General features: G+C 61.3%; 32 protein-coding genes and 1 pseudogene. 17 read left to right on the plus strand and 16 right to left on the minus strand.

The annotated features are described in order from the left end of the window. The coding region (locus GE027_RS22865) for a hypothetical protein (RefSeq protein ID WP_162006789.1) at positions 1 to 332 on the plus strand (332 nt) is incomplete at its 5' end. A gap of 67 nt (positions 333 to 399) precedes the next feature. Beyond that, a complete protein-coding gene (locus GE027_RS17895; protein WP_153558590.1) occupies positions 400 to 1,407 on the plus strand; it encodes a hypothetical protein in 1,008 nt (335 codons plus the stop codon). 244 nt (positions 1,408 to 1,651) lie between these two features. Here GE027_RS17895 and GE027_RS17900 read toward each other — a convergent pair whose 3' ends face one another. Beyond that, complete coding sequence (locus GE027_RS17900; protein ID WP_202617457.1) at positions 1,652 to 2,065, minus strand: AAA domain-containing protein; 414 nt, start codon at positions 2,063 to 2,065, stop codon at positions 1,652 to 1,654. Positions 2,066 to 2,268: 203 nt separating this feature from the next. Here GE027_RS17900 and GE027_RS23785 point away from each other — a divergent pair, with 203 nt between their 5' ends. Then, entirely contained in the window at positions 2,269 to 2,616 is a 348-nt protein-coding gene (locus GE027_RS23785) for a hypothetical protein (RefSeq protein WP_390621609.1), read from the plus strand. Between the two features lie 47 nt (positions 2,617 to 2,663). On the opposite strand, the gene GE027_RS17905 is transcribed toward GE027_RS23785, so the two are convergent. Then, entirely contained in the window at positions 2,664 to 7,199 is a 4,536-nt protein-coding gene (locus GE027_RS17905; RefSeq protein ID WP_153558592.1) for a hypothetical protein, read from the minus strand. Between the two features lie 663 nt (positions 7,200 to 7,862). Here GE027_RS17905 and GE027_RS17915 point away from each other — a divergent pair. Beyond that, positions 7,863 to 8,219, plus strand: a pseudogene (locus tag GE027_RS17915) (hypothetical protein); the annotation flags it as partial. A 21-nt stretch (positions 8,220 to 8,240) separates the two neighbouring features. On the opposite strand, the gene GE027_RS17920 reads toward GE027_RS17915, so the two are convergent. Continuing rightward, complete coding sequence (locus GE027_RS17920) at positions 8,241 to 8,648, minus strand: VOC family protein (protein ID WP_153558595.1); 408 nt, start codon at positions 8,646 to 8,648, stop codon at positions 8,241 to 8,243. A 364-nt stretch (positions 8,649 to 9,012) separates the two neighbouring features. On the opposite strand from GE027_RS17920, the gene GE027_RS17925 reads away from it, so the two are divergent. Then, positions 9,013 to 9,747 carry a phytanoyl-CoA dioxygenase family protein gene (locus tag GE027_RS17925; protein WP_153558596.1) on the plus strand — a complete coding sequence of 245 codons (735 nt, stop codon included), beginning with the start codon at positions 9,013 to 9,015 and terminating at the stop codon, positions 9,745 to 9,747. Positions 9,748 to 9,992: 245 nt separating this feature from the next. Here GE027_RS17925 and GE027_RS17930 read toward each other — a convergent pair whose 3' ends face one another. The 4 genes from GE027_RS17930 to GE027_RS17945 all read right to left on the minus strand — a co-directional run bounded on the left by GE027_RS17930 (position 9,993) and on the right by GE027_RS17945 (position 15,316). Next, positions 9,993 to 10,640 carry a hypothetical protein gene (locus tag GE027_RS17930; protein WP_153558597.1) on the minus strand — a complete coding sequence of 216 codons (648 nt, stop codon included), beginning with the start codon at positions 10,638 to 10,640 and terminating at the stop codon, positions 9,993 to 9,995. Positions 10,641 to 10,885: 245 nt separating this feature from the next. After that, positions 10,886 to 12,316 carry a hypothetical protein gene (locus GE027_RS17935; protein WP_237607632.1) on the minus strand — a complete coding sequence of 477 codons (1,431 nt, stop codon included), beginning with the start codon at positions 12,314 to 12,316 and terminating at the stop codon, positions 10,886 to 10,888. 210 nt (positions 12,317 to 12,526) lie between these two features. Beyond that, positions 12,527 to 12,721 carry a hypothetical protein gene (locus GE027_RS17940; RefSeq protein WP_153558598.1) on the minus strand — a complete coding sequence of 65 codons (195 nt, stop codon included), beginning with the start codon at positions 12,719 to 12,721 and terminating at the stop codon, positions 12,527 to 12,529. A 24-nt stretch (positions 12,722 to 12,745) separates the two neighbouring features. Next, entirely contained in the window at positions 12,746 to 15,316 is a 2,571-nt protein-coding gene (locus GE027_RS17945) for a carboxypeptidase regulatory-like domain-containing protein (protein WP_162006790.1), read from the minus strand. Positions 15,317 to 15,713: 397 nt separating this feature from the next. Here GE027_RS17945 and GE027_RS17950 point away from each other — a divergent pair, with 397 nt between their 5' ends. From GE027_RS17950 to GE027_RS17965, 4 genes are all read left to right on the plus strand, one after another. Next, complete coding sequence (locus tag GE027_RS17950) at positions 15,714 to 16,253, plus strand: hypothetical protein (protein ID WP_162006791.1); 540 nt, start codon at positions 15,714 to 15,716, stop codon at positions 16,251 to 16,253. A 147-nt stretch (positions 16,254 to 16,400) separates the two neighbouring features. Then, on the plus strand, positions 16,401 to 18,383 hold the full coding sequence (locus GE027_RS17955) for a hypothetical protein (RefSeq protein ID WP_153558601.1): 1,983 nt from the start codon (positions 16,401 to 16,403) through the stop codon (positions 18,381 to 18,383). Positions 18,384 to 18,497: 114 nt separating this feature from the next. Beyond that, positions 18,498 to 18,740 (plus strand): hypothetical protein, encoded by a 243-nt coding sequence (locus tag GE027_RS17960; RefSeq protein ID WP_153558602.1) that lies wholly within the window; start codon positions 18,498 to 18,500, stop codon positions 18,738 to 18,740. A 214-nt stretch (positions 18,741 to 18,954) separates the two neighbouring features. Further along, positions 18,955 to 20,214 carry a sialidase family protein gene (locus GE027_RS17965; RefSeq protein ID WP_162006792.1) on the plus strand — a complete coding sequence of 420 codons (1,260 nt, stop codon included), beginning with the start codon at positions 18,955 to 18,957 and terminating at the stop codon, positions 20,212 to 20,214. Between the two features lie 169 nt (positions 20,215 to 20,383). On the opposite strand, the gene GE027_RS17970 is transcribed toward GE027_RS17965, so the two are convergent. After that, on the minus strand, positions 20,384 to 20,812 hold the full coding sequence (locus GE027_RS17970; protein ID WP_153558604.1) for a Fur family transcriptional regulator: 429 nt from the start codon (positions 20,810 to 20,812) through the stop codon (positions 20,384 to 20,386). 367 nt (positions 20,813 to 21,179) lie between these two features. Between GE027_RS17970 and GE027_RS17975 the strand changes: the two genes are divergently transcribed. Continuing rightward, complete coding sequence (locus GE027_RS17975) at positions 21,180 to 21,824, plus strand: MerC domain-containing protein (protein ID WP_153558605.1); 645 nt, start codon at positions 21,180 to 21,182, stop codon at positions 21,822 to 21,824. Between the two features lie 691 nt (positions 21,825 to 22,515). Here the strand turns inward: GE027_RS17975 and GE027_RS22870 are convergent. Beyond that, positions 22,516 to 22,728, minus strand: coding sequence for a SlyX family protein (locus GE027_RS22870; RefSeq protein ID WP_162006793.1), 213 nt, complete (start codon positions 22,726 to 22,728; stop codon positions 22,516 to 22,518). 152 nt (positions 22,729 to 22,880) lie between these two features. On the opposite strand from GE027_RS22870, the gene GE027_RS17985 reads away from it, so the two are divergent. Then, on the plus strand, positions 22,881 to 30,236 hold the full coding sequence (locus tag GE027_RS17985) for a tetratricopeptide repeat protein (protein ID WP_153558606.1): 7,356 nt from the start codon (positions 22,881 to 22,883) through the stop codon (positions 30,234 to 30,236). Positions 30,237 to 30,374: 138 nt separating this feature from the next. Here GE027_RS17985 and dinB read toward each other — a convergent pair whose 3' ends face one another. The 4 genes from dinB to GE027_RS18005 form a co-directional block, all read right to left on the minus strand. Next, the gene (gene dinB, locus GE027_RS17990; protein ID WP_153558607.1) at positions 30,375 to 31,559 is read right to left on the minus strand and encodes a DNA polymerase IV; all 1,185 of its coding nucleotides are present in this window, start codon (positions 31,557 to 31,559) and stop codon (positions 30,375 to 30,377) included. Between the two features lie 5 nt (positions 31,560 to 31,564). Next, the gene (locus GE027_RS17995) at positions 31,565 to 32,449 is read right to left on the minus strand and encodes a carbohydrate kinase family protein (RefSeq protein WP_153558608.1); all 885 of its coding nucleotides are present in this window, start codon (positions 32,447 to 32,449) and stop codon (positions 31,565 to 31,567) included. A 155-nt stretch (positions 32,450 to 32,604) separates the two neighbouring features. Then, positions 32,605 to 34,776, minus strand: a complete 2,172-nt coding sequence (locus GE027_RS23145) for a GumC domain-containing protein (RefSeq protein ID WP_202617459.1) — start codon at positions 34,774 to 34,776, stop codon at positions 32,605 to 32,607. Between the two features lie 101 nt (positions 34,777 to 34,877). Next, positions 34,878 to 35,756, minus strand: a complete 879-nt coding sequence (locus GE027_RS18005) for a hypothetical protein (protein WP_153558609.1) — start codon at positions 35,754 to 35,756, stop codon at positions 34,878 to 34,880. 243 nt (positions 35,757 to 35,999) lie between these two features. Here GE027_RS18005 and GE027_RS18010 point away from each other — a divergent pair, with 243 nt between their 5' ends. After that, entirely contained in the window at positions 36,000 to 36,776 is a 777-nt protein-coding gene (locus GE027_RS18010) for a polyprenol monophosphomannose synthase (protein ID WP_153558610.1), read from the plus strand. Between the two features lie 42 nt (positions 36,777 to 36,818). Then, positions 36,819 to 38,036, plus strand: a complete 1,218-nt coding sequence (locus GE027_RS18015; protein ID WP_153558611.1) for an SGNH/GDSL hydrolase family protein — start codon at positions 36,819 to 36,821, stop codon at positions 38,034 to 38,036. 90 nt (positions 38,037 to 38,126) lie between these two features. Here GE027_RS18015 and tyrS read toward each other — a convergent pair whose 3' ends face one another. Together tyrS and trmB are read right to left on the minus strand one after the other, a co-directional pair. Then, a complete protein-coding gene (tyrS, locus tag GE027_RS18020; RefSeq protein ID WP_153558612.1) occupies positions 38,127 to 39,416 on the minus strand; it encodes a tyrosine--tRNA ligase in 1,290 nt (429 codons plus the stop codon). A 91-nt stretch (positions 39,417 to 39,507) separates the two neighbouring features. After that, complete coding sequence (gene trmB, locus GE027_RS18025) at positions 39,508 to 40,152, minus strand: tRNA (guanosine(46)-N7)-methyltransferase TrmB (protein ID WP_153558613.1); 645 nt, start codon at positions 40,150 to 40,152, stop codon at positions 39,508 to 39,510. Positions 40,153 to 40,301: 149 nt separating this feature from the next. Here trmB and hemE point away from each other — a divergent pair, with 149 nt between their 5' ends. Together hemE and GE027_RS18035 are read left to right on the plus strand one after the other, a co-directional pair. Next, a complete protein-coding gene (gene hemE, locus GE027_RS18030; RefSeq protein WP_153558614.1) occupies positions 40,302 to 42,212 on the plus strand; it encodes a uroporphyrinogen decarboxylase in 1,911 nt (636 codons plus the stop codon). 48 nt (positions 42,213 to 42,260) lie between these two features. Next, positions 42,261 to 43,721, plus strand: coding sequence for a sulfatase (locus GE027_RS18035; protein WP_153558615.1), 1,461 nt, complete (start codon positions 42,261 to 42,263; stop codon positions 43,719 to 43,721). 235 nt (positions 43,722 to 43,956) lie between these two features. Here the strand turns inward: GE027_RS18035 and GE027_RS18040 are convergent, their stop codons facing one another. Beyond that, entirely contained in the window at positions 43,957 to 45,036 is a 1,080-nt protein-coding gene (locus GE027_RS18040; protein WP_153558616.1) for a hypothetical protein, read from the minus strand. Positions 45,037 to 45,396: 360 nt separating this feature from the next. Here GE027_RS18040 and GE027_RS18045 point away from each other — a divergent pair, with 360 nt between their 5' ends. Next, on the plus strand, positions 45,397 to 46,848 hold the full coding sequence (locus tag GE027_RS18045) for a hypothetical protein (RefSeq protein WP_153558617.1): 1,452 nt from the start codon (positions 45,397 to 45,399) through the stop codon (positions 46,846 to 46,848). 69 nt (positions 46,849 to 46,917) lie between these two features. After that, positions 46,918 to 48,564, plus strand: a complete 1,647-nt coding sequence (locus GE027_RS18050; RefSeq protein WP_153558618.1) for an alkaline phosphatase D family protein — start codon at positions 46,918 to 46,920, stop codon at positions 48,562 to 48,564. Positions 48,565 to 48,567: the final 3 nt, after the last annotated feature.

Below are 48,567 nucleotides of genomic sequence, written 5' to 3' on the forward strand. Positions count from 1 at the left end.
GCTTCAGCGAAGAAGAGGAAGTGCGATCGGCCAGAATGTACAGGCTTGAAGACACCGAATTAGAGAAAGCATTGGTCGCCGACAATGACCCCGGCGACATCGTCAGGATATTTCAGAATTTGCAACAAGACTTTTTACAAAGGAGGCTGATTCGCGGCGGTCGGTTTGGCCTTACTCCCTACATTGAGGTTCCCTTTAAACCGGAAGCAATTGGTGAAATCATCTGCGGTCCACGGACGACAAAAGAGCTCACAGAATCCTCCCTTGAAATATTGAAGAAGAGGCTTGGGTTCACCTTCTCAATTTCTCGATCAACAGCCACGTACCGGTAGATCGAGCTCCGTTCTTGTGCAGGCAACAGGAAGCAAGGCATCGTCGCGAACAATAGGTTCGACACCAGTGAAAACGATTGAGCAAATAACAAACGCCATCAACGCGCAGAGCAACGGGTATGAAATTGGAGGCTTGCAGGATCTTCGCAAGGAATTACACAACCTCTCTCGGCGGCCGGGATCGAGAATCTTCAGCGAGCAGACGATTACACCGCATTGGGCGTTTCATCACGGCGGGCGTTCCGAACTTCAGTTCAACATCGGATTCGACGGCACCGATGGCGAAGCGTTGCGACACGGGATCGCGTTTTCGTTTAGAACTAGTCAAACGCTTCCCGACATCGCCCCGCTTCGCGAAAAGGCCGCCCTGTTCAACGAGTACCTTCGTTTGAATCCGGAGGAGTTCGCCGATTTGAACATGTGGTACTGGGACGGTGAGGAACGCAGCGAGGACATGCTGCCTGCACCAGTGGCTTCGGATCTGATTCGTGAAGGGGTTTTCCTGTTCCTCGGGACGATGCAGCCCATTGCCGATGTGACCATCCCCGGAATCTTGGCGGATTTTGACGCTTTGCTTCCTCTGTACACCTTCGTTGAGGGCGGTGGCTATTCAGGGACGGCGAAGAAGAAGTCAGTAACGAAGGGGTTTCATTTTGAATCCGGCTGCACCTTCAAAAAATTGAAAGCGAAGTCGCGGCCAAAGGCTGATCCGGTCGACATTTCGCTGCGACACAATGCGATGCAGCACAAGTTATTCGACCGTTTGGCCGCAAAGCATGGCGCCGATTCAGTCGGCACCGAGATCGCGACCGGCAACGGCACGCGGATCGACGTCGCGGTGAGAACCGATGCCGGCTATCGCATCTACGAAATCAAGCCGTATCAGTCACCGCGTGCCTGTATCCGCGATGCACTCGGTCAATTGCTGGAATACGCTCACTGGCAAAGCGAGTTCAATGCGATCGAACTGGTCGTCGTTGGGCCGAAGAAGGTCGACGACGATGCTCGTAAATACCTGAAATTGCTTCGCGATCTCTATCAACTGCCAATCAGTTACCTGCAAGTTGCGGCTTAGGATTCGGACCATCGGAGGTCGGATTTGCGATGACTGTGGCCAAGGGCTGACAAGTTTATGAGTAGCTGACGACCGATCGAAAGTGCCGAGACGCGGGTTTCGAGACAGTTCACGGTCAACGAAGCTAATGTCATGTGATGATGTTGCCGAACAGCGCTGCGATCGGAAGCTTTCCGCGATCGCAGCGTTGTTCAGGTGCGGGCGTGCACAGGCCGGGAGCCTATCATGCGCGGATTAGCCGACTCTATACGAAGTCAATAGCAGCAGCCAGTTCGGCGTAGCGGCAGAAGGTGTTGGCGAGTTGCATCTGCCGAGGTGTCCGGCAGGCAGGCTCGAATAGTTTGGGGGCGGCAACCATGATCGTCATGCACATGGATCGCCTGGTTGCGACGTTCAGTCGGTTGGATTCGTACAGGAACTCCATGCCGCGGGGCGCGTCTTCGGCCGATGAACTGGCGGTGCTGTAGATGACGATGGGAGCTTCTTGGCCTTGGAACTTGTCGACGGTTCCGATGCGGGCGCGATCACCGATGGCGGCGGACAAGGCATCGACTTGTGCGTTGTACGGCGCGACGATCAGAATGTCGACGGAACCGATCGTTCTGACGCTGTCGTCTTTGTCGCGCCACTGAGTTCGTTTGTCGAGCAACTGATCCACTAACCGTTCACGGCCCGGTGAGCTGAATTTGAAAATTGCTCTGGACTCAAAAGCACGATTTCGGGCCAAATGCTCCTATGAGCAAGCCCAAGCCTCGCATCGAACTGCCGCCTGGCGCTGAGCCAGCACGCGATTTTATCGAGGCTCTGGTGGCCCGCTATGAATAGCGAATCGACGAACTTGAAAACCAAGTTAAATCGCTCATCGATAAGGTCCAGAAACTCACTCCATGCAACTCTTCCTTGCCTCCTAGCACCGAACATCCTCACGCGAAGCCCAAGCGGAAGCCGGTGCCTGGAAAGAAGCGAAAACAGGGTGGCCAGAAAGGCCACAAGCGGCACCTGCGCGAACTCATTCCCAGCGAACAGTGCACAACGGTTATCCCCTGCCAACCCGCTGGTTGTCGTCGATGCGGCGATGACGTACCGCTTGAACCACCACCGCCGCAGCGGAATCAGGTATGGGATCCGCCCGAGCTTGAACCGATCGTTGACGAATACCAACCCTTTCGTGGCCGCTGCCCCTGCTGCGACACCACCGCGGGTGCCTAAAAAAATCCCGCAGTCTGGATGAACCCACGAGAATGTTGGATGGACCTTTAGATCTCCGATGGCCGGTTGGTGGTCTCCGCCTTGTCCTTCGGCCGCAGCTGTTCTTCGCCCAACGTGCTGGTGTCGACAATAGCGATTCCAGGGGCCAGCAGCTGTCGTTCTACGGTCAATTCCAAAAGCTTCACCATTTCGCGCCACCGTGTGTGATGGGCCAGTAGCGCCATCATGTGGTCAATCAGCGCCGGATCATGACGCTGTGTGTAATAGGCCTGGACACCCCGCATCAGCCGATCGACATCCCATCGATGGTCAAAGGTTACGGGACCTTGCCGGCTGGCCATCCCTTTCATCAACTCAATGGCTTTCGCATAAACCGCATCCCCTTTGGCTCCGCCAATCGTATCTGCAACATTGATCAAGTACTGTTCGACCATTCCCGGCTTTCCATACCAGCGAGGCAGTAAGTAAACAGCGATCTGTTGGTGCAGCGATGCGTTTTCGCAATGCTCGCTCTTTTGCAAGTCGATCGCGAGCCTACGAAGTTGGTCAAGCGACATCCCGGCGCTAGTGGCAAAGCTCAACCGCAGATGATACACCTGGGAGATGGGTGCTTTCACATCGGCCAGCGGCTTGATGACTTCGCTGCCTTGACGAATATGTTCGCGAAAAATCTGCCAGCCTTTTTCCGTCACCGTACTGGCATAACCGCCACCGCGAGCATTCCACGCGATTGAATGGTGCAGATTGGCGAGCGCACAACGCGCGACTTGTGATTCGGGATACTTGGCCAGCAAATGCTGGGCAACGTTCAGAGAGCGATCGATGGAGTCGCCGCCAAGATGCGGCATGAAGGAAAAAATCGAGCGTCGGATCGCGCTATAGAACTCGTCCGCCAACGCTCCCTGATAACTGCCTTCGGATCGCATTTCGGAGGAGGCCAGAAAATCAGACACCGCTTCGATCTGGGCGATATCCAACTGCCCGACCAACTCCCCGGCAATCTGCCCGATCACGTGTTCGACCGGTTTCACTAACGGATCCGGCCGTCGCGACACCACATAGCCCTGACCGCGCCGATGCACGACAAACTTGCCTCCGGCACCAACGATCGAATCTTCATCGATGACGCCTTCGATGATTTGATACTTGAAACGCCCGTAACCAAGGCCGGGTTCATACCAATGCACGAACGTGTAGCCCGCTTTGTCAAAATGAGGATCCAGTGGGCGACCGATCAGTTGAACCACATCGTGTTCTTCCAGGCGCACCATGTCCATTCGCTGGGGAAGGAATGGCAAACCAACCGTGCGGGGCCGCGATCCGAACCGGTTCCAGATCAGATTCGCGCGAGGCGCGTCCGCTTGGCTCACCAGCGCATAGCCTTCACTAGCGGCCGCCAGGGCACTCTCTAGACCTAGCATGCCCAGAAAATTGCTATGTGCATCGGGTTCGGGCCGCCCGGTTTGAGTGATGATTGCTGATTCGCTCAGACGTGCGACAGACCAACCATCGCTGGATGCGAACAAACGCACGTCCTGATCCGATCGCGTCCGGTCGCTCTGCTTCGTCAAACGAATCGCTTCGTTGCCTTCTAAATCCAACCGGAATTGCTGACTATCTTTCATTTCGATAATCAGAGAGTCGAAATCACCGGATTGATCGGCCGCCAAAATGGGTTCGCCAGTGCCATCGATCGACAACACCTTGGCTTGTTTACCATCACCAACCATCAGTTTTCCCTCAGCGATCCACCACACCTGTTGCCCATCCTTATGCAGCCACGGGCCATATTGCACGTGCGACGGCAGATCATCGCTGGGAAGGACTTTGCCACTGGTCAGATCGACGCGCAACAGCTTTCCCTGGCCGTCACGCATCACGCCATGTTGGACGCTATGGTCAATTGCCAGCAGCGAAGCCTTGGAATCGATTTTCAGCGGTGTGCTGTCCCATACGATCGTGTGCCTGTTGGTTTTGATCGCTTTTTCAATCCGTTCGCGTATCTCCGCTTTCACCGGCGGCGTCCGGTGGACAACGTCGCCGGAAGCAACCGGTTGACTCAAAACCGCATCGATCGAACGGTCGTCGCTAAGATTGTCGCGTTGTCGCAGATAGGCGGCATGCAGTGCCCGACCTTCGCGAAGCGTCAACGACTCAAGCGACGTGGTTTGCGTTTCACCATCATGCATCCGTAATTTCAGTGTGTCATCGGATTCGTAGCGTGTCTCCCTGATCACTGCTGGACCGATCAGCCCGTTGGAAGCGCTGAGCATACGCAACCACTTTTCGGGTTCAGACTCGATCGTTGCCGACGCCTCGGGCGCCGCGTCCGGTTCCATTGTTGGCAACTTCAGTGCGGCAAGCTGCTGCCGCGACCGGTCGTCCAGTGTGGCGATCCGCACCAGAAATATGATCTCCTGATAATCCTTCATCACCACATCATCGCCGCGGATCGCCACCGGCTCAGCGTGCAATGCGTCCGTGTGAGCGCGAAACTGCCATCTGGGAAATCCTTCCTGCAGTTTTGCGATACGTTGCTGACCTTCGGCCCACCGCCTGCGAAACTCCATCAGCAGGTGTGGTGGATTGGGCTTGTTTTCGCCCGAGAATACGGCAGTAAACGAGTGGCCATTCCGCTCACGAAGTGTCACCCTAATCTGCCCTGGCAACGGCTTATCGTTATCAAAACCGATGATTGTACCAGCAGAGTTGTAAGCAATCTTGTCGGTTTCCGGGTTGACCCAAAAGCGAAAGAGTTGTCCGTCACGAGTCATCGGCAACTCGGTTTCCCAGTCCCGATCGGGCAAGCGGTTCTCAATGCGACGTAGCTCCGCGTCGTGTTTCGACGCCAGGTGTTTACGTGCCAACAAAACGGGCGTCGCGGTGGAATCGTTGTCTTCGACGAACAGCAAGTCTTCTCCCCACTTGCCGACCAACTTGCCCTCGATGAATTCGCCCTGTTCACCGATATACCAGCGTTTGGAATCCGCCACGGCCACTTTCGAGGCTAGATCCGGAAGCTCACTCGTGGGTGCCTGGATTCGGCTTGCCAGTTTGTCTCGCAGCTCGGCAACCCCGCGGTCCCGCACCATCGCTTGCAGCTCAACCTGACGCGTCATGGTGTTTGTCACGGCGCTGAGGTGGTCGAGATAGAGATACCACCAATCGAGGGCATTACCGTAGGTATGCGACATCTTCACTGTCTGGCCATCGATGGCCGGTGCCTCGTCGGTCATCCCCTGAACTTCAACGACCACGACCGACTTGTCCTTGACGACCACGCGGTATTTCATCAATCCCGCCAGCACCTCATCGGTCAACCACTGCAAATCATCGTCGCGGGTGGCGATCCAGGCGGCCTGGCGATCAATCTCAGCGAGTTGAGATGCCTCGACAAACAAGTATTCGCCGTTGACGAATTGAAAGGCGAAACCGTTTTCGAACGCCCCCAGCAATGTTGCTTGCAGTAAGGAAAACCCGGGTTGCAAGTTCCAGATGTCGCGATCGAACGCAGTTTCCGCTACTCGCAACAACGCCTGGTCTCGATATCGATCCGCGGACAGTTCACCGGATCGGCGCAAGGCGCTGAGTTCCAAATGAAACAGATCCTCACATGACACCCGGGCTGCTTCTATCTGACGTGTATCCTGCGGCCCCGCATAAATCCGAATCATGGACTGGTTGGGTGCGCTGAAATCGAAACCGAACGTCCAACCGCTGCGACCACGCATCGCGATCGGCAGCTGACGCAATGCTTCATCGCTAAACTCTTTTGTGATTCCCAGTCGCTTCGCACGCCTCAATATCCCACGAAACTCTTTTCCCAACACAAACCCCATCGAATGCTTGGGCAATCGATAGGCCTGGCCTTCCGGCAAACCGAACTCATCGATACTCGCGGCAACCGATTCACCTTGCGAGAGCGAAGGACCGGCCTGTAACACGAACGCCTCTTCGGTTTCATGCAACACCTGGCCGTGCACCGGATGCGGCACCCAATTGTCGACGACAAGATGCTCCCCGTTACCGAACGCGCGGTACCGTTCGGTCAGCTCACTCAATTCCTCATCCGCGACGGCACTGGCGTCCACGACGTACAGACGTTTGCCGGTAAACCCGAACACCTTGCCGTTTTCGATCGCAACGGGTTGGGGAAAACCCGCGGCGCGGGCCGATGATGCACCTTTCCACCGTTCAATGCTGCGTGCCAGCGGCGGCAAGTATTGGTAGCGAACGTAGCTATAGCCGCGATTATGTTTGGCCAGAATCGTTTTCTGATCCTCGGGCCGGAACATCTCTAGCGGCACCAGGTAGATGGCACTCTGCGCATCACGTCCGCTGTGCTCAACGCGAAAGATGCCTTCGATCATCGACTCAGATATCGATCCCGAAACCTGCCACCCATTTTGCAACGTCCAGGTGCGACTGGCCGTCAACGGCCGGGACTGGCGAAACGCCATCAGCTGTTTGATCTGGCTATCACCGGATTGTTGGGCAGTCGATGGGTGGATCACGCCGAATGCAAGCATCGACAACAGAAAAAATCGAAGGTTAGCTGTGGCTTGCGCGAGCCGGTCAAACATTCCATACCTCAGAGGGGGAGTCGTTCAGATTGGTCTATCTTCTGTGACGACGCGAATCCAGACAAGGTTCCATCATCAATGCTTCGGTGAGGACTGCCCGAGGCTAGACTAGCCCATACCCCGGGTTGGCAGCCTGGGCTACCACATGTCGCCGCTGCCGTGGCTGGCCGGCCGCAATTTCATCGGCCCTACAATGCTCCAGCAACCGTTGGGAAATGCCGAAGTTGTTTCCGAACGGTTCCTATGTTCGACGTTCGCAGTTTTTGCATCATTTGCAGCAAATCCTCACAGAGAAAACAGCCTCCGGGTAGCAGGCTTTCGCCTGTGCTTACCAACCCGAACAAGGAAGCCGCTTTCAGTGGGCATTGCAGCATCGTTCATGCCACTTCTGCAAGTCTTCACCGCCGCGATGGTCAATCGACCAAGTTGGGCTGGCGATGTTCGATCTCGTTGTCCGACTTACCGATCAGCACCGCTACTATCTCGTCGGTGACGATACGTTGGTCCACAAGACAGGACTCAAAGTCTACGGGGCGGGCATGCACCGTGATGCGTGCTGGTACCCTCCCGTAAAGACCCGCAACGCCAGTACGCGATCCACGTCCTGATGAGACTTTACCTCAATACCAGAACCAACGAAAAACTCAGGGACTCCGTCGCACGAAGATCCAACTTTATCAGCAGTCCAGCTTTTCGGTGCGAATTACCTCGACGATCTGCCGGTTGTATCTGGCGCCCGAGCGTGAAGTGAGAGTGGTCGTGGTGGAGCATCTTCGCGGCGGGCGTGGCGTCGAAGCGTTTTACAGCACCGACTTGGATCTGAGTGAGGAAGAAGTGCTGCAGCGTTACTCGTATCGTTGGCCAGTGGAAACCACCTTTCAGGACACCAAGGGCCATCTCGGTTTGGGTGAGCCACAGAACCGAGTTCGTGCAGCCGTACGTCGGACGACGCCAACGATGTTCTACCTCTACGCACTGGTGGTCCTGTGGCACGAATACGTCCGCGACCTGGTACAATGAAATCGCATCAATGCGTTGGGCTTACCAACCACTGGGCAACTGCCAGACGCCGGGCGTGATCAGCTCGACTGAGTTGCCAGCCGGGTCGCGGAAATAGATCGACTTGCCACCCGCTGGCCACTCCATCTCGGTCTCGATCGAAATACTGTTCGCTTCGAGGTGTCGACGCCAATCATCGAGCGAAGTTGACTCGATGCCCAGCGCAAAATGGCCCGCTCCACTGGCACCGTGATGCGGCAGCGTATCTCCCGTGCAGGTCGTCCGTGGATTGAAGGCGAGCAAGACATTGGATTCGCCCACCCGAAAAAACACATGGCGATCCGCCTCGCTGGCAATCACCTCCAGACCAAGTATCCGCTGGTAGAAATCTTCCGCAGCGTCGAGGTCATCGACGTAGATCGCCGTTTCGACGACGGACAGAATCTTCATCTTCAAACCATGACCTCGGCATTTGCGGATAGTCTGTCTTTCTTATCTGATCGCAGAGCCCCGAACCACCAACGTATCACAGATCCGTGCAAGGCGTGGCCGCCGCATCCCGCAAGGGAGCGTTCCGAAAGCTCCGTCGTCTGAGGTCGGTTTTTTTGTGCTTTGTCAGCGCGGCGCGACGAGGCTTTGGTCAAACGATCGAACTCGGCTTCATGGAAACCGATCAGTCGCTTGCCCACACGACGGAACCCTCGATCACGCTCACAGCGGTGTTTCGTGTCATTACCCTCTCGGTCAGGCTCTCGGCGGATCGGGCAGGCTTGTTCGCAGTCACGCGGTTGTCGAGAATTGGGGCATGAAGAAAATGAGCGAAACACCCGATCCGAGCCACCGCCGCCTGCAGCGGGACGGCTTCTGTTTGTTGCCGGACGCCGTGGATAGCGATTGGATACGGCGCTTACAAGACGTTTGCAGCCAGACGTTCGCTGGTGATACCACCTCGGTACGGGCCCGATCGAGTCGTGGTCATGTCTATGCCGCTCGCAATTTGATCGCGACGATTCCTGAGGTCTCGACCGTTTGGCGTTGCCTGCCGTTGGTGTCGTTTCTGCGCGGGGAACTGGGGGCGAAGTTGGGACTGGTCCGTGCATTGTTCTTCGACAAGCCACCTGAGCGAACGTGGCATCTACCCTGGCATAAGGACACGGCCATTGCAGTCCGCGATAACCAACTCGCCTCCCAACACTTTTCACGCCCGACCGTCAAAGCGGGCGTTCCGCACTTGATCGCTTCGGACGAGGTACTGCGGCGAATGTTGACGCTGCGAATTCACCTGGACGATGCCAATGACGAGAACGGACCACTTCGCGTCATCCCCGGTTCGCATGTGTCCAGCGAATCCGAGGGCGTTGGCGTCGCCGGAGAGGTCATCATCCACGCTCGCGCCGGCGATGTGTTGGCCATGCGTCCGCTGATCAGTCACGCCAGCGGTTCGTCGGTCGAAGGCACGCAGCGTCATCGGCGTATTCTACACCTCGAGTTCGCTGCATCAGAGTCGCTGCCCGATGGCGTACGATGGCACGACTTCGTCGGCGTCTAACAGCAATCGCAATCGTCGACGAAGTGCTGGTCGGGACGAACGCATTCGTAGGGCAGGCCTAAGCACGTCGGCATGAATCTTTCGGTGAAACCCCGCGACAACACCCTCGCGCGCAGCGGGAGAGTAAAGCCGAATTAAATGTTGCGACGTGCTTAGCAGCTCGGCGACGACACGACGGACCCGAATCGCAGATTCAGACAACGCATTCGGAAAGCAGGCAGCCAGAAACTCGGCATCAGAGAGAGCTAGCGGCGTTTTTTCTTGTTCAGCTTCTTGCGGCGCTGCTGATCCTGCTGCCGACGCTGTTGGGCGCTTAAGTGTTGGCTGTCCGGACCGTGGGCGGAGTGCTGGGTGACGTTCGGATTCCGGGCGAGGCTCGCACTGTAGGCTTGCATGAACTCCGCGAGTCCTTCTTGGCTGGACATGTCAAAGCCCGCCGCGCGGCCCTGCATCACCATCGACTTGGCCATGCCAAATTTCGCCGGGTCGTCGAGTGCCTCTTCCAACTCGCGGACCGCTTCATCGGTCAACTCCTGCAGCAATTCTTCGGCGTTCGGAGCGGCGTACTCGCGCTGCAAGAACTGGAAGAAAGCCCGCAACTCGCCAACGATTGCCGCCGCGCTATCCGGTTCCGTGGAGACCTTTCGGGGAAACAACTCGAATAGGATCTCGTTGAGGTCTCCACGAGTCATCCTCGGAGGGGCGGCTCCGACATAGCTGAAGGCGTAGTCCAAGAAGATAGGCGTCCATCCCAATTGGCCGAACTGCTCTTCGGCTGTCGCGGCTTCCGGCGATTCGACGAATGCCTGCCACAGCGCTTCACGGTACTCCAAACACCGATCCTCGTCCCACTCGCCACTTTCATCTTCAGGAATGTCGTAGAAATCAAACATCGATCCATCCAGTGGTAAAAAGAACTTCGTGTCGCCCCGCTCTCATCTTACCGCGATCAAGCATTCACCTCCCAGGGGGAGATAGCGACAGAAACGAATCTAGAAAGGACCTGACCTGAAGGCTGTCGGCCGCTCTCTACAGTCATCGACAGGGATCCGGGCATCCGTCAAAGTCCGGCGGCGACCAAACACGGCGGTATCTCTTGACGGAAGTATCCGCCAGCGGCCTATTCCCTATCGCTCGGTCAAAGCGTTCCGAGCTCGAGCTGGCTTTCGCCTTTTGGCAAATCGAAACAAGCGACCAGCTTGCCCTCGTCGGCGAACCAGGTGCCGGCGTCCACGGCCGACCGAGTCGCCACTTTGCGCAGCGCGGTGCGCCCGTCGCCATGCCGGAGACTCACCGGTGCCAAGCCGCCGGCGACCCGGACGGTGAACTTTTCTGTGGCGAACGGTGCCGACAAGGTCAACCGATTGCCGGTGCGGCGAATCTCGGTCAGCTGCTTTGCCGCCCAGTAGCGTCCGATCTCGCTGACCTTCATCCAGACGGTGTCGTCGGCAAAGCGGGATGCCAGCGAGCGGACAACACGCTGGAAGGCGTGGAACCCTTCTTCGCTGCCGTTGCTGTACATCCCGGGCCAGTGACACAGCATCACCGCAGGTTGCCTTTGTTCGATCAGTTCGACCATTCGGCCACTGCTTGCGTCGGCATCGCAGTAGCGATCGGCTTGCGACAGAACGTCGCCCTGCCAACCGCCAAACCAATCGCCGGTTCCGGCGGGAACATTGACGGTGACGCGAACGTCGTCGGTGCCCTGGCCGCGCAGATACTCTAGCTTGGGCTCAGTACTCTCGTCGCCCGAAATGACGTACTTAAAATAGTGCGGCAGATCCACGCCGTAGACGTCGCGAACCGCCTGGTCGACGGCCAGCGGTAATTCACTTTTCACCGCGTTGCCAAATCCGCCGGGTGTTGTGACTCCCTCGCAGGGCAGGTCGCAGTTCTTCAGGATGCGGAGCGAGTAAGCCAAGTAGGCGGCCAATTCGTCGACGCTTTTCTTTTCCTGTGGATACGAATTCTCCATCGTTGCGGCACTGATCTCCTGCATCGGCCGGCCGGTTTTCAGATCGATGACACGCGTGTGCGTGATCATTTCCGGATGGATGTCCCAGTTGGGAACCATCAACTCGCGCACCAGTTTCAAACTGTTCTGCACGTCCCTGCGCGACCACCCGGGCAGGACCCGATCGAGCCAGCCAACACAGGCGGGATTGGGCACGATGCTGTACTTGCCTTTGACCCCGTGCTGGGCACACCACTGGCCGAAGCGTCGAACAAAGGCATCGGGGATCTCGCGTGGCCACGTTTGCCAAGGCTTCTGATACTCGGCGCGGCCTGGCCAAGCGGCGGCGAACTGCGGCGTGCAGAAGTGGCCCATGTTCACCAAGCAGGTGGAGTCATCGATGATGAACGAGAGCGGCACGCGGTCACGCGGCATCAGCACCTGGACGCCCGGCGGCCGTGTCGGCAAATCACCGGATCCGGCCCGTTCGGTCACCTCGGCCGCACGGGTCCGAGTCGTCCCGGAAATCGCGACGCCGCTCGCCGCGACACCCCAAAGCGATGTTTCGAGAAACGCTCGACGATCCCGCCGGATCGAATCGCGGTGTGAAGTCATGATGGTCACTCCCGGGGACAGCTGACAGACTTGCGGCGTTCGACGGCCGCAACGTGTTGCTCGCGACAATCCAGCATCATAATAGGATTACAAGTTGCAGCATAACTGGCGAGCATTTAAGCCCGTCGGCATGAATCTTTCGGTAAAACCCCGCGACAACACCCTCCCGCGCAGCGGGAGAGTAATGCCGGATTAAATGTTGCGGCGTGCTTAGAAGATCATATGGAAGACCAGGATGCGTTCGTCGACCAGCGGGCGACGTTGGTCCGCATCGAAGCAGCGTAGCGCATCTAACGCCAGCAGACGCGGCGATCGTGGATCGCCAGGCCACTGGTCATCGAAGCCGACGTAGCCGAGCAACCGTTCGCCGCGATAAACTTTGTAGCGACGCTGCACGGAGATCACCGCACCGTTTCTGTCGGCAACGGACTATTCATCCTTCTCGAGCCCCGCAACCAATACATCGATCTGTTCGTCGGTCATCGCTTGCCGAGTTTCGAGCAGCATGTGCTTGAAATGCTCTCGACCTTGCTGGCTGGATGGAAAGCCGATGTTGTCGCCGGATTTAAAATGGTTCGACGTCACGAGCTTGTTGCCTTGAGCGTCGAGGATAGCGTACCAGGGGATGCCGCCCTTGGCTCCGTCTCGCAGTTCCGCCATCAGTTCGCGGGCGCCTGTGTAGCGATGATCCATCTTGATCCAGATGTAGTCCGCTTCCCACGCTTGGTTTTCGCTCAGGTAATCCGACAACATGTGGCAAGGACCGCACCATGTGGCCGTCTCCTGAACAATCACGCGTTTGTTCTCCTGCTTGGCCTTGGCGAGCGTCTGTGCGTACAGCTCGCGAGCGTCGATACGTTCATCCATGTGGGAACGGAGCCAAGCGATGACGGCCTCCTTCGACAGTTCTTCCTGCTGGATCAAGTCGGCATCGCTGTCCTGGGCGATCAAGTTACCGTCTGGATCAACTAAAACCAACGAAAACGAGACTGGAGTCTCGGCGGCTTCGGCCTCCAAATCGTCCAGCACCTTCTTCAGTTCCGTCGCCGTCTTCGCTTCGCTGGTCGACACCGCCATAATCAGAAAATCATCGCGAACTTTACTGAAGTCGCGGTCCTGGTAGCGCAGTTCCATGAACCTTCGCAAACGCGAGTCGTCGGGTTTGCCGGCGACCATCAGCAACTTTTGCTTGTTTCGCTTGCTCCGCTCGAGGCCCCGTTCAAAGCGTTCCTGAACGGTTCCGGCGACGCTCATTGCTCGCGCGATGCGGTCGTCCAGCGTCGGTGGGACGTAGGGTTTCGGAGGCGGGGGGATCCGCATCGTTCCCAACTCGACCCGCTCGGCCGGATTCACGGTCACGCTGCCTAGGCCCGGGATAATCCCTTCCGGCGTGGATTCGAGAGATAGTTCGTACTTCCAACCAGGTACGAGTCCGGTCAGCTCGAAGCGACCATCGGAGTCCGTAACGACCGAACCTCCGAATCGCTTGCTGAACATCCGATTCTCCTCATCGGGCACGCGTATCCCATAACTGATTTTGGTTTGGGCGGCCGGCTCAGACGAGTCGGTTTGGTGAAGAACGCCCTGGGCGGCCCCGGTTCGCTGGAGATCGATCTGAAGCGTTTCCTCGTCCGCCGCCAGAACGACGACCGCACCGAGTGACCGGTCCTTGTTGAATGCGGCAACATAAGTCGGCTCGCTCAACCGCTCGACGGCGAACGTGCCGTCCTCGCCGGTCATCGCTACCCAGTCGTCGCCCTGGAAATTCTGTGAGACAGCGCTTAGGCGAACCTTTGCCAAGGGGCGATCGTCATCCTGACGACGCACGGTGCCGACCAGTTTGGTTTTGGTCCGGACCTTCATCGTGACGCCCATGGTCAGGTTGTCCTCGCCGGACACTTCGAACTGCTCAGCCGTTCCTTGGCGAGGAGGACGAACGTCGTACGAGCCATCGCCCAGCAAAAACTCGAAGCCCCCCTGCTCGTCCGTCGTGGCTGTCTTTACCAACATCGGGCGCACATAGCGACGATCGTTATCGGGGTTGGCGATGACGGCACCGGGAATCGATTGCAGATCGTCGCCATACTGGTAGACGTATACGCGTTCTCCGGCGATTGGTTCCCCGGACGGTTCCGCGGTCAGCCGGCCGCTCAATCGCGTTGGTTTGCGCAGTTTGAGATCGATCCCCTCGACCGGCTTGCCGGAATGGACGGCAAAACCGGGGATGGCGTCCGAAACGAAATCTTCGCTGGCGGCCGTCACCATGTAGATCTGTTCCGGAGGAACCCGCAGTTCGTAGGACCCGTCGGCCGACGTTGTGGTTTGCTCCCTTCCGCCGTCCCAGCCGTAGCCTTCGCCGGCGGCTTGCACCGATGCCCCCTCAACAGGCTCCCCCTGCGGATCGAGAACGCGACCACGGATCGGCACCAGCCGATCCAAGGATACGGTCAGCTGGCCTTTGTCGACAGCGGGTTCATATACGGCTCGCGTTCGGGCATATCCTTCGGCGGTCGGCCAGATCGTGACCGCGGCATCTTGCCAAACAGGCATCCAGCCAAACGTCGCCTGTCCGGACGCATCACTCCGCAGCCCCACCGCTTCGAAGAAGTAACTCAGGTTCAATTCCCGGTTCGCCGACGGTTTGCGCAGCAGCCAGGGGTAAAGCTGAACACCTTCGATGGGATCGCCGGCGGCGTCCACAACCTTCACAGTGACCGGTGACGCCCCTTCCAGCCGCAGTCGCTCACCGCCGCTGGGAAATTCGGGAACTTCCGTCTGCAAATCCGACTGCTGGTTGCGGCCCAACGCGTACACCTCGTAATCGAATCCACCGCCATCTTTCCATGCGATCACCGCCTCGATCCGTTCCGATTCGGGAGCAAGAAAGTCTACGCGCCCCTCGGCATTGGTTCGCAGCTCGCTGATCAAATTGGGGTAGCCGAACGTAACGGCGACGTGCGCGTCGACGACGGGTTTCCCTTCCGCGTTCACCACTTCCACCGAATGGGATGTCGTCGATTCGAGCTGGATCTCAATTGAGTCAGGGAGATCCGACTTTGGCGAGTCCCCGAAGCGGTAGAATCCGATCTGAGTTTTATCGCTGGATTTCGCAACGAGCCGCCAGTGCGGCGGCGTCTCGGACTTGCTATGCAACTCCAGCTCGAAACGACCATCCGCATCGGTAGCGGTGTCCACCGTTGCAGTATCGGTACCTCGTCGGTAATGAACGCGGACCTGTGCGTACGCCGCGCCGGCCGAATCCGGCCCGATGACACGCCCCGCGAGCTTGAACGGCTTAAGCGGCTGGTCCGCCTCCTCTTGAGAGCACACGGGTGTGTCCGCCACGAACAGCTTTGCCGTAAGGACCAGGACTGCTGCACATCGAATCACCGACGTCATGACCATCTGCCGCTCTCCAATCGAAGGCAAGTTTTTTGGGGGGTGTGGTACACTATATCGCATCGAGCGACGTCGCTCCACAAAACGGCGATCGTTCCGCCCCGGCTGGTCAATTGTGGTCTCTTTGGGATGCTTTCGCATGAGTATATGGACGGCGAGACTCGTCCTTCTTTTAGGAGTCGCAGTCGTCAGCAGCGGTTCGAGTGTTGCCGTAGCCGATGATGTTGCGTCGATACTCCATAATCTGCCCGCAGAGAAGGCAGACGTGGTGAAGCAGATCGATCGGTGTATCAAGGATCTAGAACAAGTCGATGACCCGTCGCAACGTGTACAGTTTTTTCGCCAGCTGTTTGCAAACGAGACCGTTCGAGAGCAGAGGCTCGATGTACTGCAGCCCCTGGTCGAAAAAACGATGGGCAGCTTGCCCTCGAATCAACTTCCGAGTTTTGCCCACGTCGTGAATGGTGTCACTACCTCGCGGCATGGCATAAAATTGCGGCAAGGGCGGCCGAAGCGTTTAGCAGTACGAGTGGTCTAGCTGGCGGAGCAATCGATGCCCAGAACGAAGAGAGTGATTCGACGCTACAAAGAAGTCTGCCGGGCGGCGATCGAGGCGGAAGAGGAATTGGATGCCTGAATCGCCGCTTCTCTTCTTCCGCCTTCATTCGATCCCACGAAGGTTTTTTTGGCCCGTTTGTTCGCAGTCCTGACCTTGTTGCTGTGTTGCTCGCCGCTGGTCGCCCAGCAAGACTTGGAGATCTTCGACGGCAATTATCCGGTCAGCTTTTTCTTTCGTTACCCCGAAGGATTGGCCGCCAAGGGAAAAATGCCTTTTGAAGCGTGGGACGCACGCTTTTCACAGCTCAGCGGCGTGATGGGGAAGATGCTGGACGAGGAGATCCTGGGACGCAGTGCATCGCAGGATTATTTCCGGCGTTTTAAACAGCGGCATCCTCGCCAAGCGGTGTTGCTGCATGTCAATGGCGGATTCCGTAACCCCCTCGCGGATATCCGTCATTACGATGACGGCCACTGGCTGTACTACAACGGAACGAGCGTGTTGGACGCGATCTCGGCGGAGCCGGAGCAGATTACGGTTAGGGTTGCCGATACGCGGTTTTTCCAACTACGCCCGCACCGCAACAATCCTTCTCTGCCAGACGATGTCGGCATCTGTGCACTGGACGAGCACGGTCGCCCCGACTGGAGCGTGGCCGAGCAGACCCGCTTGGTGGCGATCGATGCCCAACGCAGCACGATCACGCTTGAGCGCAGCCTGTACGGCGACAAACAGCGTCACGCATTCCCCGCCGGCCAAGCCTACGTCGCAGCCCATGTGGCTCAGAACTGGGGCACCGACAATCGCTTATGGGCGCTCAATCTATCCACCACCTGCCCTCGTAACGAACGAGGGCAGCGGGCAATCGAGGTATGGGCCAACGAATTGATCCACGCTATCCAGCCCGACGGTGAGCTCGATTTCGTCGATGGGGTCCAGTTCGACGTTCCGTTTGTCGATCCCGTTTCACTCGGTCGACACCGGACGCCGGACGCCGATGCGGATGGCAAAGCCGATCTCGGGATCGTCGCCGGCGAACCGGTCATGGTTGCTGGATTCGAAGACCTGTTTCGTCGGCTCCGCGATGCGCTACCGGACCAATTAATTCTTGCGGATGCGATGGGCAAGTCGCAGCGTTGTTTGGCACACCTAAATGGGATGGAGATCGAAGGGTTTCCGGATCTCACCGATGCCGACTTCAGCCGCTGGGCGGCGGCTACCAATTACCTGCGTTTCTGGTCCACGCGATCCCGGCCTCCGCGGCTGACCTATGGTTTGATGAAATTCCTGCGTTGGCCGCGAAAACCTACCGCTGCCGACGCACGCTTGATCATGGCCGGAACCACCCTGTTCGATGCCGCGGTGCCGATCGGACGCGTGCCAGACCAGCCTGTCGGTAGCGTGTACGACGAGCTACTGGGTGGAACACTACAGCAGAAAGGCTGGTTGGGCAAACCGACGTCGCCGGCGCGGCGACTGGGGTTGGAAACCGCGAACCTGGCAAGCCAGGGGTGGCAATCAAAAGTCGCTTCGCTGGATGCAACCCCCCGCGGGACGACGTGGCGTGCCGAATCGTTGGCGGCTCAAGCGATCTCGTTCGAGCTGGGCTATGAGCAACGCCAGAAGTGCGATTTGATGTTGCGAATGACCGTTTCGGCCGAACGACGGAATCGGTATCCGCAACCCTCTTACCGAGAACTGACCATCCATCTGGAAAGTGATGTGCCGCTGCCGGAATCGCTCTCCCAGACCGAATTCAGTACGCCTGTGGATGGCGAGCCGTTCGAAGCGATCTTTTATTTCCGCGACGTCCCCGCCGGAACGCTGCGGTTTCGCTGTGAGGTGGAAGGACAAGAAGCGGTGACCGTATACGAGCACTCGCTGCACCAAGCTGCGGACTTAGTCGTCCGAGAGTTCGAACAGGGGGTCGTCCTGGCGAACCCCTCTAACCGATCGGCTGCGTTCGATCTGGCGTCCCTTTTTCCGAATCAGATACTCCGCAGGCTCGAGGCGACGAAACGGCAAGATCAATCGGTCAACAACGGCGAACCGGTGGGACGCGTCGTGCGAGTGGAGGCGAGAGATGCCTTGTTTTTGTTGAAGAAATAGGCCGTCGGAGTCTGCACGGCAATTCTGTGGAGGCGTTGGAAAGGCTGCGGCCGGATCCTTAAAAGCAGCGTCTCCGCGGGGTATCGCCTTGAGTTACTAGTCACCAGCGTATTCATGCTCGCCCTGCCCCTGGGCTACCAGGCGATGATCGGGTTGTTCGACTATGGCGTCTACTACATCACCGACGTGGTGCCATCGCTGCTGGATAGTCCGATACGGGGTGGCCGGGTCCTGACCTTAATCTTCCTGATCGCGATCACGCCGATTGTCATGTGCGTCACCGCTATCTACTTTGCTCACGGGCCGGGGGCCCATGCTACTTGGCTGCCATGCCGGTTGAGGAACCAATTATATTAGGCGGTTTCGACGATAATTCCGGTCGCGTTATTGTTGGATACTACCATCTGCTCGCCTTCCAATCCTGCCTTCCATGTTCTATCGCTGTCCTGCCGTTGCTCTTCCCGCCCCAACCGCCCTCGCCGTCGTGCTGCTCGTTGGCTTGCTACCGGTTTGCTTCAACACGCTACGCGCCCAAACCGTCTCACCGCGAGCCGTTCTCGGCGACACGTCGATGCCGTCCGCCGAACACGTCTCGCAAACGTTTCCCTATGGGATCAGCGGCAAAACGCCACCGTCGCTGACCAAGATTAATTACGAGGGGCAACCGCCGTATCACAAGCACCGCATCAACCTGCGACTGTTTCAGGGCTGTCCCCAGATCGAGATTTCCGAGGGCGGCCGGCTGTGGGCCACGTGGTTCGGTTCCAACGTCCAAGCCGAACGAGCTCCCTTCCATAAAGATCAGTTCTCCGTCATCGCAACCTCTGCCGACGACGGACAAACGTGGAAAGAAGTCTTTGTCTTCGACCCCAGCGAATTGCTCGGCGCCGGGGCCTCGGATCCGATGTTGTGGAAGGATCCCCAAGGCAAGGTCCGCTTCATCGGCATGCGTAACATCGACCTGAAGGGGCAGGATGAATTCGCGTCTTCGGCCTGGGAGTTCACGATGCTGGACGCCGAAGCGGAGTACCCGCAGTGGAGCGAACCGCGGCTGCTGGGCAACAAGAACATCTCGGTGATGAAACCGTTGATCTTTCGCGACGGCACGATCATGCGGTCAATGGACGACTTCAAGCTGGTTGGCAAACCCGACAAGGTGCGGATTCGGTTCCTGAAGGAAGCCGCCGACGGCAAACCCATTTTCGTGTCCCACTTGCCCGTGGACAACGACGCCGTGTTCGCCGAACAGATGCCCATCATCCGCAAGGACGGCAGCCTGTTTACCTTCTACCGCGCGAAGAAAGGCCAGAAATACGCTGAGTCCACCGACGGCGGTCGCACTTGGACGCTCGGTGGGTACTACCCGATGCAGTTTTCAATCAACACCAAGTGCATACTGAAAACCTTGCCCTCCGGAGCCGTGATGTTGGTCGCCAATGACGTCCAGATGAAGGAAGAAGAAGGAAAAAGAACGTACTACTACACCGACGACGGCGGCCAGCCGCGGGAGCTTACCAAGCACAAGACCGCACGGACGCGGATGACGGCCTACCTGAGCGATGATGACGGCAAGACATTTAGCCATAAACTGTTGCTGTGTGACGACGGCCAGATCAGCTATCCATCGACGACGCTCGGCAAGGACGGATCGATCTACATCGTCTATGACCAGGGCCGGGGCGTGATTGGCCAGCACACCATCTTTTTGTCCAAGATTACCGAAGCCGACATTCGAGCGGGGGAAGTGGTCAGCGAAGGCAGTTTTTTGAACACCGTTGTCAGTCGGCCCAGCGACCAAGGCGGCGGCCGCCGCGAAGGCGATTCGATCTAGCGGCCCACCGATCAGCCGCAGGGCGCTAGCCCACGGTTCCTGGGTGCAACGTGCTGCGGGACATCGAACCGTACGCTAGCGCGTTGCGGCTGATACCCGCAACGATCAGCCGCAGGGCGCTAGCCCACGGTTCCTGGACGCAACGTGCTGCGGGGCATCGAACCGTGATTCACCGGCAATCGTTGCAGTGGCCGCGGAGCAAAATCTCGGTGACTTCGCCGACCTGCTCGCTCACACGCCGACTTCCCGCCGTCAGCTTGACGTGATCCAAGCAGGAAACGGTTCCGCAATCGACGCACAGGAAATGCGGGTGTCCACTGTCGTGTTCGGCATCGCCGCGGATCGCTTCAAACCGCCACACATGGTCACCCACCTCGGTTCGGCGAAGCAACCCTGCTTCGGTCATGTCGTTCAGATTGCGAAAGGCCGTCGCTTTGTCGACACCGGTGGAGGCCAGATGCTCGGCGACCACGGCGTGCGTCAGTGGCGAAGTTGACTGCCGGAGCAACTGCAAAGTGGCAATTCGCGCCGGCGTGGCTCGCAGCCCAGCCTCGCGAATCGCTTGCTTGACCAGGTCAAGCGATTCGTCTTGGGTCATTTTGTTTCCGCTATTCGCAAGAGAAGATGCTGTACGGCATTCTACCCACCTGCAAATCGCTTGCAAGTGGCGAAAGCAATCCCATAGCCCCCTCAGCCGCAGGACGCTAGCCCACGGTTCCTTCGGACCGGCTGCTTCTCATCGACTATATCAACCGGGGCTAGTGCCCAAACGGCCCCGAGGAACGTCTCGGGGTTGCTGCAAGAAAACAGCAACCTCCCCTTGCCCCTGCACTTGCAACGCCTATGCAACTGCGGTAGCTTTGTCTTTGTCGCCCCTGGACGGCCGGCGCGGTTGCCGCTGCGGAACGACGATTGGCATCGACTTCAAGCCGTGTTCACCAGACTTTGATCCAATGGAATGAACCATGAACGTACTAGAACCCACCGCCGGCGGCAGCCCGCTTCCCGCGTCCGCGGCCAACAGCGTGTCGCGTTCTTCTTGGCGTGATTCACTGGGCGTGCTCGCCTCGGTCGGCTGCGCGATTCACTGTGCGGCCATGCCCTTTGTGATCGCTTACCTTCCGTTTTTCGGGTTGAGCTTCCTGGCCGATGAAGCCTTCCATCGCTGGATGGCGTTGATCTGTTTTCTGATCGCGATTGCCGCATTCATCCCGGGTTTCCGTGTTCACCGGCGGCTGCTGCCGGGAGCGATTGCGACGATCGGCTTGGTGCTGATCACGGCCGCCGCTTTCGGACTGCTGGGCGACTGCTGTGCAACGTGCGAAATCGGCACGGATGCACAGAACGGCGGAACAGCCTGTAACGATGCCTGCTGCGAGCACTGTGTGGCCGAAGTGGTTTCGGCGGGGCCCGTGCTGGCTCAGGAGTCCATCACCGGCACAGCTTCGGTCGCGTCGCTGGTGCCGCTGGCCACGCTTGCTCCCTGGGTCACCCCGCTGGGAGGCTTGTTGCTTGTTTCCGCCCACCTCCTGAATCGACGCTATGGCTGCCGCTGCGGTTGCTGTGAAACCGGCCCAGCCTCGGCTGCCGACCGTCGGCGAACTGGGTAGCCGTCTCGAGTCCAGCGATCTGGGGAGTCCGTGTGGCCAGTACATCGCCAGAGCTGATGAGGCCTCGGGCAACCAATTCTTCAAGCGAGGCCTCCAAGCACCGCAGGATACGGCGTGGGACGCTGTCGGGAAAGCAGAAATCGATATGCTCGCTATCCGCCGGCCGTGTTGACAGCTGCGAGCGATCGATGAATCGCCAACGCCCCGAGCCGAACGCGCGAGCGTCGGGCGATTGCGGCGGTGGATCGTCCTGCGGCGGTTCGCGCTACCGCACCGTTGGCGGTCGCGCAGATCTCCCCAGCCGAACGCGCTAGCGTCGGGTCTCGCGGCGGTGAATGGTCCTGCGGCGATTCGCGCTACCGCACCACTACCGGTTGCGCATAAACGCGGCGGAAAAAACCGTCGTGGCTGGGAGACCCGCGAAAGCGCGCCGTCGGCTAGAATTGGCGCTGCCCGACGGGTGTTGGCATGCGATGCGGCGATCGAACCGGTTTCGGGATGAGACCCGCGAAAGCGCGCCGTCGGCTGGAATTGGCGCTGCACGCCGGGTGTTGGCATGCGATGCGGCGATCGAACCGGTTTCGGGATGAAACCCGCGAAAGCGCGCCGTCGGGTGGCGGGTTGGACGCGGTTGCAAGCGGGTCGATGCACGATCACCGCCGGAGCCGCGACGCGGCTCGCGGCCGCAGCGCTAGTAGTGCGGCGGTTTCTCGTCGGCCAGGTCGGTTTGCTCGGGAGGCGTGTCCCGCAAACGCCGGACCTGCGTCTCTAACCCCACCACCTTCCGCTCCAACGCCTCGATCATCCGATACTGCTCCGCGATCACCTCGTTCAGCTGCTCGGTGAACCGCTGCTGATGCGTTAGCTGGATCTCGATCTCGGTCAGGCGTTCCGATGCGTCCACGGAGGAGGATCCTTTGGGGCTGAAAGGTTTTGCAGCGGCTTTCAAAGGCGGGAAGCCTATGCCACGTTTCAATCGGGCAGACGACGTTACAATATACCGTCTCCACCGTGCAGCCCCCCCTGCCGTTCCCCCCGCTTGTTTTGGACGCGCCGATGCGATTGGTTTCGTCGCTGGTACTCTTCTGTTTGCTTGCTTCACTCGTGCTCGCCGACACCGCTCTGGGTCAAGCCGATCCGGATCGCCGGGGGGCGTTGATGGCCGCCCGCTACGAGCAATTGCTGCTGCGCCGTCCGCGGCCCGGCGCGGCGCTGGAACGCTTGTTCGCCCATCACCGTAGCGCCGGCACGCTGGACGAGAAACTGCAGGAGCTGACCCCAGAAACCTCGCCCCCCCCAGAAACCCCAGAAACCTCGAAGACCACGCCGACCGCAGACGCGGCCGCCGGTAATCGGTGGCTGCTGAAAGCCCTTCTGCAGCAGCGCAGCGGTGACGAGCGCGGGGCCCTGGAGTCGCTGCGGCAAGCCGAACCGCTGCTGCCCACCGACCCGATGGCCAGCTTCCTGCTGGGCCGAGCGTTGGAAACCGACGGCCAAAGCGAACCGGCAATGGCCGCCTACCAGCGGGCGATCGAACGCCGCCCGGCTCCGGTCGAAGCCGGGCCGATCTACTTGGCCCTGGGCCGGCTGTACTACGAAAACGACCAGGACGACGACGCCGACGCACTTTGGCAGAACCTGCAGCAACAGCTCGGCGGCGCCGCCGCGGGCCTCTCTCAACAAGTCGCCCAGTTGATGGTCCAGCAGCAACGCTTTGAGCAAGCGATCGAGCTGTACCAGCATCTGGCCGCCGAGGCGTCTGGCGGGGATGCGATCGAATGGTCGCTGAAGGCGGCGAGACTGAAACTGCGCAGCGGCCAATCGCAAGCGGCTGTGGAAAGTCTGCAAGAATTGCTGTCGCGAGTACGGCCGGGAAGTTGGCTGGCAAACCAGATCCAACACGACATCGAAGCGGCGCTGCGGGCCACCGGCGGCGAGGCGGCCGTGATCGACTACTACGCAGAGCGATGGCAGGCGGATCCCGATGATGTGGATCTGGCGGTGCGTCTGGCCCGCGCCCAACTGACCAGCGGACGCGTCGAAGCGGCCATCGAGACGCTGCGGCAGATCCTACAGCGACAGCCGCAAGCCTCGGCCGCCCGCGAAGTGTACCTCGAGGCGCTTTCGGCCCAGCAGGATTGGGCTGCGGTGGCCGCCGAGTACGCAGCGTTGGTCCAGCAGCATCCCAACCGCACCGAGTACCTGATGCGCTGGGGCGCGGCCGTGCTGCAAGACACAAAACGCCCGCTGGAGGAGCGTCGCCAGCAGGCCGCTGGACTGTGGCAGCGCTACGCCCAGCGACATGCCGAGGACCCGATGGCTCAGCTGCAGGTCGCCCAGCGGTTGGCGGCGATCGAACAAACCGAAGCCGCCGAAGCGTCCTTCCAGGCCGCCATCGAACTCGCCCCAGAAGATCCGCAGTACCGCGAACTGCTGGGCCAGTTCTACCACCAGCGCGGGCGAACCAAAGCAGCCCTCGAAACCTGGCAGTCGATCGCCGCTCCGCCGCATCGCAGTCGAGCGACGTTATTGCAGTGGGCCGGGGTGCTGTCGAACCACGGCTTTACCGACGAGTCGCTGGCGGTCTGGGACGAAGCGGCGGAGTTGGACCTGACGTTTGCCCAACGACTGCAGTACACGCGAGAATTAATTTCCGCCGAGCGTTTCGCCGAAGCCCTCGAACAGTGGCAAGCGGCCGAGCGGGTCGCCGAAACCGACGTCGAACGCCGGCAGAGCTGGGACGTGCGGGTTCAACTGGCGACGCTGGAAGGCAAGCGCGGCGAGCTGATTCGGCAGACGCAAGCCGAACTGGATCGCGTGCGTGGCGAAGCCGGCCCGTCGCAGCGGACCGAAGCGGTGAACCGGTTGGCGTCGTTGCTCGAGAGCGTGGGTCGCCGCAGCGAGGCGGTCGCGTTGTTGCGAGCGGCGCTACAGAGGCAGCCTCACAACGCCGCCCTGCTCCGCTCCGCCGCCGACATGCTTCGTCGCCAGGACCGCATCGAGGACGCCTTGGAACTGCTGCGACGACTGGCCGAGGCCGATCCTCGCCAGCGCGTCGAGGTGCTCAAGCAGATGGCCGACCTTTCGGTGCAGGTGGGTCGATTCGAGGTCGCTCGCGAGCTGGGCCGTGAACTTGTCCAGCGACAGCCCGAGAACGTTTCGCTGTGGCTGAAGTACGCGGAACTGTGTTTTCAAACCGGCGAGCCGGCGGGCGGGTACGAAGCCCTGCGGCAAGCCGTACGGGTCGCGCCGCGAGATACCGCGGCGCTGGAGCAACTGGCCGAACGTTTGGCGGCCGATTACCAGACGGACGAAGCGATCGAGGTCTACTGGCAACAATACGACGCGGCCAGCCATGCGGCCGAGAAAACGGATGTCGTCGCTGCCCTGGCACCGCTGTACGACCGCCAACTGCGTCTGCCCGATCTGCTGGAACGCTTGGCAGCGATGCCCCAGTCTCAGTCCAGCCAAGCCGCCCAGGCCAACAGTGTAATCCAACAAATCGCGATCGCGCACGAGGTCACGGGCAACCCGGCCGCGGCCCTGCGGGTGCTGGAACCGGTGCGGCGAGAACGTCCCAGCGACGCGGGGCTACTGCGGCGGTTGATCCAGCTGGCCACCCTGGCCGGTGATCACGAACGGCTGCGGACCTATTACCAAGCACTGCTGAGAATCGAAGACGACGACAGTCTGCGACGCGATTACCTCGAGCACTTGGCGCAGCGAGGCCGCGGCGGACAAGTCGTGGACACGCTGAAAGCAGCGGTACAAAACCGGTCCTGGCAGGCCGCCCGCGTTGCGCTGGACGTGTTGCTCGCCCAGCAACAAGTCGAAACAGCCGTGGCGGCACTCGAGGACGCGGCGACAAGCGACCTGCACCCGGACCTGCGTTTGCGTTTGGCGATGCTGCAGTTGCATCAGAGGCAGTTTGATGCCTGCCGGCAAACGGCGGCAAAAATCGGAGCGGCAACATCGCTCGAACCGCCGCAGGAAACCAGCATCGAATGGATGTTGCAAGTGGCCAATATGGCGACCGTCCAAAACGACGAATGGTTGCAAGTGGTCTCGGAGATGCCGTCACTGACTGCCGAACAGACGGCCGCGGTGGCTTGGCCGCTCGAGGCGATCGCCGCCCACCGGATGCAGCAGACCACGGCGGTGATCCCCAGCGAAGAGCAACGACGCCAGCTGCACGCCGCCGATAATGACGCCTCCCCCGGCTCGCCGGCGCGTCGACGAGCCTTGTGGAAAGCCTACGCACAGATCCTCGTTCACTATCACATCGAACCGCCGCCAACGCTTTCGCTTCGTTCCACCGACCATCCGGAAACCTTCGCACTGGTTTGTCGGCTGGCTCAACTGGGTGATTCCCGCGGCCGAACCGCCGCGCTGCAGGTGATCGAGAACCGGCAGGCGGCGCTCTCCGCCCAGTACAAAGGCGCGGCGGACAGCACGCCTTGGCCTTTGCAGGATTGGCAACTCGCTTGGCTGCGAGACCAACTGCAACAGCCGCCCACCGGCCCGTATCAGGACGATCCCACGCGATTGGTCGTCGCGGTTGCCAATGAGCACCGTGCGGCGGGACAAACCGAGGTGGCCGATCGGTTGCTCGACCCGCTGCTTCGTCCGCAACAGATCTCGGCAATTCCCGACGCGATTTTCGCCGCCCTGCACAGCGGCCGCACCGCAGCGCTCGGGCCACAACTGGCCCGCTGGCGTGGCTGGCTGCGAGAGCTTTCCCCAGACCAGGTGGCCGATACCGAGGACGTGGTGCTCGTCGCCGACCGGTTGCCGCTGTTAGCCACCGCCGGTGATCCGCAAACCGGCCAGCAGCGGTTCGACATCCTGGCAACGCTGCTGGCCGCAGGTGCCGCCGCGCGACAGCGACAACCGCAAATCGACCAGCGTTGGGATTCGCCCCTGGAACGCATCGCAATCAGCACCACCGCCTCGTCCAGCCTGCGCGTGTCGCCCGTGCTGGGGCGGTCCCTATCGGTTGCCGTCATACGACTGGTGCTGAATCTGGATCGCGAGCAAAGCATCGCTCTGGAACAACGTCTGTTGAACGCGGACGCCGACGTGCCGGCCGACGAACAGAGCCTGCGCGCGGTGACGGCGGCGGCGCTGTGGCAGTGGAATCGCGACAACGATCGCCCCCGGTCCCTGCTGCGGCTGCAGGAAGCCACCGAGCGTTTCCCGAACAATGCCGAAATCCGCCTGGCTTGTGCTCTGCAGGCCGAACGTTTGCAGCAACCCGAACAGGCGCTGCAGCACTTTGCAAAGGTTCAAACCGAACACCCGACGCTGGCACGCACGCGGGACCTGGGCGTGGTTCGCGTGGCCAGTTACCTGGACGACGTCGCAACCGCTCGTGCCGCGGCGGAGCGGTTGCAGTCGATGCCGCTGGATAGCAAAGTCAAGAAGATCGTGGTCGGACAATTGATGCGAGTCGGACTGGAACAGCAAGCCGGCAACTTCCACGCGTCCGCCCCGGCCACGACCGGCAGGCGCTCCCCGTACCAATCCGTACCGCAGCTGCTGGGTGAGAACCGGTCCGAGGCCGCCGCCGAAGCGGCCTATGAAGTTTTGCGTAGCGGCACCGGCGCACAGGCTCGCGACGCGGTCGAGTGGCTGCAGGACTTGAAGGCGATCGCGGACGTTACCGGTTACCTGGAACGTCGCCTGGAAGCCAAGAGGCTGGATCCGCAGTTGACCGAACAACTGGCCCTGCTGTACGCGGCGGCGGGCGATCACGCCGCAGCCGGTGACCTGCGCGAGCGACAGCGGCAGCAGATGCGGGCGAAGATCGCCGGCAACCGCGACGCCGCGTCCCAACTGCAGGCGGCCGTAGATCGCTCGGCACGCCGTGACTTTCCCTCGGCGCTCGAACATTTCCTGAACGTCTTCGCGCTCGACGCCGCACGCATGGAACCGCACCTGGACGCGTTCATCCAAGCCGCACAGAACACGCGACGCACCGACGAGGCCTTTGAACAGTTGGCCGAGAGCGACCTGTCCGGATTGTCCTACGCAGCCCTGCGAGAATTGATGGACTTGGATCCCCGAGGCGTGGAACAACCGACGCCTCCCGGCCGCGTCTTCCTGGTCTCGCTGCTGAACGGAGCCGCCGAACAGCAGCTCGGCCCCCTGTTGCGAGAATTGTCCCAGTCCCATCGACTGGGTGATCAAGCGGCCGAGGCGGTGGCCAGCCGTCTGCAGAAATTGTTTGAACGGTCCGAAACGTTTCGCAGCGACGCGCCGCTGTGGACCACCGGCCAGCCCGATTCGGACGGCCGATTCGTCGGCAATCTCCAGCCCATCCTGACGGCGCTCGAGCACGCCCCCGAAGCGGCGGAACAGGTGCGAAAGCGCTGCCTGGCCATGCAAAACCAACCGGCGACATCCGTGGTTGCTGGCACGGTCGCAGCGCTGCTCAGTGACGACGCCCGCGCGGCGACCGAGCGACTGAACAACCTGCTCTCTGGTGTGGATCCCGAAAACGCTGGTGTGGATCCCGAAAACGCTGGCGTGTTTCTCTGGCAGGCAGCCCAAGCGCTGGCCCAGCGACCTGCGTCGAAGCCCACGCAGGTGATCGGCTTGTTCCAATTGGCGCTTGAGGATCCGCAGCTTCCCGAGTCGTTCCGCTGGACGGCTGGCGGGATCGGCGGCCCACTGTTCGCTTACCTGCATGCCCAGGAACGAACCGACGAAGCCCGACGGTGGCTGCTGGCAGACTTTCGCGATGTGCGGGACTCGGCGCCGGAAGCCGAGCGAGCGAGCGAACGCCTGGAAGCGATCCACGGCCGTCTACAGAAAATAAAATTGCCCGTCGAAGCGAAGCTCGTTCGGCTGGCGCTCGCCATCCAACGCGGTGAACCGGTCGCTTCGGATCAGCGGTCCGCAAGTACCACTGAGCTCGACGCCGAGGCTTGCCTGCGAGTACTGGAATCGATGTTGGATCCAAAAACGACCGGCGTCCAAAGCCTCGTACGTGGATTTGCGACGCTGGACCAAGATCCCTGGCAGACGTCGCTGGCAACGCAGGCCATCGATGGCCTGCGTCACGATCCGACGGGTCGAGCGACACTGGAAACCTTTAACGAACGCCTGTCACAGCCAGCGTCCGACTCATCCGCTGGCCGGCCCGAAGGCGACCACGCCGATGCAAACGCTCGGCAAATGCTGCGTTTTCTAATTTCGACGGCACTCGACCAACCGCTCGACAAGGATCTCCTCCAGCAATTGACCATGATCGGCCCCGACGCCGCGGCGGCAGACCGTCTGGAGGCCTGGCCGCTGGCCGGTCTTGCATTGCGCCAAGATGCACCGGAGATCCGTAGTGGCGGTGTCGCCCTGGCGTCGCAGTTGTTGCCGTTGGCACAACAGCAAGGTAATTGGCGATTAACCCTAGCGATCGCCGACAACGTGCTGGCAGTGACCGGTGAACAGCCGCCCGTGATGGTGATCGAAGTCCTGGGCGATATGCTCCAGGCGACGCGTACGGATTCGGCGTCCGCGGCGGTTCGAATCGAACGCTTGAACAGCGCAGCCCGGGTCGGTTCGCGTCACGGACTCGGCGACGTCACGATATCGGCGATTACTGAGAGCCTAGTGTTGTGGCGAAACCATCGCGACCTGACGACGGACCCTGCCACACAGCGAGCCAACACCGATTTTGCCGCTTTGTCCGATGCACTCGTCTCCACCGCACAGCTCTTCGAGACGACCTCACTCAAGCCGGCTTGGACGGAAGCCGTGGTGGACCTGATCGCGCCGCCGCAGCAGCCCGAAGAGGTATTTTTGTATCTGACTCCTCGAGTGGGCCGCGACCGAGAAACGCAGGGCACCGAGCTACGCTCGCCGCGGAGTCGTTTGGTTCCGCAGAGTTTGGTCGGGGTGCTGATCGATGCGTTACCACCGGAGATCGCGGCTTCTTCTCTGGAGCCGGTTCTGCAGCGAGAAGCGTTTCGGCCCGAAGCGGTGCAGATCGTTCGTACCGCGCTGGTCTTGCAGGATCCGACCTCCCCGCCGCAAGCTCTACAGCGGGAAATCGAGCGTCTGTTCGCCGTGGCGGATATCCAGCCACCGGCCTGGGACACGATGGTTGCTCAAGTGGAGCAGCGTCGTCCCTGGATCAAAACCATCCAAGGCATGCGTCGCGTCGAGCAGACGTGCCGTCAAGCGGATCGGTACCTGGTGGCGCTGGACGCGGCCGCGGATAGTGTCCGCGAGCAGCCGGCGGTGCGGGAGGTGGTCGACCGGGCACGGTTGCGTGTCGCGGCAATGTTGCTGGTCGACAGCGGAGCGTTCGAGCGGGCCGCGACGGATGTCGCCGCGATGCTTTCGGAGCTTCGCGAAAGCCCCGTCGAAGCGGTCCGCGAGCGAGCGAAGCAACTGCAGCAGTCCCGTTAGGAACCGTTCGCGGACAACCCCGTGGTCAGCCGAATGCCGCAAGCCGCTCGGTGCAGTACCGGCCGGTCAGGGCTGGACCGCGACGAATGAAGATACCGAGTGCGGGACAGGATGCCGTGTGCGGGACAGTACCCGAGGTTACGAAGCCGCGGGGTCCGGGGGGGTATTCTTGGGGCGATGTTTAAATTGGTGGCTGCTGGCGCGGTAGATTTGGGGGCCGAGCTGATCGAGGACGCGGTCGACTTGGCGGTGACTCGCACCGGCCGCATCGTCGAAGAGGTCCAGTTGTTGAGCGACAGCGGTGGACCGCAGGTTGCCCAGTGAGATGCCCAACAGACGCACGGGCTGGGGCTGGCGGATGCGCATTTCGGCCAGTAGCTCGTGGGCGAGCCGCAGAACGGCCTGCGTGGCGTCGGTCCGGGTGATGCTGCGGCTGTGCGTGAACGTCTGAAAATCGTGCCGACGGTATTTTAAATTGATGCTGGCCGTGGTGCAGCCGGCGTGGCGCAGCCGCGAACACACTTGTTCGACCAAGTGGGCAAGGGCCGACTCGAGCATCGCCTCGTCGCTGAGGTCCTCGGGAAACGTGCGTTCGCTGCTGATCTGTTTGGCCTTGTGATCGGGAATGACTTTGCGGTCATCGATTCCGTTGGCCAATTTCCACAGGTGTTCGCCCCATTTGCCAAAGCGGCGCTGGAGGTCGCGGCGATCCCGAACGCGCAAGTCGACGATGCGGTGGATCCCGATCCGCTGCAGCTTCTGCTGGCCGACCCGGCCCACGCCCCACAGTCGTTCGATCGGCAGATCATCTAAGAAGCTCTGCACCTCGTCGGGGGCGACCACGACCAGGCCGTCGGGTTTGTCCAGATCGCTAGCGATCTTGGCAACGAATTTCAGTGGAGCGACTCCGACCGAAGCGACCAGATCCAGCTCGGTGCGGATCCGCTGCTTGATGGCTCGGCCGATGTCCGTCGCGCCGCCGAACAGTTTGGTCGAAGCGGTCACGTCCAGGAACGCTTCGTCCAGGCTCAGTGGCTGGACCAGCGGCGTATAGGACAGAAAGATCTCGCGCACCTGCCGGCTGACCGCGACGTACTTGGCCATGTCCGTTTTCAGGAAGATCGCCTCGGGACACAGTTTGGCGGCCCGCACCCCGGGCATCGCACTGTGAACGCCGTACCGACGCGCTTCGTAGGAGGCTGCCGCGACCACCCCGCGGCCGCTGCGCGAGCCGCCGACGACGACCGGTTTGCCGCGCAGCTCCGGTCGGTCGCGTTGTTCGATGGACGCATAAAACGCATCCATGTCGACGTGTAGGATCACAAACGCTATCGCAGGTCGTCGGGGATGGGCGGTGTGGCTCCGCCCTGCGAACACACGTAGGCGGCCACGCGCGCGGCGCGGCGGTTGATTTCGTCCAGCGGTTTGCCGGCCAATAGCCCCAGAGTCATCGATGCGGTGAACGCGTCGCCGGCACCCACCGTGTCGACCACTTCGGTGGGCACGCCGCCCTGGCGGTCCAGTTGACCGTCGCGGATCAGGATCGAACCATCCGAGCCGCAGGTCAGGGCGAGGCATCGCAAATCGCACTTCTCGCACAACTGACGCACGATCTGCTCGGTCGAACCGCTGCAGCCATACAGGTCCGCGACCAGCGATAATTCGTCGTCGTTTAACTTCAGGACGTTTGCCAGTTCCATCGACCTGCGGATCACCGCTTCGCTGTGGAAGGGCGGCCGAATATTGATGTCGAAGATTCGCAGCGCGTCCGGCGGCGTCGCTTCGACGAAGCGTTCAATGGCGTCGCGCGAGCGTTCACTGCGCTGGGCCAGCGTTCCGAAGCAGACGGCGTCGGTCGCGGCGGCCAGATCGGCCAGCGAATCCTGCCAGTACAGATTGTCCCAGGCCGTGTTGTCGGCGAAGGAATAGGTGGCTTTGCCATCCTCGTCCAGTTCGACGTCAACCGTGCCGGTGGGAAAGTCCACCTGCTGGACATGCGTCGTATCGACACCTTTTTCCTGCAGTTTGGTGATCGCCTGCGCGCCGCGATCGTCTTTGCCCACGGCGCTGACCATGTACACGCGCGAGCCGCCGGCAGCCAGGTGAGCGACGCTCGAGGCGAAATTCGCCGGGGCTCCGCCGAAGCGTGCCCCGTCCGGAAATACGTCCCACAGAACTTCGCCGAGCCCCACGAGGGTGTTTTTTGAATTCATGCCTGATCGATCTGTGCGTGTCCGAACCTCGAAACGGTCATCGTCCCTGCCGACCGTTTATAGACGATGTTCGAACCCCGCGAAACGCCCGGCCGCCGGCGAATTGCGACCCGGACACGCTGTGGCTTCCCGCCGCAGGATGGGCTGCGGAGAAATTAATCTCGCGGGTTTTTTCGGCGGTCGCCCAGGCGATCGTTCGAGGCCTGGTTCCACTGGTTCATCAATTCGTCCAGCGGCATTGTGGCTTCGTATTCCTCGGCGGGCGTCGCGTATTCCTCGGCGGGCTTCGCGCTCGTGTCGACCGTATCGATCTTCTCGCTCTTTTCCGATTCGTCCTCTTCGTCGTCGAACAGATCGCGGTAGACGATGGGCGAGAGCGACGATTCGGTCCGATCCGATGGCTCGCAGTCGGAGAACAGGACGGTCAGCTCGCCGGCTTGCGGGTCGTTGTCTTCGATAGGATCGTCGCTCGATTCAGCGACCGGTTCCGCCGCGGGATCGAGGGCCTCGGTCCCGGCCCCCGCCTCCGTCGTCTCGGATGCCTCCGTCGTCTCGGAAGCCTCCGGTGTCTCGTGAGCCTCCGGTGTCTCGTGAGCCTGCTGGGTTTCCGGCTGGGTTACCTGCTTCGGTCCGCTCTCGGCACCGGGATCACTCTCGGCGCTGGGGTCGCTCTCGGCGCTGGGGTCGCTGTCGGCACTGGGCGCCGGTTCGGTGGCCGCCGGCGATTCGTCCGTTGTGGTTCGGCCAGCGGGTACCGCGGTGGCGGCCGAGACCGTCGCTGGGCCCGCTTCGTCTGCGGCGGAGGCCGGTTCGCGGGTTTGCAGCGGATTGGCACCGCGGGCGGTGGCCGGGTGACGATCGCTGGCGCGGCGAGCAAAGCCGGAGGCGGAAACCATCGCGTTGGCCGGCGGTGTCGCGCCCGGTGGCAGGTGATCGGTCGCTCGTCGTCCCCCCACCAGATCGGACCAGCGGCGGCCGCGGGTGGTTTGATTGGGGCCGGGGGCGACCAGGAACACGGCGCCCAGGCCGAACAGCAGTCCGGCCGTGGCCGAGCCCAGGGTCAGCAGGCTTCCGGAGGCGCCGACGGGATGATCGCTGACGACCGGCGGGCCGACTTCGGCCAACAGGTTCACCGACAGCGCTGCGGCTCGGCTGGCCTGGGCTTCGGTCAATGCCTTCTCGGCCGCTTCCAGCAGTCCCGTGCGATGGTTGACCTCGGCAGCCAGGGCGGCGTAGCGGGTGCGAACTTCGGCAATGCGTTCCAGCCGCGTGGTCAGTTCCGCTTGTTTGGTGCGGAGCCGCGAGACTTTGTCGCGTCCCAGCTGCAGCGACGGCTGCATCGCTTCGACGACCATCGCGGATTCCTGGCGGATCTGCTGGCGGATTTCCCGTTCGGTTTCCATGGCCGCACGCAGCCGCGGATGCAGCGGCGTGTAGCGTCCGGAGAGCTGCGAGGTTTGCAGTTGGGCCTCGATCAAGCCGTCTTTCATCTTCAGCAAACTGGGTTGGCTGCTGAGCAGTTCGCCGCCGGAGACCAGCAGGCGATCGGGGTTTTCGCGGCCACCCACAAGCAGGGCGTGGAGGGCTTCGAGTTGTTCCAGTTCCAGCTCGGCCGCTTGCAGTTCGCGCTGGGTTTCATCCAGCAACCGGCGCTTGGTGCTGTCCCCGAACGTTTCGCTCAAGTTGCGCAGCTCACCCAGATCGCTGCCGAATTCGACTTCCACGGTCCGCAGTTGACCGGCGGCGACGTCCAGTTTGGCTTTCGCCAGGTCGCGAGCCTCGACCAATTCTTCCATGATGCTGTCGGCCCGCAAGCGGCGAACTTTGCGCAAGCGCTGGGTCAGCGAGTCGTAGACCGCGCGGCATAGGCGCCGGCTGCGCTCGGGCGAGGAACCCTGAACGCTCAGATAGATGACTTCGGAGCTGCCGAATTCGCCGCCTGCCGGGGGACGCACGGTCACACGCCGTTTGGCCACGGCATTGACGTCGTCGGATGAGGGCCAGGCCGGATCGGGCGTGCCGTCTTCCGGACCGACCTGCTGGAGGGCAGCGTGGACCACGTCGTAGTGGCTGGCCATTTCCAGGATCGTTTCCTGGGCGGCCTTCAGCTGCGTCTGGCTGCCGAAGCGGCCCAAGCGTTCGACCGAACCGTTGGCTTCGTCGCGCAGTACCAGCGGCTGGTTGGCCTGCCAGTAATCCTTGCTGAACAGTGCCCAGGCCATGCCGAAGCCGGCGAACAGGACGGCCGCACCGCCCCATAGCGGCGCATACTGAAGCAGCGTTTTGTAGATGTGTTGCCAGGGCAGGGGAGCGTTGTTTTCGGACATGCGAGCACGCAAACGAGTGGAAGGGGCATCACCGTGTGCGAAAACGTAGCTTACGGTTTCCGGCCCCGCCGAGGTTTTTGCGTACCGCCCGCCGATCCCGCCTACTCGAAGTAGGCGCTGCGGCGGATCGAGGGGTCGCGTCCGGGCAGCCAGGCGGCATCGTCTTCGAACGGATCACTCAATTCATCGGGCACCACCGGAGCCGGCAAGCGTGGCAGACGCTCGGGCGAAAGCTCGCCGGGCTGCGGTTGACCGCTGGGTTGCCCGTCATCGGGCAGGGGCCGGCCGGCGGGCACCGTTTCGGGACCGATGTGGGGCCGGTAGTTCGAGTCCGAATCGAAGCTGGGGCCCGATCGGCCCGATGTTCCAGCGCCGTTCGCACAGTGATTGCAGGTCGAGGCGAGTTTCTCGGCCTGACGCTGGTGCGGCGATTTCAGCTTCAGGGAGTGTTCGATTCCGGCGGCCACGCCATCCAATACTTTGACCAGTTGGCATTCATCATCGCGCTGCTTTCGCGCGGCACCGCGATGGTGACGATTCTGCGGCTTGCCGCACCGGCAAGCCGCGGACCGCCAAGCGGATCGTGTGGGGACCGGAGCCGGCATGGGGGCGAACGACACGTTGTGATCCGTCGCTGACAGCGGCGGCAGAGACTCTGACGACAATGACTTTGAGGGTAAGGCTCGCAGCCCAGCGGCCGGTTGCTCGTCACCGGCGACGAACCCCACGGTGCGGACCGTCTGCGGGGCGTCACGCTGCGCGGTTCTTTCTGGCTCGGCGGCCTGTTCCGGCTCGGTCAACAGGGCTCGCAGGCTCCGTGGCCGCCGGAGATCGACGTCCGCCGCGTTGCCTCGGTCACCCGGCGCGGCGATATGGACCGCCTCCCAGGGTTCCTCTGCGGCGGCGATGCCACCCCACGGGGCCGCACAAACCAGTGCCACGCCTCCCAGTACGCTTCGAAATGGGGCAGAAATCGCCATCGCTTCGGTCCTTGTTCCCGGTACGTGCTTTGCTTCGCTGACTCCTATAATCGGATCCCGATGACCCGCACGACGAGTACAATCGGGGGGAGCGGAAAACTCGTGTCAGGCTGCCTAGGTTAACAGCGGTTGGTGCTCTCTGAGAGAACCGGGGCTACCGACCAAACGCCTCAGGTGGGGCACCGCAGGGGATGTGGGCGATCCTCGTAGCCAAAACAGTGGGTGCTCTTTAAACTGCTGGGCATGACTGACCTGCCCCCTCCTTCGTCTGCTGTGTCCCAACCGGATCCGTCGGCAAGCGACGTCGCGGCCCGCCGCCTTTTGGTCGTGGTCTGTACTTACAACGAACGCGAAAACCTACCGGAACTGTTACCGCGGATCCGTCGAGCGCTGCCGGAGGCCGACGTTTTAATCGTCGACGATGACTCGCCCGACGGCACGGGACGCTGGGCCGAGCAGCAGGCCGACGGCGAGGACTGGTTGAAGGTGATTGTGCGAAGGGGCGAACGCGGTTTAGGTGGCGCCCTGAAGGCGGCCATCGCGTTTGCCTGTCGCGAGAGGTACGACTTCCTGCTGAACCTTGATGGCGATCTGAGCCACCGGCCCGAAGACCTACCGCGTTTGCTGGACAGCGCGGTTCAATCACCGGATCCGCCCGACGTCGTGGTGGGCTCACGCTACGTCGCCGAGGGCAAGATCGAAGGCTGGCCTCTGCATCGCCGGCTGATGAGCCGAGCGGTCAACGGGTTTGCGACTCGCGTGCTGCGTTTGCCCGTTAAAGACTGCAGCGGCGCCTTCCGCTGTTATCGCGTTGCGGTGCTGGAGCGATTGGACATGACGCAGGTTCGCAGCGACGGGTACGCGATGCTGGAAGAACTGTTGTTGGCGCTTCACCGGGCGGGAGCCAAGTTTGCGGAAATTCCCATCACGTTTGCCGATCGCGAAACGGGAGAGAGTAAACTGACCACGGGCGAAACTTTGAGAAGTATCCGCAGTTTGCTGCGGATGATCGTCCGCTGAACAAGCCGTCGCCGGTGCAACGTCGCCAACAGAAAGGTACGCATGTTTCGACGAGAATTCTCGACCGCTGGTCGGCTGACCGCGGTGCTGTGCAGTGTTGTCGTGTCCTGGACTGCGGCCCCGACCAGCTGGGCCGCGGATCCGCCCAGTTCGAACGTAGAGGTGCGTGGCCAGTTGCAGAACGCTCGATTGGCTTTCTCGCAAAACGCTTCGCCCAAAGTGGTTTTCATGGGCGGATCGATCACCGAAATGGACGGCTACCGGCCGCTGGTCTGCCAGGACCTGCAGCGGCGATTTCCGAAAGCGGAGTTTGAGTTCATCAACGCCGGAATCAGTTCGACCTGTTCGACCACCGGTGCTTTTCGATTGCAGCGAGACGTATTGGCGCACGACCCGGATCTGTTGTTCGTGGAGTTTGCGGTCAACGATGATCAGGATGCGGGACACGCGGCCCGCGAGTGCTTGCGGGGCATGGAAGGCATCGTGCGTCACGCACGAAAACACAACCCGCACATGGACATCGTGATGGTCCACTTCGTCAACCCCGGCATGTTGGCCACACGGCAGCGCGGCGAGACGCCTACCAGCAGCGGGCAACACGAGCGCGTCGCCGAGTACTACCGGATCAGCAGTGTGGACGTGGCCGGTGAATTGGCCGACCGCATCGCCGCCGGCACGTTCAGCTGGCAGCAGTACGGGGGCACGCACCCGAAACCGCAAGGCAATCGCTTGGCGGCCGACCTGGTGGCCCAGTTACTGGACGCTTCTTGGCAGCACCCCTTACCCGAAGACGCGCAGGCCCAGCCGGCCATTCTGCCCGAACCGCTGGACACGGGCAGCTACTTCCGCGGGCAATTTCTGACGCCGGGGCATGCCGAGTTCGGCCGCGATTGGCAGCTGGGGAAACCCGACTGGGACAGCCTTCCCGGAAGCAAACGTCAGCGATTTCTGGACGAAGATTTTCTGCATTCCACGCGGCCCGGTGCGACGTTGCGTTTGGAGTTTACCGGCTCGGCGATCGGCGCCTTTGTGCTGGCCGGACCCGATGCCGGACAGGTGGAGGTGAGTATCGATGGCGGGCCATTCCGAACCGTCGAGCTGTACCACCACTACAGCCGGGGGCTGCATTATCCGCGGACGGTCATGTTTGCGACCGACCTGGAACCGGTTCCGCACGAGATGACGCTGCGGGTCGGACAGGAGCACGCCGAGGCCAGCGAAGGCCACGCCGTGCGGATCATGCAGTTCACTGTGAACTAAGCACGTCGGCATAAATCTTTGGGTGAAACCCCGCGATCACACCCTCCCGCGCAGCGGGAGAGTACTGCCGAAGTTAATGTTGCGACGTGCTTAGGGTTCCTGCGAAAACCGCAGCAGGGCGTATTTTCGTTTGCCCTTGCGGAGGACCATCATGGTTTCGCTGGCCAGATCGTTGGCCGTCAGGCGGACATTGGCATTGGCGACGCGGCGATTGTTCACGTAGGCCCCGCCCTCTTTGATGGTCCGGCGAGCGTCGCCGTTGCTGCTGGTCAAACCGGCCCTCTGGAACGCTTCGACGACCCACAGGCCATCACCATCGAGCGCCGCGCGGTCGACTTCGCTGCTGGGGACATCTTCGAAGATCTCACCGAGTTCGCGGTCGTCGAGGGCTTCGATCTCGCCGCCGAACAGCATCTTGCTGGCTCGCAGCGCCGAATTCAGACCGTCGTCGCCGTGGACGAACTGGGTCATCCACTCGGCCAACCGTTGCTGGGCCGCACAGCGACCGGGATCTTCGGCCGTCTGCGCGGCGAGCGCATCGTATTCCTCGCGGTCGATTTCCGTCAGGTAGGCGATGCAGCGCATTACGTCGGCATCGTCAACCTGTCGCCAGTACTGGTAGAAGGCGTAGGGGCTGGTCCGCTCCGGATCCAGCCAGATCGCGCCGCGTTCGGTCTTGCCCATTTTGCGGCCGTCGCTGGTCAACAGCAGCGGGGCGGTCAGACCGACCAGGGGCTGGCCCAGCATCCGCCGGCCCAGATCGATCCCCGCGGTGATGTTGCCCCACTGGTCGCTGCCGCCGCCCTGAATTCGGCAGTCGTATTCCTTGGCCAGACGCACAAAGTCGTAAGCCTGCAGCAGCATGTAACTGAACTCGGTGTAGCTCAGGCCGCTGTCGCCATCGAGCCGCGACCGCACCGAGTCCTTGCCCAACATCGTTCCCACGGGAAAGTACTTGCCCACATCGCGGAGGAATTGCAGGTAGCTGAAATCCTTCATCCAGTCGTAATTGTTCAGCAATAGCGCAGCCTGCGGTCCGTCGAAATCCAGAAAGGCCCGCATCTGGGCGGCGACGCCCGCGACGTTGGCTTCGAGTTGTTCATCGGTCTGCAGGTTGCGTTCTTCGCTCTTGCCGCTGGGGTCGCCGATCATCCCCGTGGCCCCGCCGACCAGAGCGATCGGACGATGGCCGGCCTGCTGGAAACGACGCAGCATCATCAGCTGCATCAACCCGCCCACGTGCAGGCTGGTCGCCGTGGGATCAAAGCCGATATAGAACGTTTGCGGCGTCTTCAACAGCTCGGCCAGGGCGGCTTCGTCGGTGCATTGATGGATCAAACCTCGCCAGCGAAGTTCGGACAGCAGATCGGCGGATGGCATCGGTAGCAAACGGGGTTAGAGGGACAGGAGTGGCATAGGCTTCCAGCCTGTGAAGCAGCGGACCACAGACGAGAGCCCCTGGCTTGAAAGGCTACGGTTTGTAGTAACACACCCGGTACACGGGGATCGCATGTTGCCGGCTGCGTCGCTCGAAATGGGTCCGGTAGTCCAGATCGTGTTCGGCCGCCGCGGCTTCTTCGGGAATCGGTGGACCGAGCTGGGGCGAGACGGTCGCGATCAGCTCGATCGTCGATTCAAAGTAGTCCAGGACATCGGTCCAGAAGTGAAAGCGTCCGCCGCTCTGCAGACAGCGCGTCGCGTTGGCGATGAAGCGTTCGTTCAGCACGCGTCGCGATTTGTGTCGGGCTTTCCACCAGGGGTCGGGAAAGTACACGTGGACCGCGGCCAGCGAACCGTCCGGAATCCGGTTCTGAAAAATCGGCTCGGCGTTGCCGGCAACCATCATCGCGTTGTTGCGACCGGCCCGAGCCAGACGGACCGCCGCGGCCACGGCGTATTTGCGAGCGATTTCGATGCCCAGGAAATTGCTGTCCGGCGTCTGCCCCGAAGCGGTCTGCATGAACAGTCCTTTGCCCGACCCCACCTCGATCTCCAGCGGCCGGTCGTTGCCAAACAGGCTCCGGCTGGTCACCTGCGCGGGAAGGTCGTCTGGATTGCGGAGCAGAGCGTCCAGGTCATACTTCGATTCGGCGATGCGAAGGGCACGTCGCGGCATGGAACACTCGAGCGGAAAGGAACGAAGGGAACGAAAACCGGAACCAGCCGGGGCGGGGGGGCGACAGCCTTGCCGACGGGTAACGGTTTTCCGCCGGGCGTCTACAATACAGCCACACCCCCGAAAGTAAACACGATAGGACGAAGAAGATGGAGCCGGATTTTGGTGGCCTGCGGGTTGCGGCACTGGAAAGTCGTCGGGCCAGCGATATGGCCCGGTTGATCGAAAAACACAACGGTCTGGCCTATGTCAGCCCCTCGATGCGGGAGGTGCCTATTGAGCCGAATCGTCCGGCTATCGACTTTGCCTACCGCGTGATCACGGGCGAGATCACGTACGTGATTATCATGACCGGCGTCGGATTCCGCCAGTTGATCAAGGCCATCGAGCGCCACGTCGACACCCAGCAGTTCCTGGACAGCCTGTCGGACATCACGACCGTCTGCCGCGGCCCCAAGCCGGTGGCGGTGATGCGCGAATTCGGGTTGAAACCCACGCACCGGGTGGCCGAGCCCAATACTTGGCGCGAGCTGCTGCAGTTGGTCGACAACGTGGCGCCGGTAGAGAACCAAACGGTCGGGCTGCAGGAGTACGGCGTCAGCAACACGTCGCTGGTGGCCGGCCTGGAAGCGCGCGGGGGCAAGGTCGTGCCGCTGAGAGTGTATGCTTGGGATTTCCCCGAGGACACCGCACCGCTGGAACAGAACGTTCGGGCGATCAGCGAGGGCGGCCGCGACGTGTTGCTGCTGACCAGCGGCCATCAGGTGGTCAACATGCTGCGGATGGCCGACCAGATGCAGCTGACCGACCGGCTGCGTGGGCGGCTGCGGGCGATGGTCGTCGCCTCGATCGGACCCACCACCACCAACATGCTGCAGGAATGTGACCTGACAGCCGATTTCGAACCGGAACATCCCAAAATGGGCCACTTGGTCGTCGAGGCGGCCAAGCGATGTCGAGGCCTGGCAGAATACAAGAAAGTGAACACTGTGATGGATCCCAAGACCGGCCAACCCCAACAACACCCTTCGGTCGATAGCCTCTTCATGCGGGCCTGTCGTGGCGAGTCCACCGACCGCACTCCGATCTGGCTGATGCGACAAGCCGGACGCTACATGCAGGAATACCGCGAGGTGCGCGCCAGGCAGTCGTTTCTGGAACTGTGCAAGAAACCCGCTCTGTGCAGCGAGGTCATGTGCACGGCGGTGGAGCGACTGGGCGTCGACGCGGCGATCATCTTTTCCGACCTGCTACCGATCCTGGAACCGATGGGTTTTGACCTGGAATTCGTCAAAGGTGACGGACCGGTCATTCACAACCCGCTCCGCGAGCCGGCCGATATCGATCGCGTGCGCGAAGTGGAAGACGTCGACTGCTTGGATTTCGTGATCGAAACGGTGCGGCAAACGCGCGCCGATCTGCCCAGCCATCTGCCCCTGATCGGCTTTGCCGGCTCGCCCTTCACCTTGGCCAGCTACGCGATCGAGGGCGGCGGCAGTCGCCAGTACGCGTACACCAAACGCTTGATGTACGGCGACAGCGGGGCCTGGGACGTTTTGATGCAGCGACTGTCGCGTTCGGTCGTGCGTTATCTGAACGCCCAGATCGCCGCCGGAGCCCAGTGCGTTCAGTTGTTCGACAGTTGGGCCGGATGCCTCAATCCTCAGGATTATTCCCAGTTCGTGCTGCCCTACATGAAGCAGATTTTCGAAGGTCTGACGCCCGGCGTGCCGGTGATCAACTTTGCCACCGGAAACCCGGAACTGCTGCCGCTGCTGCGCGGCGATCGCCGCACGGTCGTGGGCATCGATTGGCGGATTCCGCTCGATGCGGCCTGGCAGCGGGTCGGGTACGATCGCCCCGTCCAAGGAAACCTGGACCCGACCGTGTTGTTGGGCGAACCTGAAATCATTCGACAGCGCGCCGGCGAGGTGCTGCGGCAGGCGGGCAATCGCCCGGGGCATATCTTCAACCTCGGGCACGGCGTGTTGCAGCAGACACCGGTCGAGAACGTGATCGCGCTGGTGGAATACGTCAAAGCCACGAGCGGAGCCGGTTGATCCGGGGCCGTCACTGCTTCCGTTTCGCAAATAGGGATTTCGCAACCGATGTCCAGACATACCTTTATCGATGCCGCACGGTTCTGTTGTCCATTGCGAGTGTTTTTCGCGTGTTTGTGCTTGGCGGTTCTGTCTGGAATTCCGACGGCGGCCCAGCGGCCCAATGTGCTGCTGCTGTGCGTGGATGACCTCCGCCCGGAGCTGGGCTGTTACGGCAAGTCCTACGTTCATTCGCCTAACATCGATGCCCTGGCCCGGCGCGGTTATCGCTTCGACCGGCACTACGTCCAGGCCCCAACCTGCGGCGCCTCGCGCTATGCTCTGCTCTCCGGACGCTACGGCCCCAGCGGCAACGGGGCCCTGTTCGCGCGAGCCAAGAAGCTGCAGAGCGACCCGCAAGCCGTGCTGCCCAGCATGCCGGACTGGTTTCGCAACCATGGTTACACCACCGTTTCGGTCGGCAAAGTGTCGCACCATCCGGGCGGGCGTGGTGGTCCGGACTGGGACGCCGAAGGCAGTCCCGAGATGCCCGGAGCGTGGACGCGTCACCGGATGCCCAGCGGTCCCTGGCAGCATCCTCGCGGTGCCATGCACGGTTTGGCCAACGGCGAGATTCGCACAGACGCCGGGCAGATGGATGTGTTCCAAGCCGCCCCGGGGGCGGATTCGATTTATCCCGATGGACTGATCACGGAAGCCTCGTTGGAAGAGTTGCGGCAGTTGAGCGACGAGGCCGAGGCGGAGGCAAAACCGTTCTTTCTGGCCGTCGGTATCATCCGTCCGCACCTGCCTTTCGGTGCTCCGAAAAAATACCTCCAACCCTATCGCGATGCGTCGTTGCCGCCGATCCCTCATCCCCACAAGCCCCAGGGACGGACGACGTGGCATCGATCCGCGGAATTCATGAAGTACAACCGCTGGGGAAAGGATCCGAACGAGGACCCCGAGTTCGCCACGGCCGTGCGGAAACACTACGCCGCCTGTGTGACCTATGCCGATGCCCAGGTCGGACGCATCCTGGATGAACTGGACGCCCTGGGACAACGCGACAACACCATTGTCGTGCTGTGGGGAGACCACGGCTGGCATCTTGGCGAGCACGCGATTTGGGGCAAGCATTCCCTGTTCGAGGAATCGCTGCGATCTCCGTTGATCATCGCCACTCCGGAGGCGAGTGGAGCTGGCGGATCGAGCGACGCGATCGTCGAGACCATCGACGTGTTTGCCACGCTGGCGGATCTGGCGGGTCTGCCGCAGCCCGATTTCATCGACGGTGTCTCGCTGCGACCTCAGATCCATGGCAACCGGCCCACCGACGACGTCGCGATTTCGTACGCCAAGGGCCGAACCATTCGGACGTCTTCGGATCGAACCATCGTCCACCGCGATGGGTATGTCGAGTTCTATGACTACCGCAGCGGAAAGGGCGAAACGGTCAACGTCGCGGACGAGCACCCGGAAATCGTCGCCCAGCGGATCGCAGAACTAAAGAAGCGACTGCGAGACTGAGGCGGAAAAAGATAGTAGCTCGGCTGTCCCAGCCGAGAACCGACTTGGCTCTCGGCTGGGACAGCCGAGCTACTTTGAAATCAAGAATGCAAAAAAGGGTCCTGATCCGTGGCTAAATTCGAAGTCCGAGTGGGACCAGCGTCGCCGGCCACACCATCCCTTCATTGACGCAGCCAGCGGTTCAGCACACGGACCAGGACACCTATTTATCGTTAGCAAAGTGGTGTAAGCGGGATTACAGTTCCGGCGTATCCACGTCGACGTCGGCTTCGGCTTCGGCACCGGCTTCGCCAACATTGACGTCCACGCCGCCGGCCGCTTCGCCATCGGCGGCATCGACATCCGCAGCGGCTTCGGCCGCGGCATCCGCGGCTTGATCGGCCTGAGCTTCGGCGGCGGCTTCGGTGTCTGCCGCGGCATCCGCGGTCGGCGCGGGCGGTGCCTCGACGTCTCCGTTCACATCCGCTGCGGCTTCGGCATCGGGACGGTCAACTTGGACCGCGCCTTCGACATCGGTATCCGCGTTCCCACGCTGCTGATCCTGTGGGTTCGGACCGTCGTTCTGGTCAGCCGCATTGGGGTTCGTAGCCTCTTGGTTCGGGGCGGGCGGAGCGTCCTGTCCGGGCGCTTCCATGGTGTCGTACTGGTTGTAGCCAGCGCTGTAGTCGCTGTCCTGAGCGTTCATCGGCTGCAGGTTGCCCGCTGGGGCTGGGTTGTCGAAGTACACGCGTTGGCCGCCCACGCAGATGAACTCACGTCCCGAGGCGTCGTAACGCAGCACATGCGTTTGCTGGCTGGCCATGTGCGAGGGGTATCCACCGGAGTAACCGCTGTGATAGGTCGGTTGCCCGTACACCGCTCCCGACTGGCCATAGGCGTAGCCGTGATGTCCCTGGTAGGGCTGGCCTGGGTACACTTGGCCCTGGTAGCCTTGACCGTGATAAACTTGGCCACCCTGGTACGCCCTGCCCTGCCAGGAATCACTGGGTGAGTACGCCCCTTGCACCGGAGTACCGGGAGCACCATAGACGTTGCCCTGCGTATTCACGGCACCCTGTGTGTTCAGGTTACCCTGCGCATTCGCATTGACGCTCGATCCGCTACTGTTCTGGCTGCCGGCGGCGTTGGCGTTCAGGTTTGCCCCGGCGTTGCCGGCGCTGGCGTCGGCCGACGTATTGGCTTTGGCGGCCCGTTCCACATTCTGGCTGTTCCCCACCCCGGTGTTGGCGTTGACGTTTCCGTCTTGCGCGGTGGCGAAGCTGTAGGGCAGCATCGCGGTTGCCAGGGCGGCAGGGATGATAAAGCGGCGTTTCATTGAGTTCTCCTCTAACGGGGAAATGGAAGTTGGGTTGTCTGGAGACAAAAGGTGGTTGGTTAGCCCAGAAGAAAGGCTTCCCTGCCCCTCTCTCGTGTTCCGTCACCTGGCCGCGGCGAAAGGCGATTGCCCGTGTCGCCGCGAACCAGCTGAACAGTCGAGCAAGTTCTGTTCCGAAACCACGAACCAGCCCGCAAGCGGGTAGGCGTGAGCTTTGAACCCATCAGGGCATGCGATGGGAGCGGTTTCGGATCGGCTTGCATGAAAACCGATCAACCTTCGCGGCGTGGACGCGGGCGAGGCGTTAGATTGGTAAGCGTTCCGTTTCCGCCCCCTTTTGCTATGGACCCGGCCCCCACGATGTCACGCGATGTTTCCTACCCCACGTATCGAAACCTTCCTCCGCTGGCCGGCGTGTGCTCGATGCAGCGAGCGGTCCAGGCGGAGTGGTCGCTGGACGAAAGCGTCGACCGGCTCAAACGACTGCACTATGTGATGCGCCGGCTGCACGAAGCGCTGACTGCGCGAATCACTGCCGAACCGATCTACGAACTCAAGACGCTGTTCGCCCACCACGGCTACCTGTTTGCCGAGCACGTCGAGGCGACGCGAAAGCGCGTTTCCGAAATGCGCGAGCCGCCGCTGGGGCTGGACCGGGTTCCGCACGCGGGCCTCGAGCGAGCCTTCGACGATTGGCAGTCCGCGCCGCAAACGGCCGACCTGGTCGCTGCGCTGTACCACCACCTATTGCCCCGAGTCCACCGCGCCTGGCAGGACCTGCGCGACCAAGCTCATCCGCTGGCCGACGCTCCCACGGTACGTACGGCGAAATTAATTGCGTTCGAGCTGGAGGAGATCATTCGCTGCGGCCAACGGGCGGCGGACTGTTTGGACGATGCAGAAGGGGCGAACAACGCCGGGGATTCCAAGGACGCGGACGCCCGCGATGCATGGCTGCAGCACCTGATGGATGCCCTGGCCGCCGCCGGCCAAATCGACGGCCGCGAACCATCCGATCAACCGGTTCCTGATCCCTGGCCCGGCAGCGAACCCTATCGTTACGACCCGGTCCCGCAGCGCGACGAACGTTTTCGCGATCCCTACAACGCGGGTGTCAATCCAGAAGCCTTCCTGTACGACCCCGGTTTTCGGCCCCGCGACAAAACATTGATGATGTACTACAAGCGGATCCGGGAACTGGACGTTCCTGAGATGATGGCCAGCATCTTGGTCGAGATGCGGTCCGAACAACCCTGGGCATTCCACATGGAGATGTCTCGCCAACTGTGGGACGAGGCCCGGCATGCGATGATGGGCGAAGTGGGGTTTGTCTCGCAAGGAATCGACTGGACGCAGATTCCGATCAATTTCACTTGGTCGCTGAACCTGAATTCGCAGTTGGACGTTTGGCAGCGACACGGTGTGTTGTTCTTTATCGAACAGGGGCTGATGCCGCGGACGGGCAAACGTTACGAGTACGAGGTGGCGTACGAGAGCGGCGATCCGCTGGCGGCGTTGTTTCAGGATTTTGACTGGGCCGACGAAGTGCTGCACGCGCAGATCGGCCGCCGCTGGTACGTGCCGCGGTTCAAGTCGCTGAACGAAGCCATGCAGTACGGCGACGAGTGTTGGTCGAAGGTGCTCAGCCACTGGCAGAGTTATCGCGACCAGGGGCTGACCGAGCACCATAACTGGTGGCCCGCCCTGTATACTCAAGCTTGTCAGAATTGGGGACAGGCTCCCGATGCGGCCGCTCTGGCGTTTGACAAAACGTATGAGAACAGTCGAGCCGATCTGGAAGAGCTGGACTGAGCCGTGGCGGCTCGTGGCGGCCCGTGGCGGCTCGATCAAATCTTTGTTTTCAATCTTCGTGGAGCTGTGATGCGCACCGTTGTGTTGTTGCTTTGTACGATCGTCTTGGTCTCGCCGGCGGTGGCCCAAAAACCGCCCGAATACGACCTGGGCGGGGCCAGCAAACCGCGGCCGGACATGTCCTTCCGGCAAGACGACCAATACAAACGCGTTCATCAGACGGCCCTGCGGTACCTGTTGCGAGGCGAGCTGGACAAGCCGCAGGAGTTCCTCCAGCAGTACTTGGCCGACCACAGCGACGATGTCGAAACGATGTACATGCTGGGGATGGTCCGGGCCGCGCGAGGCGAGATTGCCGAGGCCGAGCAGCATCTGACACAAGCGATCCAGGCGGGCTTGCCCGCCGGCCGCATACTGGCCGGCCCTCGGTCGCTGACCGAACCGCTGCAGTCAACACGGCTGCTTCGGCGCTTGCACGCCGCGTATCAGAACCGCCCCGTGCACGGACCGTTGCTGGGCAATGTGACCGACGGCGCCGCGTCGTTTTGGTTCCGCACCTCCGATGAATCCGCCATCGAAGTCATCGTGCGCGAGGCGGACTCGGATCGTGAAGTCGCTCGCAGCCAGCCGGTGCGCAGCCACGCCTCAGATGACTACACGGCGGTCGCTCGGGTGACGGGGCTGCAGCCCGACACGGCCTATCGGTATGCCGTTGCAATCGACGGAAAATCACCGTTCCAGCAGGAAACCTATCGATTCCGCACGATGCCCCAGCAGGGCCATTCGGCCAAGTTCGTGTTGGCATTTGGCGGCGGCGCGGGGTATGTGCCGGAGAACGAACGGATGTGGACCACGATCGCAGGCTGCGACCCGCAGGCCCTGCTGTTGCTGGGCGACAACGTTTACATCGACGACCCCGAGTCGCGAGTGATGCAGCAGTACACTTACCAGCGGCGGCAGTCGCGGCCGCAGTGGCGTGACCTGACCGCACAGACCGCGGTGTTCACGATCTGGGACGATCACGACTTCAGCACCAACGACAGCTGGGGTGGCCCGGCCATCGACGTCCCCTTCTGGAAAAAGGACATCGTGTTTCCCGTCTTTCGCCAGAACTGGGCCAATCCCGGCTACGGCGGCGGCGACGAACAACCCGGTTGTTGGTACGCCTTCCAGATCGCCGACGTCGATTTCCTGATGCTCGACTGTCGCTACTACCGAACCGATCCCCGCAAACAACCTCGGTCGATGTTGGGACCGGTACAAAAACAGTGGTTAAAGCAACAGTTGCTCGACGCCAAGGGAACGTTCAAAGTCATCTGTTCGTCGGTGCCCTGGGACTTTCGGACCAAGGGTGACAGCCGAGACACCTGGAACGGATACAAGAAGGAGCACGAGGAGATCCTCAGCTTCATCGCCGACAACGAAATCGAGGGCGTGGTGCTGATGAGCGCCGACCGGCATCGCTCCGACGCCTGGAAACTGTCTCGTCCCGATGGCTACGACCTGTACGAATTCAACTCGTCACGGCTGACCAATCAACACGTTCATCCCACGATGGAAAAGCAGGGGGCTCTGTTCAGTTTCAACAAGCCACAGTCTTTCGGGCTGGTGACGTTCGATACCACGGCTGAGGATCCGCAGGTGACCTACGAAGTGGTCGACATCAACGGCAATCGCCCCCACGCGATCACCGTCCACCGCAGCGAACTGGAGTAAAGT

This window comes from Roseimaritima sediminicola (assembly GCF_009618275.1).
Taxonomy (GTDB): Bacteria; Planctomycetota; Planctomycetia; order Pirellulales; family Pirellulaceae; genus Roseimaritima; species Roseimaritima sediminicola.

Coding starts and splice junctions, on each gene's coding strand:
- GE027_RS17905 (WP_153558592.1), bottom strand. CDS start 7,199: ATGTTTGACCGGCTCGCGCAAGCCACAGCTAACCTTCGATTTTTTCTG.
- GE027_RS17920 (WP_153558595.1), bottom strand. CDS start 8,648: ATGAAGATTCTGTCCGTCGTCGAAACGGCGATCTACGTCGATGACCTC.
- GE027_RS17925 (WP_153558596.1), top strand. CDS start 9,013: ATGAGCGAAACACCCGATCCGAGCCACCGCCGCCTGCAGCGGGACGGC.
- GE027_RS17930 (WP_153558597.1), bottom strand. CDS start 10,640: ATGTTTGATTTCTACGACATTCCTGAAGATGAAAGTGGCGAGTGGGAC.
- GE027_RS17935 (WP_237607632.1), bottom strand. CDS start 12,316: ATGACTTCACACCGCGATTCGATCCGGCGGGATCGTCGAGCGTTTCTC.
- GE027_RS17950 (WP_162006791.1), top strand. CDS start 15,714: ATGACCATCTGCCGCTCTCCAATCGAAGGCAAGTTTTTTGGGGGGTGT.
- GE027_RS17960 (WP_153558602.1), top strand. CDS start 18,498: ATGCTCGCCCTGCCCCTGGGCTACCAGGCGATGATCGGGTTGTTCGAC.
- GE027_RS17965 (WP_162006792.1), top strand. CDS start 18,955: ATGCCGTCCGCCGAACACGTCTCGCAAACGTTTCCCTATGGGATCAGC.
- GE027_RS17970 (WP_153558604.1), bottom strand. CDS start 20,812: ATGACCCAAGACGAATCGCTTGACCTGGTCAAGCAAGCGATTCGCGAG.
- GE027_RS17975 (WP_153558605.1), top strand. CDS start 21,180: ATGAACGTACTAGAACCCACCGCCGGCGGCAGCCCGCTTCCCGCGTCC.
- GE027_RS17985 (WP_153558606.1), top strand. CDS start 22,881: ATGCGATTGGTTTCGTCGCTGGTACTCTTCTGTTTGCTTGCTTCACTC.
- GE027_RS17995 (WP_153558608.1), bottom strand. CDS start 32,449: ATGAATTCAAAAAACACCCTCGTGGGGCTCGGCGAAGTTCTGTGGGAC.
- GE027_RS23145 (WP_202617459.1), bottom strand. CDS start 34,776: ATGTCCGAAAACAACGCTCCCCTGCCCTGGCAACACATCTACAAAACG.
- GE027_RS18005 (WP_153558609.1), bottom strand. CDS start 35,756: ATGGCGATTTCTGCCCCATTTCGAAGCGTACTGGGAGGCGTGGCACTG.
- GE027_RS18010 (WP_153558610.1), top strand. CDS start 36,000: ATGACTGACCTGCCCCCTCCTTCGTCTGCTGTGTCCCAACCGGATCCG.
- GE027_RS18015 (WP_153558611.1), top strand. CDS start 36,819: ATGTTTCGACGAGAATTCTCGACCGCTGGTCGGCTGACCGCGGTGCTG.
- tyrS (WP_153558612.1), bottom strand. CDS start 39,416: ATGCCATCCGCCGATCTGCTGTCCGAACTTCGCTGGCGAGGTTTGATC.
- trmB (WP_153558613.1), bottom strand. CDS start 40,152: ATGCCGCGACGTGCCCTTCGCATCGCCGAATCGAAGTATGACCTGGAC.
- hemE (WP_153558614.1), top strand. CDS start 40,302: ATGGAGCCGGATTTTGGTGGCCTGCGGGTTGCGGCACTGGAAAGTCGT.
- GE027_RS18035 (WP_153558615.1), top strand. CDS start 42,261: ATGTCCAGACATACCTTTATCGATGCCGCACGGTTCTGTTGTCCATTG.
- GE027_RS18040 (WP_153558616.1), bottom strand. CDS start 45,036: ATGAAACGCCGCTTTATCATCCCTGCCGCCCTGGCAACCGCGATGCTG.
- GE027_RS18045 (WP_153558617.1), top strand. CDS start 45,397: ATGTCACGCGATGTTTCCTACCCCACGTATCGAAACCTTCCTCCGCTG.
- GE027_RS18050 (WP_153558618.1), top strand. CDS start 46,918: ATGCGCACCGTTGTGTTGTTGCTTTGTACGATCGTCTTGGTCTCGCCG.